The following is a 56,506-nucleotide window of genomic DNA, read 5'->3' as shown; positions in this document are numbered from 1 at the left end:
TCGATACGGCGAGCGGGTCGGCCGCCTCAATCTCGTCGGCCACGAGGGAGCCGACGTCGGCCGGCTCGGTGGCGAGGGTCATGCCGCCGGCGTCGTACCGGGAGATCTCCAGAAGGTCGGCGAGCGTGGCGTCGAGGTTGAGTAGCTGGTTGTACTGCAGCTCGGCCGCGCGCTTGAGGCCGGCCGGCAGGTCCTCGCGGTGGTCGTAGATGAGCTGGCCCGCCATGCGCACGGTGGTCACCGGTGATCGCAGTTCGTGGGAGACAGCCGAGACGAACTCCGTTTGCACCTTGGAGATGCGCTCCATCTGGGTGAACTGGGTCTCGAGCGACTCAGCCATCTGGTTAAAGGACTCGGCCAGCTGCGCGATCTCGTCCGAGCCGCGCACCTCCATCCGCGTGTCGAACTCGCCGTCGGCCAACAGCTGTGCCCCGCGCGACGCCGCCCGCACCGGGGTCAGCACCCAGCGCGTCACCGCCCAGCTCACCACGCCGAGGATCGCGAGCAGGATCGCGATCGACAGCCACATCACCCGGATCGTGGTGCTAATCAACGACTGCTGGTTGCCCAGCGAATAGGCGGCATACAGTTCGTAGCTACCCGAGCCGCGGATGTCGAGCGTCGTCCCCACCACGATGCCCGGGATCGTCTCACCATCCGACTGCAGGTTCACCGACTGCCAGCCGATCTGTCCGCCCTCCGTGACGAGCTGGCGCAGGTCCGCCGACACGAGCGAGCGCACCTGTGTGGCCGAGGCCGTGGCCGACTCAAAAATCTGAGTGGGTAACGGCTCCTGATCCGGCGTGCGGATGAGCACCGCCCCCAGCAGGCCCCGGGACGGGTCATACATCGACGACACCAGCTGGTTCGCCACCTCCTGCGAACGGCCCGCAGTCGGTGCCGACGCCGTAAAGCGATCCTGGGCCAACTGCACGTCGGTGGAAAACTGCTCCACGTTCGTCGTGACCGCATTATCAAAAACAGAGGAGCGCACCTGGCTGGAAATCGCCAGGCCCATGATGACGATGCCGGCGATTCCAGCCAGCACGATGAGCGCCACCACACGCAAACTGAGCGAGGAATACCAGCGCTCGCGGATGGAATCGAGGCGCCGAACGGTGGCGGAAATGCGCTCGCGAGCTAGCGCGCTCACCGGCTCGCGTTCCCGGCGCGGTAGCCCACGCCACGAACGGTGAGCACAACCTCAGGGTTTTCCGGGTCCTTTTCGACCTTCGAGCGCAGGCGCTGGATATGGACGTTGACCAGGCGCGTATCGGAGGGATGGCGGTAGCCCCACACCTGTTCAAGCAGCTCTTCGCGGGTGAAGACCTGGAATGGCTTGCGGGCCAGCACCGACAGCAGGTCGAACTCCAGGGGCGTGAGGTGGAGCGGCTTGCCGTCGCGGCGGACCTCGTGAGCCTTGAGGTCAATTGCCAGATCGGCGATCTTCAGGGTCTCGGTTTCGGGCTCCTGGCGGCGCAGGCAGGCCTTGACGCGGGCAAGCAGCACGGAGTTTTCGAAGGGCTTGGTCACGTAGTCATCCGCGCCGGCCTCCAGGCCCGCGATGACGTCCACCGAGTCCGTCTTCGCGCTCATCATGATGATCGGCACGTCCGACTCATCACGCAGCGCGCGGGCCACCGACACGCCATCCATTCCCGGCAACATGACGTCCAGAAGAATGAGGTCCGGATGCTCCGCGCGGAAAAGGGGCAGGACCGAATCGCCGTGGGCGCACGCGGAGACGACATAGCCCTCGGTTTCCAGCAGAATTGCCACCATCTCCGAGATCGCGGGATCGTCATCAACCACTAGAATGCGCGTTGCCATAGCCTCTACCCTCTGTTGGCGCTTTTGACGACATGATATCAGTTGCCTCCGACAACTCCCGGTATTGTGGGCCCCTTAAAAACTGTCGGAGGGATCGGGTAAATTGGTTCACGTATCGACACGAAAGGTTATCCGATGTCCGCATTCGATTCCCAGGGTCCCCGGTACGGGCAGTACGGCGATGACCAGCCGCAGATCCACCAGCGCGTCGAACCGTGGCGCACGGTCATCCCGATGCACCCGCTGGGAGTGGGCGAAACGCTCGATGCCACCATGCGCCTCCTGCGCTTCAACCCCGTGCCCTTCATCGTATTCCCGATCGTGGTCAACCTCGTGGTCGCCGCGCTCGAGGTGCTGCTCTCGCTGGCCTTCGGTCAGTTGGTCTCACGTGAGGTGGTGGGGGCCACCAACCTGACGCTCTATGCCCTGACCGTCGCAATCATCTACTTCTTCGCCAACATGCTCGTGCTGGTCGCGGGCACGCGGGTCACCTTGGCGTCGGTGCGCGGCCAAAAACTGTCGCTGTCCGAAACCTTGGCCCTCGCACGAGCCGGCCTGGGCAAGATCGCTCTGCGCATGATCGTCCTGGCGCTTTTCGCCATCGCGGCCGGCGTCGTGGTAGTCCTCATCTTTGCCGCGGCCATCAGCGCGCTCGCCCTCAGCGCGTTCAGCTTCGCGGACTCGTCGGGCACAACGATCACGTTCATGATCCTGTCATTCCTCGTCTACGTCGTCGCGGTCTTCCTGCTGGTCTACCGCTTCTCGGTGGCGGTTCCCGCCTTGGTTGCTGAGGACATCGGGCCGGCCGAGGCAATCGGGCGCTCCTGGCGTCTCACCCAGGGCTCGCTTGGCTACTTCGCTGGCCTGTACATCACCCTCAGCATCATTATGTCGGTCCTTTCCGGGGTGCTCGGCATCGTTTTCGGCCTGGTCGTCGGCGGTGTTTTCAGCAACTCCGGAGATATCGTGGCCGCCACGGCCGGCAGCGCGGTGAGCATCCTCTTCACGCTCCTCATCTCAGCCCTGCTGGTGCCGATCTCCATGGCACTGATCAACCTCATTTACGTCAACATGCGGATGAAGCGGGAGAACTTCCATCAGGAGTTCTTGTACGGCGCCGGTCAGGCAGCCGGCCCCGGCGCCTTCAGCCAGCCGAACCAGTACAGCCAGCACAACCGATACGACCAGTACGGGCCTCAGGCTGGATACACCCCGCCCGTGTACGGTAACGACTCCGGTCAGGTCGGTGACGGCCAGAGTGGCCAGGGTTACGGCCAGTCTTACGGCCACAACGGCCAGAGCTACGGTCAGGGTGACGGCACGCAGTACGGCCAGTCTTACGGCTACAATGGCCAGACTTACGGCTATGGCCAGGCGGGTCAGTACGGCCAGCCGGGTCAATACGGTCAGCAGAGCCAGTACGGTCAGCAGGGACAGGATACCGAGTCCGGCAAGGACACCCCCGGCGAGCGCCCGAGCTGGTATGGAGATTTTGAGAAGTGACCTTCGTTCCCTTCACCCCGGATGCGGACACCGCTCAGCAGCTAGCGGAGGCCGAGCTGTCGAAGGCGATGTATGACCACTCGCCCAGCCTCCTCTCGCGCTTCTTGCAATGGTTGTTTGAGCGGCTCAACATCGTGGTGAACGAGCTCAACCCGGGTGAGGGCGGGGCGGGGAACCTCGTGGTCATCATCGGACTGGCCCTGTTCGTGGTGGCTGTCATCGTCTTTGCTTACCGCCGCTCGCGGGCCAGTAGCGCACCGGCTTCTCGCGAGCGCGAGCAGCTCTTTGATGATGACCGCACGTCTGCCGAATTGTTCAAGGCGGCCGACCGGGCCGAGCAGGCGGGGGATCTCAACCTCGCCGTCGTCGAACGTTTCCGCGCAATCATGCGTCTGCTTGACGAGCGCGAGCTCATCCACGTGGTGCCGGGAATGACTGCCCAGGAGGCGGCTGAGGCCGGCTCACGCAAGCTCGGGCACATCGATGAGTTCTCGGCGGGCGCCCAGCTTTTCAATGACGTCTACTACTGGCACCACCAGGCTACGGCGGCGGACGTGGAGTCGGTCCACCGCCTGCACCGCGTAGCCGCGCGCGAGGTGGTCGTATGAGCGTGTCGGCACCAAAGCGATCTCGCACGGGTATCCTTCTGTCGCTCATCGCGGTGCTCGCGCTCGCGGTCATAGCCTTGGTCGACATCCCGCAGCAGGGCGAGCCCTACTCCCCCACGTCCACTGCCTCCACGGGCACGCGCGCCCTGGCCCAGATCCTCAAGAATCATGGGGTGGACGTGTCCGAGGTGAGCCCGCTAGAGGCGATGGACTCAGCGGACACCGACACCACGCTGGTGATCGACCCCAGTTTCTACGCCCCCACCGAGGTGACCGAGGACCTGGTGAATTCCCGGGCCACCATCGTGGTCCTCGGGGACTCCTCCAGCATGTACGATTTCGGCTTCGAGGGTTACACGGAGAGTTTCCCGCCGATCCCGGTGGCCGCGAAGTGTCAAGACCCGGATGCGCAGGAGGCGCGCGGGATCAGCCCCCTCTCCCTCGCTTTCAGACCAGACCGGGAGAGGGACGTGACGGGTTGCTTCCCCCAGCTCGGCGGTTACGGCTGGGTGCAGCTCACCTCCAACCCGAAGATCTCCCTAATTCTCGATCCGACCTTCCTCACGAACGAATACCTGGCCGACCACGGCAACGCCGCCTTCGCCATGCGCAAGCTCGGCACCCAGCCGAAGGTCTTGTGGGTGAGTGGCGATTACTGGGAATCCGAGATGCGGACCACGCCGCAGTGGGCGGGCCTGCCCACCTGGTTCTACCCCCTCCTCGTTGGCCTGGTACTCACGGCCCTGTGGTGGGCCTTCTACCGCGGGCGCCGCTTCGGAAAGCTCGTAGCTGAGCCCATGCCCGTCGTCGTGCCTGCCTCCGAGGCCGACGCCGGCCGCGGCCAGCTCTACCACCGCGGGCGGGCCACCGAGCACGCAGCCCGTGCCCTGCGCGCCGGAACGATCTCGCGCGTGGCGCGCGGGCGCCTGAGTCCGACCTCGCCGCGCGAGGTGGTCGTGGACGTGCTCGCCCGGGTCAGCGGACGCGATCCGTCCGCGATTGACGCCCTGTTCTACTCTCTCCCCATCACGTCCGACACCGACCTGTCGAGGCTGGCTGACCAGCTCGATGAATTCGAAAGGGAAATCAATGACCGCTGATTCCAACCAGCCATCCGGGCGCCAGGGCCAAGATCCGGCCCAGGGCATCTACCAGCCCCCGGTCACTGCGCACGCGCAAGGCGACCCACAGCCAGGCGGCTACCAGCCGCAGTCTCCGGCTGTCTCTCAGTCCACCCCGCAGGGGGCGCCCCAGGGAGCGCCGCGCGCGCAGGGCTTCCGTCCGGAGGTGACTCAGCCGGCGCAGGAGGAGCCGGCCCAGTCGGCCACGGCGGAGAAGTTCCGCCGCATCCGCGCCGAGATCGCCAAGGCGATCGTGGGCCAGGATCACGCCGTCACTTCGGTGCTCATCGGCTTGTTGTGCGACGGGCACGTCCTCCTTGAGGGTGTGCCGGGCACCGCGAAGACCCTGCTGGTCCGCTCGCTGGCCGCGGCACTCGAACTGGACGCGAAGCGCGTGCAGTTCACCCCGGACCTGATGCCGGGTGATCTCACGGGCTCGCTCATTTACAGCGCATCCACAGGCGAATTCTCGTTCCGCCCCGGACCGGTTTTCACCAACCTACTCATTGCGGACGAGATCAACCGCACCCCGCCCAAGACCCAGGCGGCCCTGCTCGAGGCGATGGCTGAGCACCAGGTGTCGGTGGACGGCCAGCCGCGCGAGCTCGACGATCCGTTCATGGTGGTCGCCACCCAGAACCCGGTGGAGTACGAGGGCACGTACCCGCTGCCGGAGGCCCAGCTGGACCGCTTCATGCTCAAAACCATCCTGCCGTTGCCCCCGCGCGAGGTGGAAGTGGAGATTCTGCGCCGCCACGCGGGCGACTTCGATCCCACGGACCTCAGCACCGCCAAGATTGAGGCGGTGGCCGGCGCTGACGACGTGCGCCGGGCGCGCGAGGAAGTGGCAAGCGTGGAGGTCGGCACCCGGGTGCTGGATTACATCGTGGACCTGGTGCGGGCTACCCGCGTGTCGCCGGCGGTCTCGCTTGGTGTCTCCCCACGTGGCGCCACCGCGCTCCTGCATGGCTCGCGCGCGTGGGCGTGGCTATCCGGGCGGAGCTACGTGACACCCGACGACGTCAAGGCCCTCGCCGTTCCCGCCCTCACCCATCGCATCCAGCTTCACGCTGAGGCCGAGCTTGACGGGGTCAGCCCGCGCTCGGTTATTGAGTCGATCCTCGCTTCGGTGCCGGTGCCGCGCTGATGTTCATTCGCCTTCCCGCCGTGGTCTGCTCCGTGCTCGGCATCGTGTTCGGGGTGGCGACCCGCGACGCCGGCATCGCGGTGCTGATCACCATCGTGTTGGTGTTCCTCGTGTTGCTCGACGCCGCGCTCGCGCCCAACCCGTCGGTCCTCGTGGCCGACCGGAACGGGGATGATTCGGTGCGTGTGGGCGACGAGGCGGCCGCCACGCTCACCCTCACGAACCCGTCCGGGCGCAAGATCTCGGGCATGTTCCGGGATGCGTGGCCGCCGTCGGCGAACGTTTCCCCCTCGCGCCACGGTTTCCGTCTGAGGCCGCGCAGCGAGGCTATCTTCGATTCCTCGCTGCGCCCCGAACGGCGCGGCACGATCCACTCCTCCACGGTCACGGTGCGCACGTTCGGCCCGCTGGGCCTGGCCGGTCGGCAGAAGTCCGCCCCCACGTCCTGGCAAATCCACGTGCTACCGCCGTTCGTCTCGCGGCGCAACATCCCCTCGCGGGTGCGGCAGTTGCGCGAACTCGATGGGCGCTCCCTCCTCCTCACTCGCGGCGAGGGCACCGAGTTTGACTCCCTGCGCGAATACGTGGCCGGCGACGACGTCCGAGCCATCGACTGGCGCTCCACGGCCCGCCTCGGTGAGACCGTGGTGCGCACATGGCGCCCCGAACGTGACAGGCACGTGGTCATTGTTCTCGACGCCGGCCGTGGCGGCGCCCTGCGCGTGGCGGAAGGTCCTGCCTTCGACACGTTCATCGAGGCGGCGCTCTTGCAGTCGGCGATCGCGCAGCGAGCGGGCGACCGTGTGTCGGTCATCGCCATGGACGATCAGCTGAGGGCGCGGCTGGCCTTAGAGCACACGAAGACGATCACGCACAAGGTGGCCCAGACCCTGGCCGACATCGAGCCGAGCTTGCACGCCACCGACTGGGCCTCGCTGCCGGCCTACATTTCGCAGATCTCGAAGCGGCCCGCGTTCGTGGTCATCGCCACCACGATCGGCGGTGGCACGCTCTCCTCCGGGCTGGTCGACGTCCTGCCCACCCTCAAGCGCACCCACACCGTGCTCGTCGCCTCGGTTCACACGGGCGATCCGGAGCGGGAAGAGGAGGTGGGTGCCATCTACGAGCTCGCGGCTCACGAGCGCTCCCAGATCGAGGAGAACAACCTGGCCCGGTCCCTCGAGCGCGCGGGTGCGAAGGTGGTGCGCTCGGACGCGGAGGGCCTGCCCGTGGCGGTGGTGGATACCTACATGAGCCTCAAGGCCCGGGGTCTGCTCTAGTCCGGTCTGTTCCAGTCGACAACTTCTTCTCACCACCGGCCGGGCCTCAGGCCACCCTCGGCTAGGCAGCGTAGCGGACCAGGTCCTTCTCCTTAGGTTCGCCGCGACCGAAGGCGTAGACCCAGATCCAGAAGGCCGCGAGCACGCCCGCGCCGATCGCGACCTTCACACCCCAATGCAGGTAGGACGGGGTCACGAAGCCTTCTAGCAGGGCCGAGATGAAGAGCACGCCCACCAGCCCGAAGCCGACGAACATGGCCTGTTTACCCTCGACGGCAAGCGCCTGCAAGCGGGGCCGGCCGCCTGGCACCAGCATCGTCCAGAAGAGCTTGAGCCCGGCGCCACCGGCCACGAAGATCGCAGTCAGCTCGAGCAGACCGTGGGGCAAGATGAGCTGGAAGAAGATCGGCAGGAGCCCGAAGTAGTCGAGGATCGCGCCCGCCTGCCCCACTGACACGGCGTTGGTGGCGAGCACGTAAACAGGGAAAACGCCCGTGATGCCCCCGCCCACGGCCTGCAGCGCAATCCACGCATTGTTAGTCCACACCATCGCCCCGAACTGAGTGCCGGAATACTCGCGGTAGTAGGCGGCGAAGGACTCGTCAGCGTACGAGCGCAACAGCTCGTAGGGTCCGAGCTGGAAGATCTCGTTGGGGTACATACGGAAATAGACGATGACGATCGCGGCGATCGCCACTGCCGCGATCGTCACGGCGTGTGCCCACCAGCGGATCCGGTAGAAGGCGTGCGGGAGGGTGGAGGTCAGGGCGTGACCGAGCGAGCGCAGGTTTGCGCCCCGGATCTCGGTCAGGCGGGCCCGGGCGGCGCCAACGGTGGCAGAGAGCGTGAGAATGAGGTCGGCGTCGGGGGCCTGCGTGCGGATGGTGGCCAGGTGGGCGGCGGAGGCCTGGTAGAGGCGCACGAACTCGTCGGCTTCCGGGCCGGTCAGACGCGGCCGGGCCGTCAGTTCGTCGAGGCGCTCCCACTGGGCCTGGTGCGCTTTGGCAAAAGCTAGACTCTCCACACTCCAAGGGTGCCACAAATGGGGCGCGGGTTGCAGGTAGGCTTGGAGGCGTGGCAGAACACAGCATCATCACGGGCGAGGGAGTCGAGCTCGAGCTCCCCGCCGCGACCGTGCTTTCGCGCATCGTCAGCGGGCTCATCGACTACGGCCTCATTGTCATCGCCTACGTCGTCCTCATCTTCAGCCTGGCCAACACGTTCCCCACTTTCAACGGGGCGCAGGTGGCCACGATCGTGGTGTCCGTGACCGCCGTCTTGTTCTGGCTTCTGCCCGCGCTTGTCACGACTACCTCCAACGGGCGCTCGCTCGGCAAGCTCGTCACCCGCACGCGCGTGGTACGGCTCGACGGTGGCACGATCACCGCCAACCAGGCCTTCATTCGGGCCACGGCCGGGATCCTCGAAGTGTTCGTCGCGTTCGGCGCGATCGCCACGATCACCAGTTTTATCACGAAGAACAGCCAACGGCTGGGCGACATGCTGGCAGGCACGTACGTGGTGCGCTGGCCGTCGCGCAGCGACTGGGAACCGAAGGTCTCCATGCCGCAGGGCCTGGCCGCCTGGGCCGGGGTCGCCCAAACGCGCGCGCTGCCCACGGGCCTGTCCCTCAATATCGCCGATTTCCTCAAGGGCCGCGAGCGCCTCACCCCGCAGGCCCGCCAAGCCCAGGCGCGTGCGCTGGCGGCCGCGTGCGAGAAGTACGTCTCTCCCCCGCCCCCGTGGGGCACGCCGGCCGAGGCCTTCATTGAGGCCGTCACTGTCATCCGTTATGACGTTGAACGCCGCCGCTACACCGAGGTCACCGAGCGCCGCCAACGGTTGGGCACCCGCGTGGCGGAAATCCCTTACGGCCTGGGCGAATCAGCCTAGCCGTAGTAGTAGTCGATGTCCTCCGGGTAGCAGTCGAGGGCGCTGGCGAGCTGGCTGGTGACAACGTCGTGGATGAAGAGCCGCGGATCGGGCTCGCGGCGCATTTGCTCGAGGATCGGCATCCGATAGAAGATGAGGCGCCCGTGGATCTTCGCGGGCCGCTCGAAGGGCAGGAAGCGTGCGAGCGGCACGCCGTCTTCCCAGGGAGCCGGGTCCTGGCCGGGCACGTCCATGACCGCGAAGTCGAAGCGGTCCATTTTAGCCCCGAGTGTGCGGCGGTAGGAGCCGAGTTCCCAGGCGAGGAGATCGTCGAATTCGTCGGCGCGGGTACGCCAGGCGGGGATGGAGGCGGGCAGGATGGGGCAGCGGGGGCCGCGGCCGTGGCGGTCGCGGCGTCGGGCGGATGCGGGGAAGACCATGAACCTACCCTAACGCCTCTGCCGCGGGGCACGGGGATGCGACTAAGGTAGGAGCCGTGAGTCTTCGAAAGTGTTCCCGCGTTGGTTGCCAGCAGCCGGCAGTTGCCACCATGACGTACGGCTATCGCGAGGCCACGGCCGTGATCGGCCCGCTGTCGCCGGTGCCGTTGCAGGGCGCTTTTGACCTGTGCAAGGATCATGCCAATCACGTGACCGCGCCAGTGGGCTGGCAGATGGTTCGCCTCCAGACGGAGTTTGAGGAGGCGCCGCCCTCCACTGACGACCTGCTCGCCCTCGCTGACGCCATCCGCGAGGCCTCTCGCCGCGACGTGCCGCCGCCCAAGCCGGCCCAGCGTGAGATCCGCCGGCCCGCCGCCGACGTCTCCACTCGGCCCCACCCGCGCCCGCGCCTCACGCTGATCGACGGCGGGGATAACGACGACCGCGCCACCGACGCCGACCGCCCCAGCGACGACGCCCGCTAGCGCCGGCCGCGCCTAGTTGGCGATGGTGAGCCGCACGGCCTGGCTGGTGGTGGAGTCCTGGGTGAGTGCCATCCAGGCGATCCCCGTGTCCGTGTGTAGGAGCGCGGCGCCGTACATTGGCTGGTCGGCCTCGAGCGTGACGTAGTGGGCCTCGGCCGGAATCTCCACGCTCGCGATCTCGTCAACGTTCAGCACTTGGCTATCGAGTTGCGCGCCGTCGACGTCATAACTCGTCCAGCGTGCCTGCCCGCTGCCGTTCAGCACTAGCGTGCCCGCGTGGGGGCCGGCGGCGATGCCCCCGGCTGTCACGGGTTCGCGGCCGGCGAGCCAGGCGACGTCCACGCCGTCGTCGCCGGAACGAGTAAGCGAAACCCCCACCGCGACGTCGGTCCTGGCGCTGACCCGCACACCGTAGGAGCCGGGTGCGAGGCCGGCGAGGGAGAGGTCGAGCACGGACTGGGGCGCCACCTCCACGCCCTGCGCGCCGTCGAGCGGGCGCTCCTCCTCCCCGAGCGTGGCAACGTTGACGGTGGTCGGCTCGTCGTGGGGGTTGACGATGCGCAGGGCGGCGGTGGTGTCGGCGTCGACGACGACGCCCGGGATGACCACGTCCGTGCCCGCGGCGGAGTCGGTGAGCATGTCGATGCCGGCGGGGGTGACGCCGTCGAGCTGGAGGACCTGCATGGCGGCTACGAAGGCGCCCGTGTCGGAGGAGAGCCGGATGGCGATGCGGGAGTCGGGCGGGATGAGGCCGGTGAGGTCGCGCGTGGCTTCGCCGCCGGCCTCGAGCGACAGGGTGGACAGGCCCTGGATGTCGAGCTGGCCGGCCGAGGAGTAGACCGCGATGTCGATCGTGGTGGCGGTGGCCGAGGCGTTGCGGACCATGAGCGACAACCACGTGCCCACCTCGCTCGACCCGCCGACCAGCCACACGGTGTTCGCCGGCCACTCGCACGGGGCGGCGATGAGGCCGCGTGAGTCGCCGGCTTGGGCGGTCTGGATGGAGGCGCCGGCCATCACGCCCTTGCCGCGTACCACCCCCACGGCCTGCCCGCCCGCGATCTGTGTGAGAACGCCGGTGAAGGGCGTGCTGTCGAAGGTGGCGGCCCCGTCGGACAAGACGCCGGCCCAAGAGCTCTTGCCCTCGACGACTTCGGACACGTTGATGCCGCCGGTGTTGGCGTCTTGGGCGTGGGCGTAGCATACGAGGCTGGCCTGGCTTGGTCCGGCCTGGCCCTGCGGCGCGGCCACGGTGGTGGGCGCGGCGGGCTGCGCGGCCGGCATCGCGGTGGCCAGGCCCGCGCCGGCGGCGAGCGCCAACACGCCCACCCCGCTCACGAGCGCCGCAAGTTCTTTCTTCATTCGATGCCTCCCACCCGCCGGCGCAGAGGCAGCGCGGTGACCAGGCTGGCCAGGAGCGCCACGAACTGCGCCACAACTGTGACACGGTGCACCCGGTCTACGTAGTCGATATGCACGTCCCCGGCGTCCGGCAGCTGCCAGGCCTGCGCCCAGCTGTCCTCGATCGTCTCGAGCCTCTGGCCGTCGAGCGTGGCCACCCACCGCGCGTCGGCCCGCTCGGCAAGCGAGAGCGTGCCGGGTCCCGTTACTTCCCCTTCCGCGTTCACGACGCCCGAGGCGAGGCCAGCGTCCGCCCGCGCGCGGTCTGCCGGCTCGGTGACACGCCAGAAGGTCCCGGCCTCGCCCGTGGTGACGTACTGGAGGCCGGGGATGGTGTGGAGGCGGCCGACTAGCTGGCTGCGGAACTCCGGCGATTCGCCCTCCCCCGCCGGTGGGACGAGCACGATCGCGATGGCGTGGTCGGCCAGCTCGGCGCCGTCCCCGGAGCCGCGGGTGAGCCCGGCCACGGCGTCGGCGAGGGCGGAGTCGGCGGAGTCGGGATCCATCGCCTGCCCGCGCGCCATGGTGTATTCGTGGAGCTCGATGCCCTGGCCGCGCCAGAGTTCGGCGCTGACGCCCTCGGAGGTGGGGGTAAGGGCGAGGACGCGCTCGTGGCGGGCCTCGGCCTCCACGCCGAGCGCGGGGAGGGCAGGAGCGTTCGCGCCGAGCACGGGCTCCTCTTCCCACACGGTCTGCAGGCCGCACCCACCCGCGGCCACAACGGCGAGCGGCAGGGCGAGCATGACGAGCCCGCCCACGATCTGGGTGGCCCCAAAACTGCGGCGGCGCATGGCGGTGCGAAGCCCGTGCGAACCACAGATGATCGCGATCCACGCGCCCAACCACGCCAACGAATAGCCCACTATCGGCGAGCCCTCCACGGACTCATACCCGCCGGTCACCAGCCGGTATCCCACCGTGAACGTGGGGGCGAGCGCGGCGACACCGAGGCCGGCGGCGAGAATCAGCCAGCCGAGGCGGATCCACCAACGCCGGTGCAGGCGCAACAACGCGAGCGCGGCGGCGCCGAACACGGACGCGACCGCCACGAGGAGGACGGGGTCGGTGCGCACCTGGTCCACCATGACGAGGGCCGGGGTGGCGCCCGTCGGTACGCCCGGCTGGGCAAACAGCAAGCCGGGGGAAAACGCGCCGCGCGAGGGCGCAAGCAGGAGCAGGGCCGGCACGGGCACCCACAGCCAGCGCTTGCGCTGCCCAGGCCTGCCCGCCACGCCGATCACAGCGACCACGATCGCTACGGCAGCAAACAGGGGCGTGGCCGCCGCCAGCACGCCGAACGCCAGCGCAAGTAACCCCAGGCTACGCGCCGAGCCACGCCAGGCCCCGGCGATCGCGAACAGTGTCACGGGCAGGGTCACGTGCACGACGACGGCCCCGATCTGCCCATCGGCCAGCGCCGCCATGAACGGGGGCGCCACCACCCAGGCAAGCGCTGCGACGGTCCGCACCACCCAGGAGGCGGACATCCGCCCGGCAGCAAGGTAAGCGAAGAACGCGGCGGCCGGGATCGCCAGGTACAGCATGCCGGTGGCGAGCGCGCCGAGTGTCAGCCCGAACGGGTGACCAAGGACAAGGAAGGGCAACATCGCCACCCACAGGGGATCCACCGCATAGGCGTGGCCGGATCCCGAGTCGAGCCAACCTGACCAAATGAGGCGGGCCAGGTCCGGCGCGCCCGTGGTGTCGGCCGCGAGCCCGCCGCCCGAAAGCACGCCCGCGGAGAACACGGGCAGGAAGAACACGACCGCGACCAGCGCGGCGATCGCCACCGACACGAGCCCACCCCTGCGGGAGTGGCGGGCGAGGTCTGCGCGGGCCTTGATGGTGAGCGGGTCGGGCTGCTCGGCCAGAATCTTGGCCTCCTTGGCCGACCTCTTCGATTCGCGGCGCGCCGATCGGATGTCGGCCGGCCGGGCCTCGAGCGCGGTCAGGGCGTCGGCCCCCACGGACGCGACCTTTGCGATCCGGCGCCGCCCGCGCACGACGTCGTCGAGCATGGTCAGCACGCGCGCCCCGGCTCCCAGCTCGGCCCAGGCAAGGGCCGTGTCCTTCGTGACGAGCCGGGCCAGGGATCGCGGCAGTGCGAGCAGCAGATAGCCGAGCACGTAGAGCGGCACGAGGGCGCCGGGCGCGGCGAGTAACGAATTGTAGATCTGGGCCGAGCGGCGCTGGGCGTAGCTACGGTCGGGGTTCTCGCCCAGGCCGGCGCGGGCGTGGCGGACCACGGCGGCCGGGTCGACCACCACGCGGTAGCCGGCACGGCGGGCGCGGCGGGAGAATTCGAGCCCCTCGCCAAAGGGCCCAAGGAACGGGTCAAGCCCGCCGAGCTCGTCCCACATGGAGCGACGCACCAAAGCCCCGGCCGTCCCCACCGCGAGCACATCGATGCGCGAATCGTACTGACCCTGGTCGCGCTCCCCCGCCTCTACCTCGGGCACGCGCCGCGCGCTGCGGGTGGCGCGGATGCCCACCTCCAGCAGCACCGGCGAGTCCGCATCCTCCCACGCGATCTGCTTGGGGCCGACCACACCGATGCGGTTCGATCCCTCGCCGGTACGCAACAGGGTGTCGAGGGCCGCTGGTTCGGGGCGGGAGTCGGCGTGTAGGATCCACAGCCAGTCCGACTCGGGAAGCTGGAGGCCCGCGATCACCTGGCCGAGGTTCTTGCCGGCGCCGTGGACGAGCTGGATGTGCTCGCCGTCGGGATCGAGCTGAGCGTGAACCGGCTGGACGAACGGGGAATCGAGGCTGGGCACGGCCACCACGATGTGGTCAGGGCCGTGGATCTGCTCCCTCAGCCCTGCCAGCGTGTCGGCCAAAAAAGAAAGGTCACGGCGGTGGCACACCACGATCGCCGTGACTTTCTCACGAGTAACGCTCTCCACTAGCGAGCTCCGCGCGCTGCCTTACGCTCGCGAGCCATACGCTTGCGGTCATTGTCCGAAGTGCCGCCCCAGATGCCGTGGCGGATGTCGTTCGTCACGGCGTATTCGAGGCACTCGGCCCGCACGGAGCAGTTCTTGCAAATGGACGTGGCCGGCGCGGTAGATCCGCCCTTCTCGGGGTAAAAAATGTCAGGATCCGTCTGCGCACACAGCGCCTCTTCCATCCATGACAGGTCCGCGTCCTGGGCAAAGCCGTAGCCGAGGTCAAAAATTCCCTGCATCAGCCGTTGAGCCAGTTGAGGATCCTCCGCGACATGGGCGGTGTGGAGCGGCGTCGCTTTCGACTGCCTCATGTGGTCCTCCGTTCAAAATCTCTGTGGTTAAATTACATCGGTGTAACCACCTAAAGTCAAGACGCTTTACACACTTCGAGACGCCCATCGGCGTGTTGTCCGCGTTTTGGGCCCCTTAGTGTGAGATATTGCGGTTTTCCTGTGCGAGCGGGCGAGCACGCGCCCCCACTTTCGTGCGACGATGGTGGCATGACACCTCGCCCTTCTGAGCTTGCCCTGCTTGCCGAACGCTCCGCACGCGCCGTGGCACCGGACCTCCTCGAGGCCTTCAAGAACCCCGGCCCAGTCGAGTACAAGCGCAATTTCCACGACCCCGTCACGGTTCACGACCGCCGTGCCGAGGCCGCCATCCGCGCGATCCTCTTCGAGGCCCTGCCGTCCTCGCTGCTGCTTGGCGAGGAGGAGGGCCACGTCATCGACTCCTCCGGCTCGCGCACGGTTCCTGGGCCGAACGACGTCGTGTGGCTGGTCGACCCCATCGACGGCACGTCGAACTTCACCTCTGGCCTGCTGTTTTGGTGCGTCTCGATCGCGGCCGTGGTGGGCGGGGAGGTGGTGGCGGGCGTCATCTACCAGCCCAGCCTCGACGTGCTCTACCTGGCCGACGACACGGGCGCCTACCGAAACGGCGAGCCGATGCGCGTGAGCGACCAGCCCCCGCACCGCAGCCTGTTCGCCGCGGATTTCCCCTCCGAGCGCATCGAGGATCAGGACGGCGCGGCGCGTGGCTACCAGCTCCTGCTCGAGGGGTCGAAGTCGATGCGGCGCCTGGGTTCGACCGCCCTGCACCTGGCCGGCGTAGCCGAGGGCACGCTCGGGGCGTGCCTGGGAATGGGCACCCAGCCGTGGGACATCGGCGCGGGCATCGCCCTGGTCAAGGCCGCCGGCGGGCAGATCCTCGGCGTGCGTGACGACCGCTCCACGAACACCTCCGTCTACGACAGCCCCACCTACGCCGCGGCCGGCCACCCTGACTCCCTCCAGCTCTGCCTCGACGCCATCGGCTGCGTGGCGCCCCAAGACCTGCAAACCCACTACTTCGGAGGTGACGCGTGAGCCTGTACGCCTCCCTCGCCACCCGCGGCACCTCCCCCGCGCTGACCTGGTACGACTCCGACGGCCGCCTCGAACTCTCCGGCAAGGTGCTCGCCAACCACGTGGCCAAAATCGCCAACTACCTGCGCGACGAGTTCGGCCTCCAACCCGGCGAGCACGTAGCCCTTGACCTGCCCCTGCACTGGAAGACCCTCGCCTGGGCACTCGGCGCGCTCGTGGCCGGGTTGGAGGTTCACGACGCCGTGGCGCAGGTTCCGGCCGCAGGCGCGACTGGCAATCATGCCGGCGCGGCTGGAGAGGCCGGCCCGGCAGGTCCGGCTAGCGACCTGGCCAGCGACCTGGTGGTAACGAACCACCCCGAGCGCTGGGCAGAGAGCGCCGCCGAAGTGGTGGCCCTCAACCTCGACTCCTTCGCCTTCGCCTGGAATGGCGATCTGCCCGCCGGTGTGGCGGACGGTTTGGCCGACGTCATGGGCCAACCCGATGCCCTCGTGCTCGCCGAAGAAACCGACAACGCCGAGCGGGCGCGCGGGGGCAAGGTGATCGAGCGCGCCAGCGTGCTCGTGAAGCCCACCGTCGCCGAGGCGACCCGGGCGCTCCTGGCGGCGAGTGCGGGAGGTGCGGCGATCGTCGTCGTTGGCGAAGGCGACCCCGCAAGGATCGTGGCGGCAGAGCGCGCGCAGATCCTTCCCTAACCCGTTACTTAGCTACGGCCCCGGACTGGACGCGGCGGCGGAAATAGAGCGAGAGCAGGGAACCAGAAACGTTGTGCCACACGGAGAAGATGACGCCGGGCAGGGCGGATTCGGGGGTGGCGGCGAAGTGGGTCTTACCCAGGGTGGCGGCGAGGCCGGAGTTTTGCATCCCCACCTCGATGCAGACCGTGCGTGCCACGCGAGGGCTGCACCCGGTGGCGCGAGCGGCCCAGTAGCCTATGAGCAGGCCGGCCAGGTTGTGCAAGATGACGGCCACGAGCACCACGCCCACGGCGCTCGCGATGGCGTCGGCAGAGCCGGGGATGAGAGCGGCGACCACGGCCGAGATGCCGAGCGTGGAGATCCACGGCAGCACGGGCAGCACGCGGTCCACGGCCTTCGGGATAAGCAGGCGTAGTACCACGCCGCCCACCACCGGGATCACCACGGTCTTGAGGATGGAGAGCGCCATGGCACCGCCGTCGATGTCAGTGAACGTGCCCGCCAGCCACTGCACGAGCAGCGGGGTAAAGATTGGGGCGAGCAGCGTGGAGACGGTGGTGAGCGTGACCGACAGCGCCACATCGGCCTTGGCCAGGTACGCCACCACGTTCGACGCCGTGCCGCCCGGCGCACACCCGAGCAGGATGAAACCGATCGCCAGACCCTGCGGCAGGCCGAGGATTTTCACCAACGCGATCGCCACGAGCGGCATGATGACGTACTGGGCCGCCACCCCGATGAGCACGGCGAGGGGGCGCTCGGCCACGCGCTTGAAGTCGGCGAGCGTGAGGGTGAGGCCCATGGTGAACATGATGAAGCCCAGACCGGGCGAGATGTAGGGCGTGAGGTGGGAGGCGGTGGCCGGGAAAAGGTAGGCCCACACTGCCCCCGCCACGATGATGGCCGGGAAAACGCTGACCGCGATGAGTGCGGAACGATCCTCAGAGCGCTTCGACATGTGTTCTCTTTCCATTTACCGGCAATTATCACCCATTAGACATCCAATGTAGGCCACAATAGACCCATGCGTGGAATCATCTTGGCCGGCGGATCCGGCACTCGTCTTCATCCGATCACCCTGGGCACGTCCAAGCAGCTCGTGCCCGTGTACGACAAGCCGATGATCTACTATCCCATGAGCACCCTCATGTTGGCCGGCATTTCGGACATCCTCATCATCACCACCCCCGAGGACGCCCCCCAATTCCATCGCCTGCTCGGGGACGGATCGCAGTTCGGCGTCAACCTGTCCTTCACCGTGCAGGAGGTGCCCAACGGGCTGGCCCAGGCGTTCGTGCTGGGCGCGGACTTCATCGGGAACGAGGCGGCCAGCCTCATCCTCGGCGACAACATTTTCTACGGCCCGGGCATGGGCACGCGCCTGCGCCGCAATGTGGATCCCGACGGCGGGGCCGTGTTCGCCTATCACGTGACGGATCCGGAGCGCTACGGCGTGGTCGAGTTCGATGAGGACTTCCGAGCCCTGTCGATTGAGGAGAAGCCGGCCAAGCCGAAGTCAAACTACGCCGTGCCGGGCCTGTACTTCTACGACAATGACGTGGTGGAGATCGCCAAAAACCTGCAGCCCTCAGCACGCGGGGAGTACGAGATCACGGACATCAACAAGGTCTACCTCGAGGCAGGCAAGCTCTCGGTGGAGGTGTTGCCGCGCGGCACGGCCTGGCTGGACACCGGCACGTTCGACTCGCTCGCCGACGCCACCGCCTACGTCCGCACCGTCGAGGCCCGCCAGGGGCTCAAGGTGGGTTCACCGGAGGAGGTCGCCTGGCGGATGGGTTTCATCGACGACGACGGTCTGCGCCGCCGCGCCGAGCCCCTCGTGAAGTCGGGCTACGGGCAATACCTGCTGGACCTCATCGAGCAGCGCTAGGAACCTCGTGAGGTCGCGCCTGGCAAACGCGACACTAACCGGCAAGATGCGGCACTAAATTACCGTTATTTTGTGCCGCATCTTGCGAAGTAGTGCAGCATTTGTGGGCGGGCTAAGCCACTGTGGGCGGGCTAGGCACCTGCAGGCTCGCCCGCCGGTTCGGTAGCCGTGTGCTCTGCCGTGCGGCGGTAGAACATGGACAGGAACGCGCCGGAGAGGTTGTGCCACACCGAGAAGATGACGGCGGCGAAGATGACCGCTCCTGCCGTGGCGAAGGCCTGCGACGAGCCGGGCACCACGCCGATCACCACGGCGCAGATGCCGAAGGTGGAGACCCAGGGCAGCACGGGCAGGATCTTGTCGATCACGCGCGGGAGGATGAGGCGCAGGAGCAGGCCGCCGAGCACGGGAACCACCACGGTCTTGACGATGGAGATCGCCATCGCCCCGCCGTCGATGTCCATGATCGTGCCTGCCATCCACTGCACGAGCAACGGGGTCATGATGGGGGCCAGTAGCGTGGAGACGGCCGTCATGGTGACGGACAGGGCGACGTCGGCCTTGGCCAGGTAGGAGATGACGTTCGACGACGTGCCACCCGGCGCCGAGCCCACGAGGATGATGCCCACGGCCACCGCCTCGGGCAGGTTGAGGATCTTGACGAGCGCGAGCGCGATGAGCGGCATGATGACGTACTGGGCCAGGACCCCGAGGAGCACCGGGAGGGGCCGGGCGGCGTCGGGCTTAGTCGATGTCGGCGAGCACGGCCGGCGCCGCGAGCGCCCAGCGCTCCTTCCAATCCCCGATGGGGGCCACGCCGATGGCGCCGAGTGAGTCGTGGGCGAGTACGGAATACGACGGCCGAGGCGCGGGCCGGTTGAAGGCCGCGGCGGTGGTTTCCCCCACGATCGCCGGGTCCTTGCCGTAGGCGGCCACGATTTCCTTGGTGAAGCCGTGCCAGTTGGTCTGGCCAGAGGAGGTGCCGTGGTAGATGCCGGAGGGCGCGCCGGCTTGGACGAGGCGGACGAGGAGGTCGGCGAGATCGCGGGTCCAGGTGGGTTGGCCGATCTCATCGGTGACCACGGACAGCTGCGGGTGGGTGTCGGACAGGCGCGCCATGGTCTTGGGGAAGCAGGCGCCGTGGGCACCGTAGAGCCAGGCGGTGCGGACGAGGAGGTAGTCGCCGGTTTCGGCGCGGACGGCCCATTCGCCGGCGGCCTTGGTGCGCCCGTAGGCGGACTTGGGTGCGATCGGGGCGTACTCGCCGTAGGGGGCCTCGGCGTCGCCGGCAAAGACGTAGTCGGTGGAGATCTGGATGATGCGGGCGCCGAGTTCACGAGCGCGCCGGGCGAGCAGCTGGGGGCCGACCGCGTTGACGGCGAAGGCCTGGGCCTCGTGCTCTTCGGCCGGGTCCACGGCGGTGAAGGCGGCGCAGTTGACGATCACGTCGGTGGCGCCGAGTTCGGCCACCGAGGCCGGGTCGGTGATGTCGATCTGTGGCTGGTCGAGGGCTGTGACCTCGTAGCCGCGATCGCGGAGGATTTCGGTGAGGTCGGTGCCGAGCATGCCGGCGGCGCCAATGACTGTCCAGTGCATAGTTCTCCTTGGTTTTTCACCCAGTCTATCGCGGCCTGTGACGCGGGCGTCTTATCCTTGCGACGGGTGTGAATATTGTTTAGATTGTGACTCGTGTGACTTTCAAGCACAGAAGGATTCTCATGAAAACCACGCTCTCGCTCGCCCTCAGCGCTCTCCTCGTTGCCCCTCTCGCGGCCACGCTTCCCGCGGCCCCCGCGGATGGGGAGCCGTCCGGCTACGTCGTCGACCTCCTTGCCGCCCCGGCGCTCGAGGAGCCCACGACGCCGGAGCCGGACTCGGCCCCGGACCTTACGGATGAGACCACGGCTCCCGCGACCAGCGAGGAGGCCGCGCCTGATGACGGGGCGGGCGAGGACGCCGTCGGGAAGCCGGCCGAGGCCCCGAAGACGGACGCACCCGAGCTCGACGCGCCCGAGCAGGACGACGCGACGGCGGCGCCAGCTGCCCTGGCCCCCGGCGAGCTCGAATTTGACCTGGTGACGGAGCCGATGGAGACGAACGACTTCCTCGTGGCCGGTGTGACGTGGGAGGGCGCGTCACCCGAGGCGGTGGAGATCCGGACCCTGACCAACGGCGAGTGGGGCGAGTGGTACGCGCTCGACATCGAGGATGAGGGCGAGGGAACGCCGAGCACCGAACCTTACATGGCGGCCGGCTCGAGCGGTATCCAGGTGCGTGTGGCGGGGGCGAACCGGACCACGTCGCTCAGCCTTTCGCTCAATACCGGCGAGGGCACGGGCGGCACGGAGGAGCCGGCCGACGTCAGCGAGCCGGAGGTCACCCCCGAGCCCGAGACGGACCTCGAGCCGGCCACGAACGTCGACTCCCATACCGGGGCCGCGTTCATGCCGGCGCTCCTGCGCACGGACTCCACGTTCACCAATGCCGCCGCCACCGCGTTCGGCAACCCGGCGCGGGCGCCGCAGAAGGTGGACATCGCCGCGCCGAAGGTGATATCGCGTGAGGAGTGGGGTGCGAAGAAGACGTCGTGGCCGCCGGAGACGGTTAAGCTGAGCGGCGCGATCATCCACCACACGGCCGGAAATAACGTGTACACCGAGGCCCAGGGGCCCGCGATCGTCAAGGCGATTTGGAACTACCACGCATTCGGCCGCGAGTGGGGCGACATCGGCTACAACTTCCTCATTGACAAGTACGGCAACATTTACGAGGGCCGCACGGGCTCGCTCGCCTCGGCCGCGGGCCAGATGGTGATCGGCGCCCATGCCGCGCCCGCCAACACAGGCTCGGTGGGCATCTCGGTCATGGGCAACTACACCTCGATTGACCCCACGCAGGTCTCCCTCGATTCGGTGGCCACCGTGCTCGCCTGGCAGTTCGGCCGCGCCGGTTTAGACCCGTTCGGCACCTTCATCTACACCGACCACTCGGGCGTCAAGCGCTCCATCAACGCGATCAGCGGTCACCTTGATGTCGCTGCCACCGCCTGCCTAGCCCGCATTTATCCCAAGCTCGGCCAGATCCGCGCCGCGGTTGCCAAGCTCATCTCCGACAAGCAGGCCGCCCCAGGCACTCCGAATACTCCGAGCTACGTGGACGTGCCGGCGACGGCGGCATACAGCTACTCTGCCCAGTCTGGGCACGGCTGGCCCGCCACTGACGTGTGGGGGCTGGGAGACGCCAACGACGACGCTCTGGCCGATCTCCTCTTGCGCACGGCCGACGGTCGGCTCCTTTTCTACGCCGGGCGCGGCGAGGACCAGTTCATGCCCGGCCACCAGATTGGGCACGGCTGGCAGAACATGGCGAGCCTGGTGACCGGCATCGACTTCGACGGGGATGGGATCAACGACATCCTCGGCATCCACGCCGACAAGAGGCTGTACTTCTACCCCGGCAACGGCACGGGCGGCGTCAACCCCGGCCGCCAGATCGGCCACGGCTGGGCCTTCACCCACGTGTTCGGGGTCGCGCAGGGCCCGGGTGGCAAGCCGGCGCTGGTGGGGCTTAAGGTGGGTGGCGACCTTTACATTTACGCCACAAACGGCGCGGGCTCGTTCACCAAGACCTCCCACCCGGCGGGCAACTACGCTCACCTCAAGGGCGCCACGTTCGTGGGCGACTGGAGCGGCTCGGGCTACTCGGACGCGATCGCCATCGGCGCGGACAACAACCTCTACTACTACGCTGACATCACCGAGGGCGGCTACGGCAAGCGCGCCCGCATAGGTAGCCGGTGGAACGCGATGGCCCAGCTCGAGCTCGGCTACTCCGAAGGCAACCTGCACCGCTTCTACGCGATCACGAAGGGTGGGTTGCTCTACACCTACGGCTACGAGAGTAATCCCCGCTAGCGTCGGTAGATGAGGTACTCCCCCACCTGGTCCACAAGCTCGAAGCCGGCGTTTTCGGCATAGGGTTCGAACGAGTCGCCCGGGATGACGATCACCTGCACCGGGTAGGTGTCGAGCACGGCTTGGAGGTTGGCGTAGGCCTCGTCGCCCGGAGAGCTGATGAAGTAGTCATAGGCGCTTTGATCAACAAGGTCCCAGTGGTAGTAGTCCGAGTGCCACGTGGTACCGAAGCGTGTGAGTACCGAGAGCGAGTGGACATGCGGGGCGTAGACGCGAAGGATCGAGGCCACATAGTGGCGCCGATGCTTGAGCTCCACCCATTCGGGCGCAAGGACGTCGAGCGGCTCACCGGCCGCCATGTCCTCTAGGCGCTCGGAAAGCTGGGCCGTCTCTTTGGGGATGAGGTGCGGGTTGGCGGCCATAAAGCGGTAGGTCCCGATCGGATTGCCATACACGGGAACAGTGGAGGCCACGGCACCAAGCCCGAGCACCGCTGCGACCCCCAGTTGAAGGACGGCCTGCCGACGCACGCGCGCGAGCGCCAAAACGAGAGCCACAAAGCCGGCGATAAGGAGCGTGTAGTAGGCCGTGGTCTGGGCGCGCAGCGCCACGAAGTCGCTCATCGCCACGACCTCGAACACGTCGTTGACCTCGGGCACCGCCATCATCACGAACACGACGACCAGAACGATCCCGACGCGCAACCACTCCCGGGTACGGAAAAGCACTACGCCGGCGATCACCGCCGCCGCGGCCAGCCACACGAGCGGATTCGTGAGGTTCGCGATGAAAACCTCACTGACGTAGCCGTTGGTCGCAGGCGCCCCGGCCAGGGTCACGCCCGCGCCCGCGAAAAAGCCGATGAGCACCACCCCGCCGAAGGCCGCACGGCGGGTGCTAGTGAAGGCGTATGCCACGAGGTATCCCACGCCCGCCACGAGGATGACGGGCAGTGCAGCGGCCGCCTTACTGACGAGCGCCACGCAGATGACCGCCACCTGTGCGATCTGCCTCCAGCCGATCCGGCGCGCGGATAGGAACGGCGTGATGATCCACAGGATGCCCATCACCCGTACGATCGACCCGCCGAACCACATGGCCGAGTTGAACTGCCACAGGTCCTGAGCGGCGAGGATGTGCCAGTCCTCGATCGTGCGGTATTCAAAGGCAAAGAGGAGAAGGATCGAGGCGGCGTACTGGTAGAGGCCCTCGCGCGGCGGCTTTCCGAGCGAGCGGCCGAGCTCACGGGCGAACCACGCGATCGAGGCCGCGGCCAACAGGTAGTGGAACGTATTGAGCGTGGCGCGCATGAAAACCACCGGGTCGATGCCGGTGAGGTAGGCGTACACGCCCATCTCGGTCTGCACCGAGGACAGGTGGTAGGGGTTGAATCCCGGGGCGAGGTTGACGAAGCCCGTCCCGTAGATCATGTTGAACGGGTCCTCGGCCTGCGCGATCCCCGCAACTTTAAGCAGGTAGTAACCGTCGTCGGTGTTGTTGTTATTGAGGATGAGGTCGGTCTGCAGCAGGTAGATCGCGAACAGCGCCGCCGCCAGCACGAACAGGAAGTAGTTCTCGGCCAGCCACCGCCTTAGCGGCAGCGCCGTGGCCACCAGCCCGTGGCGCACCCACGCCACCGCCGTGTACGACGCCGTCGCCACACCTACCGCCGACACCGCCACGAGCGCCGGGGTGAAGGACAGCTCGAGGATCTGGATGGGGATCACCGCGAACGCGATGAGGAAGCTGTGCGCGATGTATCCGACCACAAGGTTTTCGGCGAAGGTCGAGGCGTCCTTACGCAAGGCAGAGCCGAAGCCATAAAAGAGAAAGACGAAGAGGGCGAAGATTCCCGCTCCCATCAGGTGGTCAATCATCGTCGCCCCCGCATCACGTTCGCAGCCTTCGCCGCCGTGCCGACCACCCCGTTCACCCGCAGGGAGTGGACGGTCTTGAGCCCGGTCATCCGCACGGTGTCGATGAGCTGGTGACGGACTTTTGGAAGCTCGTAGCGCTCGAGTACGGCCGCGGCGGCCGCGGGCGGCTCGTCGTCGTAGACGGGCGGGAAGAGGAAGGCGGCCTTGTGGCCGCGGCGGACCACGTGGCGCCAGGCGTCAACGAGGATCGCCTCGTAGGCTCGGCCCTGCAGGTCCGGCGAGAGGCTGAGCAACGCCGCCCGCTTGGCCTTGCGACCCATCCGCCGCCGCGCGGTCTCGTCCAGTAGGGCCTCGATCGCGGCAACCCACTCGTCCTCGCCAGACGCGAGGAGCCCGGTGGCGCCGTCGTCGATCGCCTCCCGGAAGGGCTGGGAGGGCGAGGCGACCGTAGGGGTCTCTACGAGCGCGGCCTCCAGCCACTTGATGGCGGACTTGGCCTCGTTGAAGATCGAGCCGGCGGTGAGCGGGGCGAGGTTGATGTCGACGTCGCGCAGGTAGCCCGGCAGCTCGTACCAGGGAACGAACGGCAGACGCACGATCCGGTCCGCGTACGGCTCGAGCGCCGCGCTTGGCTCGACCAGCCCGCCGAGCCACAGCTCCACATCATGCGCGCCCAGCACGCGCGCCACGGCCCCCTCGACGGAGGCCCAGTCGGCGTCGTGAGTCTTCGTGCCGGAGAAGAAGCCGATGCGCAGGCGGCCGGGGGTGCGCTCGCGACGGCATGCTTCTTCCGAGACGACGCCGAGCAGGTGGCCAATGCCGTTGGAGAATCGATGGGCGGGCACGCTGAGCAGGCGCTCCCCCTCGGCCGAGACGGTGTGGGTGGAGCCGACGAAGTAGTCGCAGTGGTCGAGCGTGGTGCGGTAACGGTGGATGCCGCGGATCCACAGTTCGCGCTCCGCGTCATCCAGGCTGGCAAGGTTGTCGAGGCCGGCCACGATGCCGGGATCGAAGATGAGGTCGTCCACATCTCCCAGGATGGGGATCGGCCGCTCTGCGGCTCGAATGTGCTCGATCAGCTCGAGGATCTGCGAGGTGGCGGGCACCCGGTAGAGGACCACCGCGTCGGCGGCAAGCGCGCCCGCTTCGAGCGCCGGGTCGCGGTAGTGCATCACCCGGGCGCGGATGCCACGTAGGGCGAGGGCCTCGGCGGGTAGGTGGGCCCGGTAGCGGGCCATCGCGCCCTGGATACCGATCACGAATACCACGTCACGGATTGCGGCCGCCACGCCGGCGCGCAGGATGGCATCGTCCGGCTCGGCCAGGAGATCGGGCGTGGGGCGGGCGAGGAGGCGGGCGTAGTAGCCCTCCACCTCGTCGATCTGCTCGTCAACCGTGCGGATCGGGGATGCCGAACCGCGGCCCGCGAGCGCGCTGGCCACAGCCGGGTCGGCCAGCTCCTCGAGCGCGGCGCGCAGGTCGGCAGCCGATCCGGAGGCGACCAGGCGGCCGTTCTCCTCGTCCGCGATCGCCTCCTCGGGGCCGAAGGAGTCGGTGGCGATCACGGCCATGCCGGCCTTCAGCGCCTCGCGCGTGACGATCGAGTGCGACTCGCGCATGACCGAGGGCAGGATGAGCACGTCGTGTTCGGCGAAGACACGCGGCAGGTCCTCGCGCCCGTAGGCGGGCCGGCTGGTCGCCCACTCAGGGAAGCCGTCGGCGGGCGTGTTGTAGAGGTCGAGCACGGTGCCCTCCGGCACGCGGGCCCCCGCGCAGGCCTCCCTCAACACCTCGTCCCCCTTCATGGCGGCGCCCCCGCCGGTGTACATGAACCGCACGGGCCGCGCGAACGGCTCCCGGGCCTCTCCCGCGACGGCTTCCACCCCGTTCTCGTTGACGCCCGTACGTTCGATCGGCACTCCGTTGGCTATCATGAGGTCGCGCGCCGAGCGCGAGGGGAAGAGGACGAGGTCGGCGAAGCGTAGCTGCTGGGCGAGCCAGGCGTTACGCTCCTCTAGGTGCGTGCGGCCGGCCGCGCACTGGCAATCCCCCGCCGACACCACCGGGATACACGGCTCCCCCGAACGGTCCACGAGGAACTGCCGCGCGCACGTCCACCAAAAATCGTGCATGGTCACCACCACGGCGCACCCGTGATCGTGGGCGATCTTCAGCGCGCCCGCACCGATCGTTTGGATCGAGTGGAAGTGGACCACGTCCGGGCGCTGGCGCTCGAGGAACTCCTCGAAGGGAGCGTACATCGCCCGGTTGTCCACGTTCTTCGCGTCGAACCAGGCCAGCGCGTTGGAGTTACCCACCCACCGCACGGCCACCTCGCCCTGCCGTTCGTCGATCACCTCGCCTGGCTCGGCTCCCAGGCGCCCAGCGAAGACGCTCAGCTCATGCCCGCGCCTCGTCAGCTCAGTGGCGAAGCGATGCGGGACAAGAGCGCCGCCCGAGACGAAGTCGGGCGGGTAGTGGGCGGTGACCTGTAGGATCTTCATGCTCCGATGCTAACAGCCCGCGCGGACCGTAGGATGGTGCCCATGAGTGATGACAACGATTCCCTGCTGCGCCAGGCCCTGGCCGAGGAGGCAGACGAGGTGCGCGCGGCCAGCTCCGCGCTCATCGACGCCGAGCTTGAGGCCAAGCTCGCCCGCGCCTACGCCGACATCCGCGAGCGCGACGCCACGATCGCGGCCCTCACGCAGCGCGTGGCCGAGCTGGAGATGAAGAAGCTGCACATCCCGAAGTCCGCGGTCGAGGTGGTCAAGCCGATCGTGGATAAGCTACCCGAGCCGATGGCGAAAGTACCCTACGCCGCCTACCACGGCCTGAAGAAGCTGGCGCGCCGATGAAGGTGCTCGCGCTCCACGCCGGGCCAGCCAGCACCGATATCCCCGCCTGGGCTGCCTCGCTGCCGGCCGGGTGGGAGCTGGTGCGCGCGGAGGCGGGCGAGCACGGCGCCCCGCGCCCCAAGGACGTGACCTTCCCCGAGGATGAGCTGGTCTGGCTCCTGCCCGCCGGCGTCTCCCCCGCCACGGGCGCCATCGAGGCGCTCAGCGTGTGGCTGGCTCGCTCCCCCGGGCGCCCGGCGAGCGCGTTCTACGGCGACACTCTAGCCGCCGGTCACCCGCTCACCCGCCCGCGCGCCGAGAGGTACGCGCTGTGGGCGGCGGCCTCCGCTGGCGACTCGATCGTGGTCCGCGCCGGCCTCCTTCGCGCCACGCTCGCCGCCCTGGTGGATCCCGCCGAGTGGTGGTACCAGCTGCGACTCGCCGCCATCGACGACGGTCTGGAGCACATCCCCGTCTTCCTCGACTCCTGGGACGCCCCCGCCACCAGCGCCACCGACGCCGTCTTTGCGCCCGGCGTGGGGCCCGCGCCTTTCAGCTGGGCCGCCCGCGCCGCCGTGCTCGAGGCCCTGGCCTACGTGCGCGCCTCCGAACGTGCCACCCCCGCCGGCGCCCGCCTCGCCCTGGGTGGGCCCACCGACCAGGCTTCCGTCTCGGTCATCATCCCCTCGATCGGCACCCCGATCACCACGCCCGAGGGAATCGAGCCCGCGCTCCTGCGCTGCCTGCGCTCGCTAAGCGAGACAACTGAGGTCAAAGAGATCATCGTGGTGGCCGGCCCGCGCATGCCCGAGACGGTGCTCGATCAGGCCGCCGACTTCGGCGTGCAGGTGGTACGCGTGGCGGGCCAGTTCAACTTCTCCGCTTCCATCAACGCCGGCGCCGCCGCTGCGAGCGGCACCCACCTCCTGCTCCTCAACGACGACGTGGAGGCGACCTCCCCCGGCTGGCTCGACTCCCTGCTCGGCCTGGCCACCCTTGGCGATGTGGGGGCCGTGGGCGCCCGCCTCATGTTCCCGGGCGGTACAATCCAGCACGCCGGGATCGTGGTCAGCCCGCGCAACCTCGAGCCCAACCACCTCTATATGGGCCTGCGCCCGGAAGACATCGCCGACCCCGTGGCCAGCGGCCTCGCCCACTTCCTCGCCGTCACGGGCGCCTGCCTGCTCGTCTCGCGGGAGAATTTTCACGCCGTGGGAGGGCTTACCGAGGAGCTGCCGCTCAACTACAACGACGTCGACTTCTGCCTCAAGCTCCACGCCTGCGGCCTGACCAACCTCCAGGACAACGCGGTCTCGCTCATCCACCGCGAATCCACCACGCGCACGCACGTGCTGACAGACAGGGAGGCTGGCTGGATGGCCCAGTGGGAGCCGTGGATCGGGCAGGACCCCTACGTCAACGTCTGGGGCTAACCGCGCTGGACCGCATACTTAGTTGCGCGTGAGGTATCGCCGCACCTGCGCGGCCGTGGCACGCAGGCCGCGCTCGCGCACCGAGCGCACCGCCTTGCGCGCCAACACCCGGTACCCGCGCCCAGGGCCCGGGCCCTGCTCCCCCTGCCCGCGCCGGCCGAGCGGCCGGTCGGCAGCCTCCCACGGGTCGCGGCAGTAGGCCGCGAGTGCCGCCAGGGTCCTCTCCCATGTGAAGTCCGCCGCCACCTCCGCGACGTTTCGGGCGCAGGCCGCGCGTTCGGCGTCGTCGGTGAGGAACTCCCGGAAGGCCCGGGCCATCGCGTCCGCGTCCTGCGTGGGCACCGCGCGCCCGAGCCCGCGCTCGGCCACGAGCTCGGCGAAGAAGTCGCCCTCGCTGGTCACGATAGGCAGCCCGGCCCACAGGTAGTCGAGCATGCGAGTGCGGAAGGAGAAGTCGGTTTCCAGGCCCGGAAGGTGGGCGGAGACGGCCAGGTCGGCGTCGAGAAGGTAGTTGTGCCGGTCGGCGTACTCCACCCACTCCTCGTTGAAGAAGACGTGAGTGTCGGTCAGGCCCAACCGGTCGGCGAGCTCGCGGGCGTTGCGCAGCATTTGCATCTCGGGCACATCGGGGTTGGGATGCTTGGCGCCCATGAACAACAGGCGGACGTTCGGCACGTCGGCGCGCACGGCGTCCACCGCGCGGATCACGGTTAGCGGGTCGAACCAGTTGTAGACCCCGCCGCCCCACACGATCACCCGGTCATCCGCGCCGATCCCGTCGATCACCCCGCGTACCGCCGCCCGTGTCCGCACCGGCGGTGTGGAGGAGATTCCGAAGGAAGCGACGTCGATGAGGTGGCGCAGCTGCGGATCATCATCGTAGGTAAGGGGGTTGATGCGGCCCAGCGCGGCGAGGTGGCCCAGCCACAAGTCGCGTTGCTTGTTCGAGGCGCACAGGAAGAAGTCCCCGCCGCGCGCCTGTGCGTTCAGCTCGCCGAGCGCGTGGTCGATGGCGCGCTGGCGCTCATCCATCGGGTGGAAGCGCTCCACCTGAAGGGACTCGATGTGGAACGGATCGTACAGGTCCACCACCAGCTTGAAGGCGGAGGTAGCCAGCCACGGGAAGGTGCGCACCAGGTATCCCTGGATGATGACCACGTCCGGTTGCCCAAGCTCACCGCGGAAGTCCTCCACGCGCGTGCGGCGCAGCCGAAAGCCCTCCCCCTCGCGCTCGACAGCACCGAAGGTGAAGACCTCCACCTCATGCTCGGAGCTCAGCAAACCCGCCATTTCCCACACGCGGATGGCGGGGCCGGCCATCTTCTGGCCGAAGGTGTCAAGGGTGACGATCGCGATCCGCATCATGCCTCCAAGTGTGGCTTGCCGGGGCGTCCCCAGTGGTCCTGCTCGTCGCGGCCGGGCATCGACCAGCGCCCATCCAAAATCACATACCCACCCGACTCGAAGGGCACGCCGTTGCGCACCGCGATCCCGTTCGCCTCGCGTACGTAGTCGTAGACATGCTCGGTAGTCGTGTTCACCACCGAACCGTCGATCGTGTACAGGCCCGGCTGGAGCACCAGGTTCGGCACTCGCAGGTCGATCGTGCCCGGACCCTCGATGAAGTCGATGCCAAAGTGCTGGTCGCGGGTGTTGTTGCCCCACAGGTAGGTGCCGTCGTTGGAGGACAGGGAAAAGCCGAAGACGGGCCGCTCGATGCGCTCGTGGGCGGTGTAGTGCAGGCGGAAGATGAGCTCTTCGCCCGTGCGCACCGAACCCATCACCGGGCTGCCGTCCCCGCGCAGCACCTCCACCTGGTCCACGCGCGCCTCGCCGCTTCCCCAACGCACGCGCCCCGCATCGTCAATGCCGGTGAAGAAGCGGGTGGAGTCGGCGTAGTCGTCCAGCACGTCCTCGGCCGGGCCCACCTTTTGCAGCACGCCCTCCTTGAGCCACGCGGCGTGATCCGCCATTTGCTTCAGCTGCGGAACGGAGTGGGAGACGACGACGACCGTGCGGCCCTCATTCTTCAAGTCCACGAACTTCTTGGTGCATTTCTCCTGGAAGGCCGCATCCCCGACGGCGAGGATCTCGTCCACTAGCAGGATGTCCGGCTCGGTGTGGATTGCCACGGAGAAGCCCAGGCGCACGTACATACCAGAGGAGTAGTTTTTGACCGGCTGGTCAATGAAGGCCTCCACGCCGGAGAAGGCGATGATCTCATCCAGGCGGGCGTCGATGTCGGCGCGGGACATGCCCAGGATAGAGCCGTTGAGGTAGATGTTGTCGCGGCCCGACAGCTCGGGGTGGAAGCCGGAACCGACCTCGAGCATGGCCGCGATCTTGCCGTTGCGGGTGATGGTGCCCGAGTTGGGCACGAGGATCTTCGCGATGCACTTGAGCAAGGTGGACTTGCCCGAACCGTTGTCGCCCACCAGCGCGAACGTGGAACCCTGCGGCACGTCAAGCGAGACACCCTTGAGTGCCTGGAAGTCCTGGTGGACGGAGCGACGCCCGCGCATGATGGCGGACTTGAGCGTGTTGTTGCGCTCGGAGTAAATCTTGAAGGACTTCGTGACGTCCCGGACCTCGACAGCGTTCACAGCACCTCCGCAAGGTAATCCTGGCGCTTGGTAAACGCGTGCCAACCCCAGACGAACACCACCGCGCTGGCCAGCGCCATGATGCCGAACACCGGCCAGTCGGGCCAGCGCCCGTCGTAGAGCAGGTTGCGGAAGATCGCAGCGAAGTGCACGAACGGGTTAAGGTTGTAGATATCGATGATCGAGATCGGGCCGATGATCGGGCCCACCGAATCCGAAACGTCGCGCACGTACGTGACCGGGTAGACGATCGGGCTGGCGTAGAAGCCGAGCTGGAAGAGGATCCCCATGAAGTGTTGCACGTCGCGGAAGTACACGTTCGCTATCGCCGCGAAGAAGCCAAGGCCGGTGGCGAAGAAAGCCAACATGAGCGTGGTCACTGCCACGATCGGGATGTAGATGAGGATGTTCGAGCCGAGGATGAGGATCGCGATCGCCAAGATCGCCAGCTCGAGGGCATGCTGGTAGAGGGCCGCGGAGGTGTTGGACACCACCAGCACCCAGCGGGGGAAGTAGACCTTCTTGATGAGGTTTTCGTTCCCCGTCACGGCGTCCATCGCGCCGTTAACCACGTTGGAGAAGAACGTCCAGGGAAGCAGCCCGCACAGGAGCCAGATGACGAACAGGTCCAGCCCCGAGGGCGACCCTGGCGGCACGTTGACTCGGATGACGATTGCGAAGACGAAGCTGTAGACGATCATCAGGGCGATCGGGTTGGCGAGCGACCACAGTTGCCCCAGGGCCGTGCGCTTGTACTTGCCCTTGATCTCGCGCAGCGTGAGATTGCGAAGCAGCTCCTTTGAGCTTCGCACTTCCTCAAGAATCGTCACGTGGTTATGTTCCTTGGATCTCTATAGGGAAGCCCGAGGGGCGCGCGTGGCGCCCCTCGGGCTTATGCGGTCTAGTTCGCGTCGCCGATCACCAGGCGCGGGGTTCCCACCCACAGGGCCGGGTCGGTCACGCGGCGGCCATCGAAGAGCACCTTGATGCCCGGGAAGTCGGCAGGAGTCACGCTCTTGTACTGGGCGTGGTCGGCCTGCACGACGACGGCGGCCACCTCCTCGCCCAGGTGGTAGGCGTCCCAGCCGAACGTGGCAAGCTCCTCGTCGGTGAACATCGGGTCGTGGACCGTGACCTCGGCGCCGCGCTCGCGCAGCGCGTCGACGGTGGCGAAGATGCCGGAGAACGCCGTCTCCTTCACGCCACCTCGGTAGGAGGCGCCGAGTACGGCCACCTTCTGGCCCTTGAGGTCGCCGAGCAGGGACTCGACTCGGCCCACCACGTATTCGGGCATGCCAGCGTTGTACTGGCGAGCCGTGCGCACGATCGACGCGTCCGGGTCCGTGGACAGGTACAGGCGCGGGTAGACCGGGATGCAGTGCCCGCCCACCGCGATGCCCGGGCGGTGGATGTGAGAGTAGGGCTGGGAGTTACAGGCGTCGATCACCCGCTGGACGTCGATGCCCACCGAGTCGGCGTAGACGGCGAACTGGTTAGCCAGGCCGATGTTGACGTCGCGGTAGGTGGTCTCGGCCAGCTTGGCCATCTCGGCGGCCTCGGCCGAGCCCATGTCCCACACGCCGTTCTCGCGCGGCAGGTCCGGGCGGTCGTCGAAGGTGAGCACGGACTCGTAGAACTCGATCGCCGCCTTGGTGCCGGCCTCGCTCAGGCCACCCACCAGCTTCGGGTAGCGGCGCAGGTCTTCGAACACGCGGCCGGTGAGCACGCGCTCCGGGGAGAAGACGAGGTGGAAATCCTTGCCCTCGGTCAGGCCCGAGATCTCTTCGATCATGGGCTTCCAGCGGCCACGCGTGGTACCGACCGGCAGGGTGGTCTCGTACGAAATAAGGGTGTTCGGGGTGAGGTGCTCAGCCAGGGATTTCGTGGCCGCGTCCATCCAGCCGAAGTCCGGCTCCCACGTGGCATCGTTGACGAAGAGTGGCACCACAAGCACGATTGCCTCAGCATCCGGGATCGCCTCGGCGTAGTTGGTGGTTGCGCGGAGCTTGCCGGCCGGAACCAGCTCGGAGAGCTTCTCCTGCAGGTGGGCCTCGCCCGGGAACGGCTCGGTGGCCTCGTTGATGAGGCGCACGGTCTCCTCGTTCACGTCCACACCAATGACCTCGTGGCCCATGTCGGCGAACTGGACGGCGAGCGGCAGGCCGATCTTGCCCATCGCGATAACAGCAATACGCATAATTCACTCCTTATTTGGCTGATATAAGACTACTGCACCTGGCCAGGTGGCGCCGCTATCTGCGCATCGCTGGCAAGTGAGATGCGCTAATTGGCCAGCGCGAACGCCGGCGCTCAGCGCAGGACCCTGGCGACCTCGGACGTGCGATCCAGCCACCGCTCGGTATTGCGCACCTCGCGGGCGCGGGCCTGCAGAGCGGCAAGCTGGTCGGGGTGGGCGAGCCAGGAGCGTAGCAGCGCCTCTAGCGCATCGGCGTCGTAGTCAAGAGCCACGCCCACACCCAGACGTTCGCACTCGCGGCCCGCGTGCGTGTGCTTCGTGGTGATAACGGGCTTGCCGAAGGACAGCGCCTCATAGAACTTCATCGGCGCAGCGAACTCCCGGTATTCGCTCGGCTCAACGAACAGTAGCGCCGCCGAGGTCTCATCGTAGAAGGCTGGCATCTCTTTGTTGGAGGCATGAACGATCCGGATGTTGTCGCCCATGTATTGCCAGTAGTCTGCCTTGACCGAGTCCCATCCGGCCTTCGGGAAGCACGCCGTCAGCCGCACCTCGGGCACCCGTTTGACCGCCTTGAACAGCTCCTCCATCCGGTAATGCGGGCCGATTCCCCCCACGTAGAACAGAGACAGCTGGTCGGGATGGGCGGAGTCGACCGGCGTCGTCCCGGGGGGAAGCGGCGTACACCGCCCGGAAAACGCAGGCAACAGCGTCCCCATCTTCGCGGTCGGGACAAACAGGTGGGCGCCCGTCTTGTCCATGAGCGCCAGGTCGAAACGGTACAGGATCCGCATGATGAACTTTCGTAGCGGCGCCACCGTGGTGAGCTGGTCGGGGAACATCCAGTACACGTCACGGTAGAACTGGCCGAAGGGGATACCGTGGCGCTTGAAGTAGGCGAAGATGCGCGGCTCGATCAGGGGATCGACTCCCTTCTTGACCGACGTGGCCAGGCAGTTGGGGGACGTGGAGGACTCGGAGTATGCGAAGGCCACCTTCTGGCCCGCCCTCACCCGTTTCTTCAGCTCGGAAAAAGCGCGCCGGCGCTCGTTGGGGTTGCCGACAATCTCATGGACGTCGTAGTTCTCGCGGAACGCCTGAAGCATGCGGGCGGGCCGGACGCGCGAAGCGCTTGAGGCGTTCCAGTCCATCGGGTAGGGAGCGTGGTAGACCATCAGTTCTTTCATCACACGATTCCTCACGTCATTTCCGCGGGCATGTGCCGCCACATTGCCCGATCAACACTAGCATTAAAGCCGTCGCCTTCCGGGGGATTCGGCGCTAATCGGTGGTCGCCGGATGCGCAGCCGCCAGGCGATGAGGATTCGCCCACCAGTTCGTGGGCTGGATCGGCCCACACCCGGTAATCTTCCACAGGGTTCCCCCGCCTGTGCTGGCGATTTCTTCCAGTCCGTTTGTGGCGCCGTAGAGTCCTGGCCAGGTCTGCGCCCGGTCCTTCTTCTGGAAGAGGAGCGGGGCATCGGAGTAGTAGTACCCGATTCCGTAGGTGTGCAGGATCTCGCACACCTTCGGGTCGAGGCTGGCAAAGTTCTGGCGCAGGTAGTCGGCGTCGGGATCTTTCGCGCGGTAGTTGACCTGCGGGAAGACGACGCCGATCCGCGAGTACGCCGGTCCGTAACCGATGCCGGTAGTTGGGTCGCCCAGGATGACCGAGTCCGGGGGCACGAGCTTGTCGAGCGAGGACAGTAGCTCGATCTCGGCGCGCGAGTCGATGATCTTATCGTGACCGATCGGCGGACGGGCATCGGCATAGAGGCTAGCCCTCAGACCGCCACCAATCAGGAAGGAGGCGAGCACGACGACGCCAAACCTCCAGCCTCGCACCCACTGCTCGAGTGCGAGGGCAATGAGCGGGGCCGTGAAGATCGTCTGGATGGCCATGGCCCGCTTCGGGTCGTGGTACCAGATGCCGGCGATGTCCGAGAACACATTACCGTCCACGTAGGCGCCGAACACGATGAGCCACTGCGCCAGCCACGCCACCAAGAGCCAGCGCCCCTCGCTCACCCGCCACGCCGATCGCGCCACGAACACCACGGCCGCTACCGCAATAACGACGCCGATCACGCCGGCCACGACCAGCGCCACGGGCACGTCCGCGAGCTGCTCACGCAAGGTATTAAGGCGTTCGGCTGTGTTCCAGGAGCGCGGGTGCGGGCGGGCGAGGAAGAGTTGCACGCGCGGGTGGAGGCTGAGCAGTCCGCCCACCAGGAGAACGGCGGCGCTGAGCACCGCGAGCACCGCCCAGATCCGCGAGCGCTCCCGCATCCCGCGTACTGTACCCACCACGATGAGCGCGCCCGCGATGGGGACGAGCGGCCACAGGGCGGCGAACACGGCGCCCGGGTGGGCGAGCCCCATCCCGACGCCGGCAACGACAATCAGCGTGACCGGGGCAACGGCGTCGCGGGCCCGCATCGGCAGGGAACGCACGGCAAGGATCCCCACGGCGTAGATGGCGGGGATGACGGCCACGGCGATGGCGTTGGGCCAAAAGCCGCGCGCGACTGTCATGAAGTTCGGGAAGTAGGGCAGGATCGCCCCGACGATCGGTGCGGCCACCCCAGCGCGCGGGCGGCCGGGGAGTGCGGCGCGCACGAAGGCATCCATGCCCACAAGCCAGACGATCGGAATCACGACGTAGGCGAAGGCATGCGAGGCAAGCAGGATGTGGGAGTTGCCGAAGAGGGCGAGGAGCGCGTGCCAGACCACGGGGTAGGTGGCGGGCGCGGCACTCACGCCGTAGTTCCAGCCCATCGCGGACAGGGCGGAGGCGTCGCCCGTGTGGACGATCGCGTTCACCCCGTTGTAGTGGAACATGGGGTCGGCCTGTGAGCTGGGGACGTTCGGGTCGATGAGCGCCAGGATGGGGGCGATGAGGAAAAGGGCAGCGAGGACGAGGGCCAGGCGGCGCGGGCGATCCACGGCCCGGTCCCTCAGGGACTCCCACGCGGCGTTGACGGGCGCCATGCCGCGCCGGCCGAGCGCGCAGACACCGGCGAGGAACGCGGCGGCGCCCAGGAAGACGGGCCACCCCCAGCGGATGCCGGCAGCATGCGCCGCGATTCCTCCGAGCCCCACGGCAGCGAAGCTGAGCGCGGGGGCAAGGACGAGCGCGACGGCGCGCGAGGCGCCCCCGGCGCGTGCGGTAACGAAGCCGGGAAGATAGCAGGCGGCGGCGATGCCGGCGGCGTACGCCATCAGGCCCAGATAGTCGATGATCATGCCCACGCGGTTCCTCCTTCGGGTCAAGACTAGCGGAGCCCCGCGCTATGCTTAACCCATGACTCCACGGATCCTCGTCATCTCTTTTTCCAAGATCGCCTCGGACGCACGCGTGCTCCGGGAAATTTCTGTGGTGGCTAAGCACGGCCACGTGACCACTGTGGGTTACGGCCCCAAGCCCGCGGGTTCGGATGAGCATCTTCAGCTGCCGGACAAGGCCGTCTCTCTGCCGCAGACCCCGCTCGGCGTGCTCAAGCTCGCACTGCGCATGCACAAGTCCGTGGAGTTGGATGCACCCGGCACCCGTGCGGCCCTCGCGCTCATCGGGGATCGCACCTTTGACCTGGTGATCGCCAACGACGCCCGGGCCCTGCCGCTCGCGTTCGCCGTGCGCGGGCAGGCACCCGTATGGGCCGACCTGCACGAGTGGGCGCCCGAGGAGCGTACGCACGTCACCTCCTGGCGCCTGCTCGTGGCGCCGTTCATGGACTACGCTTGCAAGACATATCTTCCGCAGACCGCCGCCCAGTCCACGGTGGGTGAGGAGATCGCCTCGCTCTACCGCGAGCGCTACGGGGTTACTCCCAGGCTCGTGCGCAACATGGCACCGTTCGCTGACCTCGAGCCCAGCCCCATGCGCGAGGACGGGGTCATCCGGCTGGTCCACTCCGGCGGCGCCGTGTTCGGGCGCAACATCGAGGCGATGATCGCCGGGGCCGTGGACGCGGGCGATAAGGTCACGCTTGATCTCTACCTCATCCCGGCGAACGACGGCGGCGCCTACCTGCGCAAGCTTAAGGAGATCGCCGGCGATAACCCGCGCATCACCTTCCACGGCCCGGTCAAGCCGGACGAGCTGCCCGCCACGCTCAACGCCTACGACGTGGGCATCTTCTGGATCCCACCGTTCAACACAAACGCCCGCCTGACGTTGCCCAACAAGATCTTCGACTTCATCCAGGCTCGGCTCGCCGTGGCCGTCGGACCCACCGTGGAGATGGCGCGGCTCGTGGAACGCTACGGGCTCGGCCTGGTGACCGAGGACTTCGAGCACGACACGATCGTGAATGCCATCCAGAGCCTGACGCGAGAGCAGGTGGAGCAGTGGAAGCGGGCCTCGACAGCCTGCGCGCGCGAGCTCTCCTTCGAGAACGAGTCGCGTACGATCGACTCGATTATTGGCGAGTTGCTCGGGGGCTCAGAGCCCGCTTGACGCCCTCCAGGGCCGTGCGGCCCGTCTGCCGCAGCGAGTGGGACTCGACCACCCACGCCCTTCGGCGCCGGCGATCCTCATCGCCCCGAGGCTTCTCAAGCGCGGCCAGCATGGCCGAGGCGACCTCATCGACGTCGTAGGCAACCACCGCCCCCAGGCGCTCGCTGACGATCGGCTCGCGCAACGGGCCAGGGCCACAGTAGACAACGGGGGTGCCCACCGCCAGGGCCGAGTAGACCTTGGTCGGCATTGCGAAGTCGTAGCCGAGTCCCGGCTTGATCGACACCAGCGCGCTGACCGCACCGCGCTGCCAGGCGGCCGCCTCCTGCGCATCCACCCGGCCCAGCTGGGTGATGACACCCGTGGGTAGCTCGCGCGCGATCGCGTCGATCGCCTCGGCCGAACTGCCTTGGCCGAGGTACACGAGCTTCGCATCCGGGCGCTGGGCGTGAACCTTGCGCATGGCCTGGGCGAAGATTTCCGCCCCCTGCCACTCAGAGGCCGTCCCCGCGTACACGAAGTACGGCCCCTCGGCGTCGGCAGGCGTGGGGCCTTCCATCGTGAACACGTCGGTGTCAATCCCGTTGGTGGCCACAGTCACGTGCGTGTGGCCGAGCTCGCCGAGGCGGGCGGCCACCGCGTCGGAGACGGTGACGACATGCGCCGCTCCCCCGATAGCCCAGTTCTCCACCCAGCGCAACACCTTGACCACCGGCGCGGGCGCGGAGGTCTGTGCCGCGTCCGCCCAGATGTCCGGCACGTAGTAGACATAGGGGACGCGACGGATCGTGCAGGCGATCCGCGTGAAGAAACCGGTGGTGGGCGGCGGCTCGCAGATCACGACGTCGGGGCGCGGCACGGCGAGCAGGCGCACGAAGGCCGGCAGGTCAAAGCTCATGTAGGGCAGGTAGCCGCGCACATACCCCTCCGAGTCACGGAGCACGCGGCGCCGGCTGACCCGGATCCCCGGCTCGTTGCCCGTCTCGGTCAGAGCGTTGGGGATGTCGCTGGTGATAACCAGCGTCTTACCGCCGTCCTCGGCTATCGCCCGGGCGAGGGCGCGCAGGCGGAAGCTCGCAGCGGCCGGCTCGGGCACGTAGATACGGGAAACAATGACACACCTTGTCATAGCACCACATCCTAATATCGATTGCCGGGGCGTGGGGGAGGCAAGGACTATGATTGACACCCACCTCAAAGAATCTATGTCCCCTCATTCCATCCTCTAAAATGACTCACATGAAGATCCTTAGCGTCGTGGGCGCACGCCCGCAGTTTGTCAAGCTTGCCCCCATCGCGCACGCGTGTGAGCGCGCAGGCGTCGAGCATATCATCGTCCACACCGGCCAGCACTACGACCCGATGCTCTCGGATGTGTTCTTCGACGAGCTCGGCATCCCGGCCCCCGACGTCCACCTCGGCGTCGGCTCGGGCAGCCACGGCGAGCAGACCGGCAAAATGCTCGAAAAGCTCGACGGTGTGTTGTTGGATTACAAGCCCGACTGGGTTCTCGTCTACGGTGACACGAACTCGACGCTTGCCGCCGCCGTCTCCGCTGTCAAGCTTCACTTTCCCATCGCCCACCTAGAGGCCGGCCTGCGCTCCTTCAATAGGCTCATGCCCGAGGAGCACAACCGGGTGCTCACCGACCACGCCGCGGACCTCCTGCTCGCTCCCACCCAGGTGGCCGCCGAGCACCTCGCCCACGAGGGCCTCGCCGAGCGCACCGTGGTGGTCGGCGACGTCATGACCGACGTCCTTCTCACCGAGGTGGCCCAACTCGACGAGACCTACTCCCCGATCGCCGCAGAGCTGGGGCTGGAGAACGGAACCTTCTCCATTGCGACCATCCACCGGGCGGAGAACACCGACGGCGGCGAGCGCCTCGCCGCCGTGCTCTCCTCGCTCGAGCAGGTCGATCACACCGTCGTGATCCTCGCCCACCCGCGCCTTGTCGCCAAGTGCGCCGAGCACGGCCTTACCCTTGGCGGCGGCAATCTCGTGACCCACCCGCCGGTGCCCTACAGCCAGTTGCTCGCCACGGTGCGCCACGCCCGCGGCGTGATCACCGATTCGGGCGGTCTGCAGAAGGAGGCATTCCTCCTGCGTACCCCGTGTACCACGGTTCGCACCGAGACCGAATGGGTAGAGACGGTTCAGCTCGGCTGGAACGTGCTGGTCGAGCCGGGCGATGCCCTCATCGAGGCGGCCTCGCGCCCTCGACCGGCAGACACGGACGCCACGCCGTACGGCGACGGGCATGCAGCAGACCGCGTCGTCGGGTTGCTCCAGGATCGGGTCCGCTAGGCAGGCCGCACATCGGCTGGGTCCGCGTTGCCGTGGCAACGCGGACCCATTCTTATGCGCTCTAGCGCACGGAATCCAACGGAGGCTGAATCACGGATAGCCTCCGGTCTCGGACATTCCACCAGTTCGGAGCCTCGGCTCGCCCAGGGCAGCCGGTGATCTGCCACAATCGAGCTCCGTCGACCTCCGCCACCAGGTGGAAATAGCCGTTGGACGTGTCCACCGAGTGCAGGCCGGGCACTGATTCAGCACCGTTGATGCCCTGGTATGTAATGGGAGCGTCCTCATAGTAGTAGTTGATGCCGTAGGCGTTCAGCACCTGGCAGACCCGGGGGTCGTACTCGATACTCCTCAAACCATTGGCTAGGATCTTGCCCTCGACGTCAACGTTGCGAACGACGATCGAGGAGAAGACTGAATCGATCGGCCCGAACGCCGGCGCATAGGCGATGCCCGAGGTCGGATCGCCCACCACGATGGAGCGCTTCGGAATGTAGTCATCCAAGTGAGCGATGAAGTCCAGCTCGGCACGTGATTTGAGAATCTGATCCGCACCGAATTTCGGTTTGGCTTGCGCGTACACCGTGGGCTTGTTGTACACAAACGACGCGCAGAACAGAACGACGATCAGAGCGGCCGCCATGCCACCGACAAACGCGGGACGCCGAGCGATCACGTCCGTCTGAGCGCTCATCGAGCGCGCCGGGGCACCCTTGGTTGCGAACCTGGAAAGCCAGCCGATCACCTCGGAGGCGGCAAGCGCAAGGATGAGTGCCAGGAAGATCACCTGGACGGCGAAGAGCCGGTAGGCATTGTGATACCACAGGCCGGCCACCGAAGTGAGCGGGCCGAGGGGGAAGAACGCGCCGAGGATCAGGAGCGTTTGCATCACCCATGCTAGGGCGATCCAATAGAGGTGGCGTCGGCGGATCACTACACGCAGCCCTATCACAATTGCGGATACCATGACGATGCTCGCACCGGCTAGCACGATGGGATTCCTGCCGACGGGCCAGACGGCGAGCGCTGACACGAGCCGCGCCGAAACATCGTCCCAGCCACGCGGCATACTCCGGCCGAGATAGTCACGCACGATTGACGAACTGAGCGCGAGGGCGAGAGCGGCTACCATCGCCAGGACCACCAGGACGGTGAGCAAGATTCCCTTGCGGCCCTGCATAGCGTTTAGCCGATCACGCATGGCATGCACGACAACCATGATGACTGCCGGGATCGCTATCCAGCCGAGGGTGAAGGCGGTCGAGGGGTGCGCCGCCGCCACGCCGACAACTCCGACGGCCACCACAGCTACCGAGAGGAGGAGGATCTCCTTGGCATTCTGCCTTCCTCCCCAACGGTAACGGTGATACGCCGCGACCACCGCACCCATCACGGCCGGGGTGGCGGCAAGCGCCAGGGAATTCGGCCACAAGCCGTTAACCACGGTAAGGTATCCCGGAAATATGGGGAAAGCGAGCAACATGACTGGCACGAGCATCGCGGCGATTGGGTGGTACGGAAGTGCCTTGGTTGCGAGATAACTCATGCCGACCACCCAGATGATCGGAATCACCACGAAGGCCAGGACGTGCGAGGCAGGCACAATTGTTCCAGTCGCGGCCACAAGGGAGACGATCCCGTGCCACACGGAGGGGTAGACGGTACCCGCAACCCGGATGCCGTGGTTCGTGTCCATCGCACCGAACATGGAGGCGTTCTCTCTGAGCAACACGGCGTTCACACCGTTGTAGTGGAACATCGGATCCGGGCTCCAGCTGGGAACCGTGGGATCCATGAGGATCAGGATCGGGGCCAGCATGACCAGCAACACCGCCACCGGGAGGCCGATGGCCACCGCCATGGTCTTTCGCGGATATGCGCCATAGGGAGCTCTATCCGCACCAAACACCGCGGATACGTGACGTCGCACGATCGCACATATCAAGATCACCAGCACAGACAGGAGCGCGAAACTTGCGCGATTCCAGCCCACGTCACCGTCGTTGAGGACAATTGCGCCAATGCCGACGATCGCCATCGTCCAGGCCGGCGCCAGGGCAAACGAGCCGAAGCGCGGGAAGCGGAGGAAGCGGAGAGCGATGTAACCGGGTAGAAAAACAACCGCCATCAGCGCCAGAAAAAGGCCAGCGTAGCCAGCCCAGGTGCCCAGATACCCCACAGTTTCTCCATCTCTGTTCGTGCTTTGCTTGTTTTAGTCTGCTCCACGAGGTAGCCGTCCTCAATCATGTCGCCGCTGTACGCGGTGTGAGATTAGCTAGCCTCCCGCGTGGCTGACCCGTGCGCGCGAAGCTGCCTAGCTGGCCGCCCGGGGAAGGGAAGCGCTGGGTTGCCCTCACGCCTCGGAGCTGTCCGCAGTCCGGTCAAAATCGCGTGCCGCCCATAGCGCCATCACAATCATGAATCCCAGCAATCCCGCCATCATCCAGCTCATCGCGGCGATCGTTCCGAGGAGCCCAAACGGGTTGATCGCCAGGAGTGCCAGGGGCGCGGCGGCGAAGACCACGGAGAAGGCGAGAAGCCATTGTTGCTTCGAGGTGACCACGAATACGGTCGAGATCGGCGAGGTAATGAGCTGAAGCGCCAGCCAAGGGGTGAGAGCCCGCGCGAAATCGCCCGCTTGGTCCCACTGCGGACCGAAGACAAAGGTGAACAGCCACGGCGAGACGATGTACAGCGCGATGAAGGGAGGGATTCCGAACACGGCCGAGCGCAATGTGGTCCTCCCCACCAGAAGCCTCATTCCTCCCGGTTTGATCGCTGCAAGTTCCCGGTAGAAGACCTGGGAGATGGCTCCGTTGATGAGCCCGATGGGAACCTGCAGAGTCCGCCACGCAAGGTTGAACTGGCCCAACCCGCTCACGGCCACGAGCCCCACGAGCATCTGAATGCCGTTGACCCGCACCGCGTCAACAAGCGCGTTAGGCAGGTTCAGCAGTGGCATCTTTTTATACTTCTTCGCCACGTACGCCAGCGAGGGGGCGTCCTCCCCCACGGGCTGGCGGAAATCCTTCGCTTTCGCGTTCAGCCGGAAGAAGGCCCAGGCCTGCCCCACGAGCGTTCCAAACAGGAGGCCCTGCATCGATACCATCCCCGCTACCCCGAAGCCGAGCTGTCCGCCCGCGGAGCCCACGGTCTGCTCGACCCGGTTGATGGAGATGGCCTTGTAGTTACGCGTCCGGTTGTGCCAATACTGCAGGATGGTAACCTGAGCGACGAGGAAGATGCTGAGCCCGCCAACGGGCAACCAGTCGGCCACGACCCGGTTTCCCCAGAGGTCGAACACCCAGTTGCGCAGGAATACAGCTGCCAGCGCGAACGCGACCGAGATGATGACGTTGATCCGAGTCGCGAGCTTGCCAACTACCCGCGCTTCCTCATCCGAGTCCGGAAGCACGATCGTCATGTCGTAGCGCAGGCTGGCTATAGCGGTCACGACGCCGGTGATCGAGCCGTAGATCGCGAAGGCGCCAAAGTCTTCCGGGGAGAAGATGCGGGCCGTCAACAGCGAGATGAGGATCGCGATGAGTTGAGCGAGAGTGGACCCCGTCAACAGGACGAGAACGTTTTTGAACACGGGCCGGTGCTCTAGCTGATTGGTCGCCCACCGCCATGCCCTCACTGCGTCCCTCCCCGCGAGTCGGGAACCACATCCTGTTCCGGCACCCATGTATTGCTCAGGAACTCCTCGGCGAAAACGCCCATGAGGGTCTCGCCTCGCAAGAGTTTCCAAGCGAGCATCCCCGTGGAGGTGCCTCGAGCAAATCCCTCAAAGCCCATCGGGTGATTGAGCTGGGTTTTGACGGATTTCAGACGATTCACCTTCTCAACCAGCTTCAGTTTCTTGGCGATCGCCAGGAGCTCGGCCCGCCCTCGCGACACTCTGGGTGCCGTGGCAACATGAAAATACTCGAGCTCCTCGCCCGTGGTCTTTGCGAACCAGGCGTTGGTAAACTCACGATACTCGGCGCGATCCGGGCTATAAACACCAAAGGGCCCGGATAGCCACAGCTCATGGAAAGACCGCTCGTACATGGGCATAGCCCAGTCGAAGCCGAAATGCTCGTACGCTCGCACGGAATTCGAGATGTACTTGGCCTGCCGGTTATCCAGATTGAAATGGTGCATCAGATCAGAGCGGCGCTGCGCATCCCCATCGCCCCAGTGCGCATCGATGAAGCTCGAGATCTTCTCCGCGGTGTAGGCCCGCGCCACGGCTCGATCCGGGCGGCGTCTCAGGGAGAGATGGGTCTCCGCGACGGCGCGGGCAAGCTGGGCCTTCGTGACGGAGGTACCCGGCTGGAGGAGCTCAGCGTGGTGTTGATTGCCCACCACCGTGTGCCCAGGTAGCACGATCGCGTCTGCCTCAACCTGGTCCAGCTGGCGAAGCTTGCGGAGCGCATACCAGTCCTGGATGTGCGGAAGGGCGTTGCCTTCCCAGGCGCGGCGGAGAAACCCGTTGTTGGCGGGACTGTTCCAGGCCTGGGCGACACGCTCGCCGTCCTGCTCCACAAAGATCCAGTCGAAGCCCGCGAGGTCCGCCGATCGCCGCGAAATGCCGGCCTCGGCGGAGCCGGCCTTCCCATACGTGAAGTTGAGGACGTTCGGGGCGTCGAGTTCACGAAGAATCGCCAGCTGCAGGCGCGAGTCAATCCCGCCAGAAAGCGGGATGAGGAGCTGCCTGCCATCGGCGCGAGCAAGCAGACCCGCATACGTGCGCAGAAGTTCCTCTTTCACCGCCCGCCAAAAGGAGGAAGAATCGGCCGAATGCTCGGGGTAAAAGTTGACGTACTGTTTCTGGCTGATCGTCCCACCACGAACCACGGCCAGCGTGCTCGTCGGTAGCGACGTCACCCCGTCGACCAACATGTCGGCGCCGAGGACGTACCCGCTGTGGAGGAACTCCTGTGCCGCGTGCTCGTTACGGACGAATGGGATGTGAGCGCGCATGGCTTCGATGGAGGATGACACCACGGTCGGCGACCCCAAGGCGATGTGAATGGGGAAGGAACGCGCCTGATCCGTCATGAGGTAGGCCGTATCCTCCGTCACGAAGGCCGCTGCCCAGTTGCCTACCTGACGGCGGATCCACTCTTCCAGGCGCTCGCCACCGTCCGGGATACCGATGGGTTCCTGGCCGCGAAGCGAGGCGCGCCAGTACAGGGTGCCTGCGGGGCCCTCGAGGGGCAGCCAATTCTCGGCGTCGGCGATGATTACAGCACACATGGGTTTGATCCTACCGGCACCGGCACGTTTCGCTTATTTCTGTGGCGACGCCGACACGGCGGCCTCACGCCGATGTGCCGCGGCGTGCCGCCTCGTGTGACAGCTCCGCCAGGTGCCGGGCGAAGTCCTCGTATTGCTTACGCGCGTTCGACATCTCCGACCAGGTCTGACGCGCCGCCTCGCACATTCGCTGATAGGCCGCGTCGTCAGCGCGCGCCACCTTCTCGATCGCGTCGGCGATCTCGGCGGCGTTCGTCTCGACGGGAACGATAACGCCGTTGACGCCGTCGTGAACGACCTCGGCCGTCCCGCCGGCCGACGTCGCCACCACGGGCAAGCCGGCGGCCAGCGCATCCATCACCGTGACGGGCACGCCCTCACCGTCCGACGTATTGAGAAACAACGTAATGGACGGGTCGGCGTAACGCTGGCGCGCTTCCGCGTTGGGCCGGTGCCCGAGGAACTCGACCGTCGAATGGGGACAGAGCCGATCCGCGAGCTCCCTGGCATGGGCGAGGCGATCGGGATTGGACTCCCCGATATGTTGCCAGCGCACGTTCCATCCTCGCCTTTCGAGTTCACCGATCGTCTCCGTCATCAGGTCGATCCGCTTGTAGGGCGCCATGTGCGAGCAGGAGAGAATGGAGACGGTCTGAGAGCGCGTCCGGTGGACGAGCGGAACCTCGGGCACGCCGAGTCGGCGGACTTGGATCTGTCCGGGCCTGCGTTCCCCGTGGTTCGTGAGGAACCTCGCCGCGTAGTCGCTGATGGGATAAATGTGATCCAGTTCGTCGAGGAGGAAGCGCCGCGCCGGAATGTAGCCGTAGCGCGAGTCCTTCTCGTCGACGTCGTAGGCGTGTGCCCGGCTCACGACGACGCCCCTGCGGCTCTCTGCCATGAGGTACTTGCGCATGAGCGCACCCACCGCCGCGGGGGTGTGCAGCCAGTAGGCGTAGAAGACGACGGAATCGAACTGGGAGAGAACCTCCTTGGAAATGATCTTGCGCACCTGATTAAACAGGTCGACGGCGTTAGCCGAGAATCGGGCGTCGATCAGCGCTCGGGTGCGATCCGTAAGCGGGCAGTTCTCGTATAACGACGGCGCCCGCATGAGCACCTGCGGAACCCTCAGCACAGTTGTGACCCACCACGGTAGCGAAACGGATGGATCTGGCGCCACCGCCACCGCGTTGGGCGGTAAGGTCCGGGTCTGCTTGGCGTCGGCGGAACGCGTGCGCATGGGGATGATGAGCACCTTGTCGAACTGTTCGCACACGATATCAATTTCCTGCTCAAGGAACTCCTCCCCTACGTTAAAGGGGAAACTGTCCGTCAGCATAACCAAAGCTCGCGCCATATGATCAACCGGTCCTCTCAGTCCACCGTTGATGGCGATCTTATCGCACCAGCTGAGACGATGGCGCAAACACGAAAGACACGTGTGGCCGGATCTGATTTCCTCACCGCCTTCGCCCGGCATGCCAGCCGGACAGGTTAGGCTACAGCCATGACTACAACGTGGCAGAAAATGCTTCACCTTGGTGACCCGGCCTTCACCGCGACCGTCCTCGCCCGCAAGGCCCGCGACCGCGGATACGACTGGAAGGTGATCCAGTGGGCGCGCACACCCGTCCACTCCAGCCCGCTTGCGACGAAGGCTCACCGGGCCGCACGCGGCCTGGCCTGGGAGGTCCGCTTCGCGGCCACCCGGGCCCGCTACCCGCTGATCCATCTGCACTCCGCCCTCGCGCTGCCGCACGTGAAGTGGGCGCTGCGCACCTACGCGCTCCACCTGCACGGCACCGACATCCGTACCCAGCAGTACAAGCCCGCCTACCGCGCGCGCATCCTCGCCGCGATCGACGGCGCGGCGGTGGTCTACTACTCGACCCCCGACCTCCGCGCGCATGTGGTGCCTCACCGCGCGGACGCGATCCTCGTCCCCGTTCCTGTCGCGGCGAGCACCACGCCACTGGGCACGCCCGCACCAGGCTTAGCCGGGCGCGACTACGTGTTCTTCGCCTCCCGTTGGGAGGACGTTAAGGGCGGACAGAATCAGATCGACTTCGCCCGCGAGCTGCGCCGCGAACTCGGCGACTCAACGGCGATCGTGGGCATTGACTGGGGTCCAAACTCTGGCCAAGCGCGCGCGGCGGGCGTGGAGCTCATCCCGAAGCAGGCCTACCCGGACTACCTCGCCACGATTGCGGGGGCGAGGCTGGCGATCGGCCAACAGAGCGGGATCATGGGCGCCTCCGAGCTCGACTCCCTCGACCTCAACGTCCCGCTCGTCATGGCGCTCAATCCCGACTGGTACGATGGCTCGGCCCCGTCGCTCCTCTCCCCTCCCGTACTCGGCGGAACGGCGGTGGACCCGGCCGACGTCGCGACACTAGCCCGCCTGACGCGCGACGCGCTTGAGAACCCCACCCCGGCCGACACCCACGCATGGGTGCAGCGCCACCATTCCCCGAGCGCTGCACTCGACATCGTCCTCGAAGGCTACGCTCACTACCTCTAAGAGCTCTAAGAGCGTGCGCGGAACCGCACTCAACGCACTCACATAGCAAAAGGTGGGCGGGAGCTCCAGCTCCCGCCCACCTTTGCTTCCTAGCTATCTGCTTCGTGGCCTAGAAGTGCCGGACCTCCCCGTCCGCCGCGGCCGAATCCAGGATCGCCTGCACCACTTCCATGGTGGTCAGCGCCTCCTTCATCGTCACGTGCTCCGACCCCTTGCCCAGAATCGCGTCCCGGAAATGCTCGTGCTCCACTGCCAGCGGTTCGCGCTTTTCGAACGCGTAGCGGATCACCTGGCCCTCGGAAACGCCGCGGAAGGCGGAGATCTGATCCCAGCCGAGCGGCAGCGAGCCGTTCTCGTAGAACGTCAGGTCGCCCATCGTGGTATCGGCCACGAGCGCGCCGTGCTCGCCCAGCACCACGGTCTGGCGCTCCTTGTACGGGGTGAGCCAGTTGACCAGGTGGTTAACCAGCACGCCGTTCTCCAGCTTGCCGGACGCCGTCACCAGATCCTCGTACTCGCGCTCGGCGCGGTGCGCCGTCTGAGCCGAGATGGAAGCGTACTTTGAGCCGGCAACCCACGCCGTGAGGTCGACGTCGTGGGTAGCCAGGTCCTTGACCACGCCCACGTCCGCGATGCGCGCCGGGAACGGCGACTGGCGGCGGGTGGTGATCTGGTAGACCTTGCCCAGCTGGCCCTCGGCGATCCGGCGGCGCATCTCGAGCAGCGCCGGGTTGCAGCGTTCCACGTAGCCCACCGCGCCCACGAGCCCCTTGGACTCAAAGGCCTGCACCATCGCCTTGCCCTCCTCGATCGTGGAGCCCAGCGGCTTTTCCACCATCGTGTGAACGCCGGCCTCCGCCAGCTTGAGGGCCACCTCGGCGTGCTGCCCGGTGGGCACGGCCACCATGGCGGCGTCGATGCCAGCGTCAATCAGCGCGTCGACGTCGGGAAGGACCTCCAGGTCCCCCGCCACGCCAAACTTGTCCCCATACGGGTCAGCAACGGCCACCAGCTCGGCGCCCTCCAGCGCGCGAATGTTGCGCGCGTGGTGGCGACCCATCGAGCCCAGGCCGATCAGTCCGTAACGCAAAGTCATTAGGCACCAGCCTTCGCCACGGCGTTGACGGCCTCGACGATCCGGTCAAGGTCCTCCTGGCTGAGCGACGGGTGCACCGGCAGGGAGATGACCTCCTTGGCGGCCGCCTCCGTGTTCGGCAGCTCCAGGCCCGGTGCGAAGTGCGCCAGCGAAGGCAGGCGGTGGTTCGGAATCGGGTAGTACACGCCGCAGCCCACCTTGTACTCCTCGCGCAGGGCGTTCGCGAAGCCATCGCGATCGTCTGCCACGCGAATGGTGTACTGGTGGTAGACGTGCACGGCACCCTCGGCCACCGGCGGCACGACGACGCCCTCCAGGTTAGCGTTCAGGAACGCGGCGTTCTCCTGGCGGATCTTCGTCCAGCCCTCAAGTTTGCGCAGCTGCACGCGGCCAATGGCGGCGTGAATGTTCGTCATGCGGTTGTTGAGGCCCACCAGCTCGTTCTGGTACTGCACCTCCATGCCCTGGTTGCGCAGCAGGCGAGCGCGGCGGGCGATCTGTGGATCCTTGGTGGAGATCATGCCACCCTCACCGGAGGTCATGTTCTTCGTGGGGTAGAGCGAGAAGCCGGCGAAGGAACCGAAGGTGCCCACCATCTCCCCGTTCAGCGACGCGCCGTGAGCCTGGGCGGCGTCCTCGAAGATCTGCAGGCCAAACTCCTCGGCAATCTTGCGGATCTCCACCATGTTCGCCGGGTGGCCGTACAGGTGGACGGGCATGATGCCCTTGGTGCGCTCGGTGATGGAGGCGCGGATCGAATCGGGATCGAGGCAGAAGTAGTCCGGCTCGATGTCGGCGAACACGGGGCTCGCGCCGGTCAACGCCACCGAGTTGCCGGTTGCCGCGAAAGTGAAGGACGGGACGATGACCTCGTCGCCCTCGCCGATGCCTGAGGCCAGCAGGCCAATGTGAAGGGCCGAGGTGCCGGAATTGACCGCCACAACCTCAGCGCCCGGGGTGAGCTGCTCGGAAAACTCCTGCTCGAAGGAGGCAACCTCCGCGCCCTGTGCCAGCATGCCGGACGCGAGAACCGCATCAACCGCGGCGCGCTCCTCTTCGCCCACGATCGGCTTGGCGGCCGGGATCATCTGTCGTTCCATTTTTACTTAGCAACCTTTCGGATTGTGTTGTCACATTCTTGGTAAGTATCTCCGGTGGCGGGGCACGTCCACATCCCGTTCCCGTCATCCTCCAGCTTGACGCCGGCATGCCCGACCCAGCCGATCTGCTTGGCCGGCACACCCGCCACGATGGCGTGCGGGGGCACATCGCGAGTGACCACCGAGCCAGCCGCCACCAGCGACCACGCCCCGATCGTCACGGGAGCCACGCACACGGACCGGGCGCCCACCGACGCGCCGGTCTCCAACGTCACACCCACCTGCTCCCAGTCGGAGGCAGACTTCAACGAGCCATCGGGGTTCACCGCACGCGGGTAGTGATCGTTGGTGAGCACCACGGCCGGGCCAATGAACACGCCGTCGGCCAGCTTGGCCGGCTCGTAGACGAGCGCGTAGTTCTGCACCTTGCAGTTGTTGCCCATCTCGACGCCCTCGCCGATGTAGGCCCCGCGGCCAATCACACAGTTTTCGCCAATGACAGCGTGCTCACGAACCTGAGCGAGATGCCAGACACTGGATCCATCGCCAATCTTCGCCTCATCCGACACGTCAGCCGAATCAACGATCCGCGCTTTTGCCATCCATTTCTCCTTGTATTGGCAGGCACAAAAATCGGTTCGTAGAACCTTATGCAATAATATATCCCATGCAAGACGCCGGCTTTCGGGACTTAGCACGGGTGAGTTGGCTCGTGGTCCCCCTGTATAACGAGGCGACCGTCATCTACGACGTCGTTCGCCAAGCACGCCAGACCTTCCCCAACATCGTCTGCGTCAACGACGGTTCGAAAGACGACTCGGCACGGCTGGCGCGCGCCGCGGGCGCGGTCGTCGTCGACCACCCCATCAACCTCGGGCAAGGCGCCGCCCTCCAAACCGGGATCACGTGGGTGCTCACCTACACCGACGCCAAATACATCGTCACCTTCGACGCCGACGGGCAGCACCGCACGTCCGACGCCGCTCGCATGATCGAGCGCGCCGAACGCGAGGACCTTGCCTTCGTGCTCGGCTCTCGCTTCTTGACCGGCGAACACCAGGCCGGGTGGCTGAAGAAGGCCGTGCTTTCAACCGCCGCGAAGGTCACGCGGGCGCGCACCGGCATGAACCTCACTGACTCCCACAACGGCCTACGAGTACTGCGCCGCGACGCCGCCACCCGGCTCGACCTCACCATGCACCGCATGGCCCACGCCTCCCAGATCATCAACCAGCTCGCCTCCATGGGCTTGCCGTGGGCTGAAGAGCCCGTGACAATCGACTACACCGACTATTCTCGTTCTAAGGGTCAGAGCCTGCTCAACGGCGTCAACATCCTGACCGACATGATCTTCGCACCGACAGAGAGCCGATAAACATGCTGATCAAGCTCATCCTCCTCGCGGTTGTCCTCGTGGCGGCCGTGTACCTCGTGCGCGGCACGCAGGACACGAAGAACGTGGCACTGCGCCGCCTACTCCTGCTCGTGTTCGTCGCCCTCGCCGTCGCCACCATTGTTTTCCCGCAGATCACCACGAAAGTGGCGCACTTCGTGGGAGTCGGGCGCGGGGTGGACCTGCTGCTGTACCTGACGATCATCGCCTTCCTGTCCTACTCCGTGGTCTCCTACCGGCGCATGGTCATCCTGGAAAACCGACTGGTAGACCTGGCCCGCGAGTTGGCGGTGGCCCGCACACACCCTGAAACGATCACCCGGGCTGGCGAATTCACGCCCGCCACCGATCCCGCGGAGGCCATCCTCCACGGCGAAACCCTCGAGGAGGAGGAAGAAAAATGAAGGTACTGGTCACCGGCGGCGCAGGCTTCATCGGCGCCAACTTCGTCAACTACACCGCATCCGAGCTTCGCAACGCCGACGTCACGGTCATCGACAAGCTCACCTACGCGGGAAATAAGGACTCAATTGAGATGCTCGGGGCGGGCGTGAAGCTGGTTAAGGGCGACATCTCCGACCCCGACGTCATCGACCCGCTCGTGGCCGAGGCCGACGTCGTCGTGCACTTCGCCGCCGAATCACACAACGACAACTCGCTACGCGACCCGTGGCCCTTCATCCAGTCCAACATCATCGGCACCTACCAGATCCTCGAGGCGCTACGCCGCCACGGTGGGCGCCTTCACCACATTTCCACCGACGAGGTCTACGGCGACCTGGAGATCGGCGAGGACCGCAAGTTCAAGGCGGGCGACCCGTACGTGCCCTCCTCCCCCTACTCCGCCTCCAAGGCATCCTCGGACCACCTGGTGCGCGCCTGGGTGCGCTCTTTCGGCATCGAGGCCACCCTGTCGAACTGCTCGAACAACTACGGGCCCTACCAACACATCGAGAAGTTCATCCCCCGCACGATCACCAACCTGATCGACGGGGTCAAGCCCCGCGTGTACGGCACGGGCGAGCAGATCCGCGACTGGATCCACGTCCACGACCACAACACCGCCGTGTGGGACATCATCAACAAGGGCCGCATCGGGGAGACGTACCTAATCGGCGCGAACGGGGAGAAGACGAACCTGGAGGTCACCCAGCTCATCCTCGAGGAGTTCGGCTACGACCGAGACGACTTCGACCACGTGGCCGACCGCCCCGGCCACGACCAGCGCTACGCCATCGACAACACCCAGCTGGTGTCCGAGCTCGGCTGGCAGCCCACCTTCACCGACTTCCGCGACGGCCTGCGCGACACCATCTCCTGGTACAAGAACCACGAGGACTGGTGGCGCCACCAGAAGGCCGAGGTCGAAGCCAAGTACCGCAAGGCCGGCCAGTAGTGGGGTCCGCCGCGGCCGTCGTCGTCACGTACGGCCCGGATGCGCGCACTGCCGCCCTCATTGAGGCGTTGGCGCGGCAGTGCGCGGTGGTCGTGGTGGACAACGGCTCGGCGCCCGCGGCCCTCGCCGAGATCGCCGACGCTGTACGACGCGCGGGGGCGCAGCTCATCGAGCTGGGCACCAACACCGGCATCGCCCACGCCCAAAACGTCGGGATCCTGCGGGCCCGCAAGCTCGGCGTCGACTACGTGCTGCTCTCCGACCAGGATTCCCTTCCCGACGCACGAATGGTCGCCAAGCTCGTCGACCGCCTGGAGCGCGGGACGGGGGCTGAGGCAACGGGCGGCACGGGCGCGCCGATCGGGGCGGTGGGCCCATACATCGCGGAGAACAAGCCCGGAGGGGACGAGCTGGTCTACGTGGACCGGCGCTGGGGGCCGCGGCGCGCGAGCGCCGAGGAGCTGGCCCAGCCCGCCGTGGAGGCCGCCTTTCTCCTGGCCTCCGGGTGCCTCATTCCCATGCGGGTTCTGGAGGAGGTGGGCCCGATGAACGAGGCCTACTTCATCGACCACGTCGACCTCGAGTGGTGCCTGCGCGCTCGCAAGCGCGGCTACCGGATGGTGGTGGACACGGGCGCCAAGCTCGAACACTCGCTGGGGGACGCAACCGTCCAGCTGCCCGGGCGCACCCAACCCGTGCACGTCCACGGTCCCATCCGCTGCTACTACCTGGCTCGCAACACGATCTTCCTGCTGCGCTCAGGGCTCCTGCCCTGGCACTGGCGGACAGGCTACGTGGTGTGGCTGGCGAAGTTCGCCGCCTTCCACTCCCTAGTCGCCGACCGCCGGGCTGAACGCATCACCCAGTTGGCCGCCGGCCTGCGCGACGGGCTCCTTGGCCGGGGCGGCCCCCGCTAGCCGGCTCGTTGCCGGACCTCCGTGGCAACCAGCCGCCAGCCTCCCACGGATGCAACGTTAATCCGCAATATGCAACACCAATAAACCGCTTTTTGCCGTTGCACATACGTAATTAGTGTGACACATGCGCCGAGGTCTGCCGCTGCGCCCGCAACTCCCGCGCCAGCCGCACCTTCAGCCCCGCCTTGATCGCGGCGCGCAGGGGTGCCTGCCACGGCCTGTCGTATACCTTCGCCAGGTACCGGTAGGCCGACCGGTGATGTTCGCGCATCATGGGTTCAGGCCGCTCCCGCCAGGATTTGCCCTGGTCGTGGACGGCCATGGCGTCGTGAACGAAAACCCGCTGCCAGCCGGCGCGCGCAAGGTCCTCCCCCAGCATCGTGTCCTCGAAAAACATGAAGAAGTCCACGTCGAACCCGCCCACATCCTCGAAGGCCTCGCGGCGGATGAGCAGACAGGCGCCAGAGAGCCAGTCCACGGGGTGAGTGGAGCCGGTGGCACCGTTCGCGTGGTAGCGCGCGGTCCACGGGTTGCCCGGCCACACTCGCCCGAAGAGCGCATGCCCGGTGCCGGCAACCAGCCGGGGGAACTGCCGCACCGAGGGATAGACCTCGCCCTCGGGCGTCATGATCTTGGGAGCGAACGCACCGCCGCGCGGGTAGTTCGCCGCCGCGCCGATCATGCGTGCAACGCTCCCGGGCTCGAGCCGGACGTCAGGATTGACGATAAGGAGCCAAGGCCCGGTAAACCCGCGAGCGCCCAGGTTGTTGGCCTTGCCATAGCCGAGGTTTGCGGGCGCGTCGATCACGGTGGCACGCGAGCGGGCGGCGTCGAGCGCGGGGGTGGCCGAGCCGTTATTCACCACGACGGCCTCGAAGGCCGTATCCCCCACGGCGGCAGGGAGCGAGTCGAGCAGTTGGGTCAGCTCATCGCCGGGGTTGAACGCCACACTCACCACGCGGATGAGGACCGAATCGTGCTCGTTACCTGCCATACCCCCACCTTAGCCAACGCGCGCGCGGGCGTTAAACACGACGCACATTCCCCGGGCTGATGAATACCTCGCGCGCCGGCCGCTATGATCGACACATGATATCTGCACCCGCTAAGCGCGGCCCGTCACATCGCTCCCTGGCCGGGAGCGATGTCCCCGTACTCCGCTGGGTGCTCGTCGTCCTCCTCGCCTTCCTGCTCACCGTGGGCTCGGCGGCCGCTTTTCTTTACCAGAACCTCCAGGGCAACCTGAAGGTCCAGGAGGTCGGCCACTACTTCGAACCGAACGAGCGCCCCACCCCCCAGGAGCCCGCGGACGAATCGGCAGGCCGGCCGCTCAACATTCTCATCCTGGGTTCGGATGTGCGCGAGGGTGCTAGCGACGTGGACGGGGCGGGCGCCGCCGGCTACATCACCGGTATGCGTTCGGACACGGCGATGCTCATGCACATTTCGGCGGACCGCCAGCGGGTGGACGTGGTCTCCATCCCGCGCGACACCCTGGTCACCATCCCCTCCTGCATCCTCAAGGACGGCTCACGCAGCTACGAGCAGTACGATGCGATGTTCAATTCGGCGTTTTCGATCGGCGGGCAGTCGGGCGACGTGGCAGGCGCCGCGGCCTGCACGATCCGCACGCTCGAGGAAATGTCGGACGTATACATCGACGGCTTCGTGGTCATCGACTTCGCTTCCTTCCAGGACATCGTCAACACTCTGGGCGGCGTGAACGTCTGCTTGTCCGAGCCCGCGGAGGACCAGGCGGCGGGCCTGCACCTCGAGGCCGGGTGCCAGGTGCTCGACGGCGAGCAGGCGCTCGCCCTGGCCCGCGCCCGTAAGTCGTTGGGCGACGGCTCCGACATCAGCCGCATCGGCCGCCAGCAGCAGATGGTCGAGGCGATCATCTCCAAGGCCCTATCTCTCAACATCGTCTCCGACCTGCCCACGCTCTACGGTGTGCTGAGTGACGTCACCGAAAACATCGACGTCTCCCCCAGCCTCGGTTCCATCACCTACCTGGGCGGGCTCGCCTACTCCCTGCGCGGGCTCTCACTCGACAACGTCAACTTCGTGACGATGCCGTTCTACCCGGAGGGCAACCGCGTGCGCCCGGCCGCCGCCGCCGCCGCCGTGTGGGAGGCCCTCCGCAACGACCAGCCGCTGCCCGAAGTGACCAACGACGCCAACACGGATAGCCCGATCCTCAAAGGCACCGAGGACGAGATCAACGCGTTCCAGCAGGCCATCGGCGGGGGCCTGCGCTTGGAGGACTGATGAGCCAGCCACCGTCGTTCGAACCCCGCAATCGCCGTCAGCGCCCCTCCGTTGAGGGTGCCCGCCCGGTCGGCCAAGGTCTCGAGGGCCAGGGTCGCGAAAGCCGGGGGCGCCAGGGCCAGCCGCGTGGTGACAGGCCCTCCAGTAGCCCCAGTCGCGCTGCGGGTGCACCCCGGCGGCCCGTGCGTCGTTCCGCGTTTGCCGACGACGCCCGCCCGGCCTCGTTCGCGCCCGTTTCCGGCGCGTCCGACTCGGCGTCCGATCAGGCTCCACCCCCGGCGTTCCCGCCCCAGGGCCAGCAGCGAGCGCGGGCCGAGCGCTCGCGCGTCGTCGACCCCCGTCCGGGCGCCGGG

48 protein-coding genes (1 of these 48 cut by a window edge) are annotated in these 56,506 nt (G+C 66.8%); 21 read left to right on the top strand and 27 right to left on the bottom strand.

The features are described 5' to 3' along the window. Positions 1-1,153 carry the 5' portion of an MtrAB system histidine kinase MtrB gene (mtrB, locus tag HMPREF3167_RS07795; RefSeq protein WP_070446349.1) on the bottom strand. It extends 554 nt beyond the left edge of the window, so the window shows 1,153 of its 1,707 coding nt (coding positions 1-1,153); its start codon is at positions 1,151-1,153; its stop codon lies off the left edge, out of view. After that, complete coding sequence (mtrA, locus tag HMPREF3167_RS07790; protein WP_062613609.1) at positions 1,150-1,830, bottom strand: MtrAB system response regulator MtrA; 681 nt, start codon at positions 1,828-1,830, stop codon at positions 1,150-1,152. Before mtrA ends, mtrB begins: the two co-directional genes overlap by 4 nt. 135 nt (positions 1,831-1,965) lie before the next feature. On the opposite strand from mtrA, the gene HMPREF3167_RS07785 reads away from it, so the two are divergent. The 5 genes from HMPREF3167_RS07785 to HMPREF3167_RS07765 are packed head-to-tail and all read left to right on the top strand — an operon-like array spanning position 1,966 to position 7,489. Continuing rightward, entirely contained in the window at positions 1,966-3,333 is a 1,368-nt protein-coding gene (locus tag HMPREF3167_RS07785) for a glycerophosphoryl diester phosphodiesterase membrane domain-containing protein (protein ID WP_068538824.1), read from the top strand. After that, positions 3,330-3,941 carry a DUF4129 domain-containing protein gene (locus HMPREF3167_RS07780; RefSeq protein WP_062613611.1) on the top strand — a complete coding sequence of 204 codons (612 nt, stop codon included), beginning with the start codon at positions 3,330-3,332 and terminating at the stop codon, positions 3,939-3,941. Before HMPREF3167_RS07785 ends, HMPREF3167_RS07780 begins: the two co-directional genes overlap by 4 nt. Then, on the top strand, positions 3,938-5,041 hold the full coding sequence (locus HMPREF3167_RS07775; RefSeq protein ID WP_083281131.1) for a DUF4350 domain-containing protein: 1,104 nt from the start codon (positions 3,938-3,940) through the stop codon (positions 5,039-5,041). The genes HMPREF3167_RS07780 and HMPREF3167_RS07775 overlap by 4 nt, the downstream gene beginning before the upstream one ends. Continuing rightward, positions 5,031-6,209 carry an AAA family ATPase gene (locus HMPREF3167_RS07770; RefSeq protein WP_083200575.1) on the top strand — a complete coding sequence of 393 codons (1,179 nt, stop codon included), beginning with the start codon at positions 5,031-5,033 and terminating at the stop codon, positions 6,207-6,209. Before HMPREF3167_RS07775 ends, HMPREF3167_RS07770 begins: the two co-directional genes overlap by 11 nt. Then, positions 6,209-7,489 (top strand): DUF58 domain-containing protein, encoded by a 1,281-nt coding sequence (locus HMPREF3167_RS07765; RefSeq protein WP_068538822.1) that lies wholly within the window; start codon positions 6,209-6,211, stop codon positions 7,487-7,489. Before HMPREF3167_RS07770 ends, HMPREF3167_RS07765 begins: the two co-directional genes overlap by 1 nt. 61 nt (positions 7,490-7,550) lie before the next feature. Here HMPREF3167_RS07765 and HMPREF3167_RS07760 read toward each other — a convergent pair whose 3' ends face one another. Further along, the gene (locus HMPREF3167_RS07760) at positions 7,551-8,513 is read right to left on the bottom strand and encodes a stage II sporulation protein M (protein WP_062613614.1); all 963 of its coding nucleotides are present in this window, start codon (positions 8,511-8,513) and stop codon (positions 7,551-7,553) included. A gap of 50 nt (positions 8,514-8,563) precedes the next feature. On the opposite strand from HMPREF3167_RS07760, the gene HMPREF3167_RS07755 reads away from it, so the two are divergent. After that, positions 8,564-9,382, top strand: coding sequence for an RDD family protein (locus HMPREF3167_RS07755; protein WP_062613615.1), 819 nt, complete (start codon positions 8,564-8,566; stop codon positions 9,380-9,382). Here the strand turns inward: HMPREF3167_RS07755 and HMPREF3167_RS07750 are convergent. Next, on the bottom strand, positions 9,379-9,801 hold the full coding sequence (locus tag HMPREF3167_RS07750) for a metallopeptidase family protein (RefSeq protein ID WP_062613616.1): 423 nt from the start codon (positions 9,799-9,801) through the stop codon (positions 9,379-9,381). The genes HMPREF3167_RS07755 and HMPREF3167_RS07750 overlap by 4 nt on opposite strands. A gap of 56 nt (positions 9,802-9,857) precedes the next feature. Here HMPREF3167_RS07750 and HMPREF3167_RS07745 point away from each other — a divergent pair, with 56 nt between their 5' ends. Then, complete coding sequence (locus HMPREF3167_RS07745) at positions 9,858-10,286, top strand: DUF3499 domain-containing protein (RefSeq protein ID WP_236698673.1); 429 nt, start codon at positions 9,858-9,860, stop codon at positions 10,284-10,286. A 12-nt stretch (positions 10,287-10,298) separates the two neighbouring features. On the opposite strand, the gene HMPREF3167_RS07740 is transcribed toward HMPREF3167_RS07745, so the two are convergent. The 3 genes from HMPREF3167_RS07740 to HMPREF3167_RS07730 are packed head-to-tail and all read right to left on the bottom strand — an operon-like array spanning position 10,299 to position 14,874. Further along, positions 10,299-11,648: a DUF5719 family protein gene (locus tag HMPREF3167_RS07740; protein ID WP_070446345.1), complete on the bottom strand. Its 1,350-nt coding sequence runs from the start codon at positions 11,646-11,648 to the stop codon at positions 10,299-10,301. Continuing rightward, the gene (locus tag HMPREF3167_RS07735) at positions 11,645-14,593 is read right to left on the bottom strand and encodes a glycosyltransferase family 2 protein (RefSeq protein ID WP_070446343.1); all 2,949 of its coding nucleotides are present in this window, start codon (positions 14,591-14,593) and stop codon (positions 11,645-11,647) included. Before HMPREF3167_RS07735 ends, HMPREF3167_RS07740 begins: the two co-directional genes overlap by 4 nt. After that, complete coding sequence (locus HMPREF3167_RS07730) at positions 14,593-14,874, bottom strand: WhiB family transcriptional regulator (protein WP_062613620.1); 282 nt, start codon at positions 14,872-14,874, stop codon at positions 14,593-14,595. The genes HMPREF3167_RS07735 and HMPREF3167_RS07730 overlap by 1 nt, the downstream gene beginning before the upstream one ends. 261 nt (positions 14,875-15,135) lie before the next feature. Here HMPREF3167_RS07730 and HMPREF3167_RS07725 point away from each other — a divergent pair, with 261 nt between their 5' ends. Then, positions 15,136-16,002 carry an inositol monophosphatase family protein gene (locus HMPREF3167_RS07725; RefSeq protein WP_070446341.1) on the top strand — a complete coding sequence of 289 codons (867 nt, stop codon included), beginning with the start codon at positions 15,136-15,138 and terminating at the stop codon, positions 16,000-16,002. After that, positions 15,999-16,697, top strand: coding sequence for a TIGR03089 family protein (locus HMPREF3167_RS07720; RefSeq protein ID WP_070446339.1), 699 nt, complete (start codon positions 15,999-16,001; stop codon positions 16,695-16,697). The genes HMPREF3167_RS07725 and HMPREF3167_RS07720 overlap by 4 nt, the downstream gene beginning before the upstream one ends. 4 nt (positions 16,698-16,701) lie before the next feature. Here HMPREF3167_RS07720 and HMPREF3167_RS07715 read toward each other — a convergent pair whose 3' ends face one another. Next, complete coding sequence (locus HMPREF3167_RS07715; protein ID WP_244899247.1) at positions 16,702-17,658, bottom strand: bile acid:sodium symporter family protein; 957 nt, start codon at positions 17,656-17,658, stop codon at positions 16,702-16,704. 66 nt (positions 17,659-17,724) lie between these two features. Between HMPREF3167_RS07715 and rfbA the strand changes: the two genes are divergently transcribed. Then, positions 17,725-18,591, top strand: coding sequence for a glucose-1-phosphate thymidylyltransferase RfbA (gene rfbA, locus HMPREF3167_RS07710; RefSeq protein WP_062613624.1), 867 nt, complete (start codon positions 17,725-17,727; stop codon positions 18,589-18,591). Between the two features lie 131 nt (positions 18,592-18,722). On the opposite strand, the gene HMPREF3167_RS07705 is transcribed toward rfbA, so the two are convergent. Beyond that, complete coding sequence (locus HMPREF3167_RS07705) at positions 18,723-19,310, bottom strand: bile acid:sodium symporter family protein (protein ID WP_062613625.1); 588 nt, start codon at positions 19,308-19,310, stop codon at positions 18,723-18,725. A gap of 25 nt (positions 19,311-19,335) precedes the next feature. After that, positions 19,336-20,187, bottom strand: coding sequence for a dTDP-4-dehydrorhamnose reductase (gene rfbD / locus HMPREF3167_RS07700; RefSeq protein ID WP_062613626.1), 852 nt, complete (start codon positions 20,185-20,187; stop codon positions 19,336-19,338). Between the two features lie 122 nt (positions 20,188-20,309). Between rfbD and HMPREF3167_RS07695 the strand changes: the two genes are divergently transcribed. Beyond that, complete coding sequence (locus tag HMPREF3167_RS07695; RefSeq protein ID WP_070446337.1) at positions 20,310-22,505, top strand: N-acetylmuramoyl-L-alanine amidase; 2,196 nt, start codon at positions 20,310-20,312, stop codon at positions 22,503-22,505. On the opposite strand, the gene HMPREF3167_RS07690 is transcribed toward HMPREF3167_RS07695, so the two are convergent. Further along, positions 22,502-24,382: a hypothetical protein gene (locus HMPREF3167_RS07690; RefSeq protein ID WP_070446335.1), complete on the bottom strand. Its 1,881-nt coding sequence runs from the start codon at positions 24,380-24,382 to the stop codon at positions 22,502-22,504. The genes HMPREF3167_RS07695 and HMPREF3167_RS07690 overlap by 4 nt on opposite strands. Next, on the bottom strand, positions 24,379-26,886 hold the full coding sequence (locus HMPREF3167_RS07685) for a glycosyltransferase (RefSeq protein WP_070446333.1): 2,508 nt from the start codon (positions 26,884-26,886) through the stop codon (positions 24,379-24,381). The genes HMPREF3167_RS07690 and HMPREF3167_RS07685 overlap by 4 nt, the downstream gene beginning before the upstream one ends. A 42-nt stretch (positions 26,887-26,928) precedes the next feature. Here HMPREF3167_RS07685 and HMPREF3167_RS07680 point away from each other — a divergent pair, with 42 nt between their 5' ends. Both HMPREF3167_RS07680 and HMPREF3167_RS07675 read left to right on the top strand, forming a co-directional pair. Continuing rightward, on the top strand, positions 26,929-27,240 hold the full coding sequence (locus tag HMPREF3167_RS07680) for a hypothetical protein (protein ID WP_062613630.1): 312 nt from the start codon (positions 26,929-26,931) through the stop codon (positions 27,238-27,240). Further along, complete coding sequence (locus HMPREF3167_RS07675; protein ID WP_062613631.1) at positions 27,237-28,652, top strand: glycosyltransferase family 2 protein; 1,416 nt, start codon at positions 27,237-27,239, stop codon at positions 28,650-28,652. The genes HMPREF3167_RS07680 and HMPREF3167_RS07675 overlap by 4 nt, the downstream gene beginning before the upstream one ends. Before the next feature lie 18 nt (positions 28,653-28,670). Here HMPREF3167_RS07675 and HMPREF3167_RS07670 read toward each other — a convergent pair whose 3' ends face one another. The 6 genes from HMPREF3167_RS07670 to HMPREF3167_RS07645 form a co-directional block, all read right to left on the bottom strand. After that, on the bottom strand, positions 28,671-30,017 hold the full coding sequence (locus tag HMPREF3167_RS07670) for a glycosyltransferase family 4 protein (RefSeq protein WP_070446331.1): 1,347 nt from the start codon (positions 30,015-30,017) through the stop codon (positions 28,671-28,673). Next, a complete protein-coding gene (locus HMPREF3167_RS07665; protein ID WP_062613633.1) occupies positions 30,014-31,255 on the bottom strand; it encodes an ABC transporter ATP-binding protein in 1,242 nt (413 codons plus the stop codon). Before HMPREF3167_RS07665 ends, HMPREF3167_RS07670 begins: the two co-directional genes overlap by 4 nt. Further along, positions 31,252-32,085: an ABC transporter permease gene (locus HMPREF3167_RS07660; protein ID WP_068538812.1), complete on the bottom strand. Its 834-nt coding sequence runs from the start codon at positions 32,083-32,085 to the stop codon at positions 31,252-31,254. Before HMPREF3167_RS07660 ends, HMPREF3167_RS07665 begins: the two co-directional genes overlap by 4 nt. Before the next feature lie 71 nt (positions 32,086-32,156). Continuing rightward, positions 32,157-33,452 (bottom strand): nucleotide sugar dehydrogenase, encoded by a 1,296-nt coding sequence (locus tag HMPREF3167_RS07655; RefSeq protein WP_062613634.1) that lies wholly within the window; start codon positions 33,450-33,452, stop codon positions 32,157-32,159. Between the two features lie 113 nt (positions 33,453-33,565). Beyond that, positions 33,566-34,639, bottom strand: a complete 1,074-nt coding sequence (locus tag HMPREF3167_RS07650) for a glycosyltransferase (protein ID WP_083281130.1) — start codon at positions 34,637-34,639, stop codon at positions 33,566-33,568. Between the two features lie 94 nt (positions 34,640-34,733). Continuing rightward, positions 34,734-36,698 (bottom strand): DUF6541 family protein, encoded by a 1,965-nt coding sequence (locus tag HMPREF3167_RS07645; RefSeq protein ID WP_148132427.1) that lies wholly within the window; start codon positions 36,696-36,698, stop codon positions 34,734-34,736. A 58-nt stretch (positions 36,699-36,756) separates the two neighbouring features. Between HMPREF3167_RS07645 and HMPREF3167_RS07640 the strand changes: the two genes are divergently transcribed. Next, positions 36,757-37,911 (top strand): glycosyltransferase, encoded by a 1,155-nt coding sequence (locus HMPREF3167_RS07640; RefSeq protein WP_062613636.1) that lies wholly within the window; start codon positions 36,757-36,759, stop codon positions 37,909-37,911. Here the strand turns inward: HMPREF3167_RS07640 and HMPREF3167_RS07635 are convergent. Beyond that, positions 37,874-39,040, bottom strand: coding sequence for a glycosyltransferase family 4 protein (locus HMPREF3167_RS07635; protein ID WP_062613637.1), 1,167 nt, complete (start codon positions 39,038-39,040; stop codon positions 37,874-37,876). The genes HMPREF3167_RS07640 and HMPREF3167_RS07635 overlap by 38 nt on opposite strands. A gap of 110 nt (positions 39,041-39,150) precedes the next feature. Here HMPREF3167_RS07635 and wecB point away from each other — a divergent pair, with 110 nt between their 5' ends. Continuing rightward, positions 39,151-40,218 (top strand): non-hydrolyzing UDP-N-acetylglucosamine 2-epimerase, encoded by a 1,068-nt coding sequence (gene wecB, locus HMPREF3167_RS07630; RefSeq protein ID WP_062613703.1) that lies wholly within the window; start codon positions 39,151-39,153, stop codon positions 40,216-40,218. A 61-nt stretch (positions 40,219-40,279) separates the two neighbouring features. Here the strand turns inward: wecB and HMPREF3167_RS07625 are convergent, their stop codons facing one another. The 4 genes from HMPREF3167_RS07625 to HMPREF3167_RS07610 all read right to left on the bottom strand — a co-directional run bounded on the left by HMPREF3167_RS07625 (position 40,280) and on the right by HMPREF3167_RS07610 (position 46,801). Next, entirely contained in the window at positions 40,280-42,346 is a 2,067-nt protein-coding gene (locus tag HMPREF3167_RS07625) for a DUF6541 family protein (protein ID WP_148132426.1), read from the bottom strand. Positions 42,347-42,571: 225 nt separating this feature from the next. Further along, the gene (locus tag HMPREF3167_RS07620; RefSeq protein WP_236698675.1) at positions 42,572-43,813 is read right to left on the bottom strand and encodes a lipopolysaccharide biosynthesis protein; all 1,242 of its coding nucleotides are present in this window, start codon (positions 43,811-43,813) and stop codon (positions 42,572-42,574) included. A 41-nt stretch (positions 43,814-43,854) separates the two neighbouring features. Next, entirely contained in the window at positions 43,855-45,462 is a 1,608-nt protein-coding gene (locus tag HMPREF3167_RS07615; protein WP_070446327.1) for an asparagine synthetase B family protein, read from the bottom strand. Between the two features lie 64 nt (positions 45,463-45,526). Beyond that, a complete protein-coding gene (locus tag HMPREF3167_RS07610; RefSeq protein WP_062613641.1) occupies positions 45,527-46,801 on the bottom strand; it encodes a glycosyltransferase in 1,275 nt (424 codons plus the stop codon). A 168-nt stretch (positions 46,802-46,969) separates the two neighbouring features. On the opposite strand from HMPREF3167_RS07610, the gene HMPREF3167_RS09695 reads away from it, so the two are divergent. Continuing rightward, positions 46,970-47,983, top strand: coding sequence for a glycosyltransferase family 4 protein (locus HMPREF3167_RS09695; protein WP_148132424.1), 1,014 nt, complete (start codon positions 46,970-46,972; stop codon positions 47,981-47,983). Between the two features lie 109 nt (positions 47,984-48,092). On the opposite strand, the gene HMPREF3167_RS07600 is transcribed toward HMPREF3167_RS09695, so the two are convergent. The 3 genes from HMPREF3167_RS07600 to HMPREF3167_RS07590 are packed head-to-tail and all read right to left on the bottom strand — an operon-like array spanning position 48,093 to position 50,781. Further along, positions 48,093-49,079 carry a Gfo/Idh/MocA family protein gene (locus tag HMPREF3167_RS07600; RefSeq protein WP_062613643.1) on the bottom strand — a complete coding sequence of 329 codons (987 nt, stop codon included), beginning with the start codon at positions 49,077-49,079 and terminating at the stop codon, positions 48,093-48,095. Further along, positions 49,079-50,179 (bottom strand): DegT/DnrJ/EryC1/StrS family aminotransferase, encoded by a 1,101-nt coding sequence (locus HMPREF3167_RS07595; protein WP_062613644.1) that lies wholly within the window; start codon positions 50,177-50,179, stop codon positions 49,079-49,081. The genes HMPREF3167_RS07600 and HMPREF3167_RS07595 overlap by 1 nt, the downstream gene beginning before the upstream one ends. A 2-nt stretch (positions 50,180-50,181) precedes the next feature. Further along, positions 50,182-50,781, bottom strand: a complete 600-nt coding sequence (locus tag HMPREF3167_RS07590; protein WP_062613645.1) for an acyltransferase — start codon at positions 50,779-50,781, stop codon at positions 50,182-50,184. 65 nt (positions 50,782-50,846) lie between these two features. Here HMPREF3167_RS07590 and HMPREF3167_RS07585 point away from each other — a divergent pair, with 65 nt between their 5' ends. From HMPREF3167_RS07585 to HMPREF3167_RS07570, 4 genes are read left to right on the top strand one after another with little or no spacing between them, the layout of a single operon-like run. Next, positions 50,847-51,554, top strand: a complete 708-nt coding sequence (locus HMPREF3167_RS07585; protein ID WP_062613646.1) for a glycosyltransferase family 2 protein — start codon at positions 50,847-50,849, stop codon at positions 51,552-51,554. 2 nt (positions 51,555-51,556) lie between these two features. After that, positions 51,557-51,976: a DUF2304 domain-containing protein gene (locus HMPREF3167_RS07580; protein WP_062613647.1), complete on the top strand. Its 420-nt coding sequence runs from the start codon at positions 51,557-51,559 to the stop codon at positions 51,974-51,976. After that, the gene (gene rfbB / locus HMPREF3167_RS07575) at positions 51,973-52,968 is read left to right on the top strand and encodes a dTDP-glucose 4,6-dehydratase (protein ID WP_062613648.1); all 996 of its coding nucleotides are present in this window, start codon (positions 51,973-51,975) and stop codon (positions 52,966-52,968) included. Before HMPREF3167_RS07580 ends, rfbB begins: the two co-directional genes overlap by 4 nt. Then, positions 52,968-53,885 (top strand): glycosyltransferase family 2 protein, encoded by a 918-nt coding sequence (locus tag HMPREF3167_RS07570; RefSeq protein WP_070446323.1) that lies wholly within the window; start codon positions 52,968-52,970, stop codon positions 53,883-53,885. The genes rfbB and HMPREF3167_RS07570 overlap by 1 nt, the downstream gene beginning before the upstream one ends. Before the next feature lie 112 nt (positions 53,886-53,997). On the opposite strand, the gene HMPREF3167_RS07565 is transcribed toward HMPREF3167_RS07570, so the two are convergent. Next, positions 53,998-54,879, bottom strand: coding sequence for a glycosyltransferase family 2 protein (locus tag HMPREF3167_RS07565; protein WP_070446321.1), 882 nt, complete (start codon positions 54,877-54,879; stop codon positions 53,998-54,000). Positions 54,880-54,974: 95 nt separating this feature from the next. On the opposite strand from HMPREF3167_RS07565, the gene HMPREF3167_RS07560 reads away from it, so the two are divergent. After that, positions 54,975-56,153, top strand: a complete 1,179-nt coding sequence (locus HMPREF3167_RS07560; protein ID WP_068538801.1) for an LCP family protein — start codon at positions 54,975-54,977, stop codon at positions 56,151-56,153. The last annotated feature ends 353 nt before the right edge of the window (positions 56,154-56,506 follow it).

The organism is Trueperella sp. HMSC08B05 (genome assembly GCF_001808405.1).
Lineage (GTDB): Bacteria > Actinomycetota > Actinomycetes > Actinomycetales > Actinomycetaceae > Trueperella > Trueperella bernardiae.
The sequence above is the reverse complement of the archived record's forward strand: the minus strand, read 5'-3'. Positions and strand labels throughout refer to the sequence as shown.

What these genes read in the sequence shown, in the direction of transcription:
- HMPREF3167_RS07585 (WP_062613646.1), top strand. Translation starts at nt 50,847, where the DNA reads ATGCAAGACGCCGGCTTTCGGGACTTAGCACGGGTGAGTTGGCTCGTG.
- HMPREF3167_RS07560 (WP_068538801.1), top strand. Translation starts at nt 54,975, where the DNA reads ATGATATCTGCACCCGCTAAGCGCGGCCCGTCACATCGCTCCCTGGCC.
- HMPREF3167_RS07775 (WP_083281131.1), top strand. Translation starts at nt 3,938, where the DNA reads ATGAGCGTGTCGGCACCAAAGCGATCTCGCACGGGTATCCTTCTGTCG.
- HMPREF3167_RS07640 (WP_062613636.1), top strand. Translation starts at nt 36,757, where the DNA reads ATGACTCCACGGATCCTCGTCATCTCTTTTTCCAAGATCGCCTCGGAC.
- rfbB (WP_062613648.1), top strand. Translation starts at nt 51,973, where the DNA reads ATGAAGGTACTGGTCACCGGCGGCGCAGGCTTCATCGGCGCCAACTTC.
- HMPREF3167_RS07590 (WP_062613645.1), bottom strand. Translation starts at nt 50,781, where the DNA reads ATGGCAAAAGCGCGGATCGTTGATTCGGCTGACGTGTCGGATGAGGCG.
- HMPREF3167_RS07695 (WP_070446337.1), top strand. Translation starts at nt 20,310, where the DNA reads ATGAAAACCACGCTCTCGCTCGCCCTCAGCGCTCTCCTCGTTGCCCCT.
- HMPREF3167_RS07580 (WP_062613647.1), top strand. Translation starts at nt 51,557, where the DNA reads ATGCTGATCAAGCTCATCCTCCTCGCGGTTGTCCTCGTGGCGGCCGTG.
- HMPREF3167_RS07675 (WP_062613631.1), top strand. Translation starts at nt 27,237, where the DNA reads ATGAAGGTGCTCGCGCTCCACGCCGGGCCAGCCAGCACCGATATCCCC.
- wecB (WP_062613703.1), top strand. Translation starts at nt 39,151, where the DNA reads ATGAAGATCCTTAGCGTCGTGGGCGCACGCCCGCAGTTTGTCAAGCTT.
- HMPREF3167_RS07625 (WP_148132426.1), bottom strand. Translation starts at nt 42,346, where the DNA reads ATGGCGGTTGTTTTTCTACCCGGTTACATCGCTCTCCGCTTCCTCCGC.
- HMPREF3167_RS07645 (WP_148132427.1), bottom strand. Translation starts at nt 36,698, where the DNA reads ATGATCATCGACTATCTGGGCCTGATGGCGTACGCCGCCGGCATCGCC.
- HMPREF3167_RS07715 (WP_244899247.1), bottom strand. Translation starts at nt 17,658, where the DNA reads ATGTCGAAGCGCTCTGAGGATCGTTCCGCACTCATCGCGGTCAGCGTT.
- HMPREF3167_RS07655 (WP_062613634.1), bottom strand. Translation starts at nt 33,452, where the DNA reads ATGCGTATTGCTGTTATCGCGATGGGCAAGATCGGCCTGCCGCTCGCC.
- HMPREF3167_RS07785 (WP_068538824.1), top strand. Translation starts at nt 1,966, where the DNA reads ATGTCCGCATTCGATTCCCAGGGTCCCCGGTACGGGCAGTACGGCGAT.
- HMPREF3167_RS07610 (WP_062613641.1), bottom strand. Translation starts at nt 46,801, where the DNA reads ATGCTGACGGACAGTTTCCCCTTTAACGTAGGGGAGGAGTTCCTTGAG.
- rfbD (WP_062613626.1), bottom strand. Translation starts at nt 20,187, where the DNA reads ATGCACTGGACAGTCATTGGCGCCGCCGGCATGCTCGGCACCGACCTC.
- HMPREF3167_RS07725 (WP_070446341.1), top strand. Translation starts at nt 15,136, where the DNA reads ATGACACCTCGCCCTTCTGAGCTTGCCCTGCTTGCCGAACGCTCCGCA.
- HMPREF3167_RS07765 (WP_068538822.1), top strand. Translation starts at nt 6,209, where the DNA reads ATGTTCATTCGCCTTCCCGCCGTGGTCTGCTCCGTGCTCGGCATCGTG.
- HMPREF3167_RS09695 (WP_148132424.1), top strand. Translation starts at nt 46,970, where the DNA reads ATGACTACAACGTGGCAGAAAATGCTTCACCTTGGTGACCCGGCCTTC.
- HMPREF3167_RS07730 (WP_062613620.1), bottom strand. Translation starts at nt 14,874, where the DNA reads ATGCAGGGAATTTTTGACCTCGGCTACGGCTTTGCCCAGGACGCGGAC.
- HMPREF3167_RS07635 (WP_062613637.1), bottom strand. Translation starts at nt 39,040, where the DNA reads ATGACAAGGTGTGTCATTGTTTCCCGTATCTACGTGCCCGAGCCGGCC.
- HMPREF3167_RS07685 (WP_070446333.1), bottom strand. Translation starts at nt 26,886, where the DNA reads ATGAAGATCCTACAGGTCACCGCCCACTACCCGCCCGACTTCGTCTCG.
- HMPREF3167_RS07680 (WP_062613630.1), top strand. Translation starts at nt 26,929, where the DNA reads ATGAGTGATGACAACGATTCCCTGCTGCGCCAGGCCCTGGCCGAGGAG.
- HMPREF3167_RS07650 (WP_083281130.1), bottom strand. Translation starts at nt 34,639, where the DNA reads ATGAAAGAACTGATGGTCTACCACGCTCCCTACCCGATGGACTGGAAC.
- HMPREF3167_RS07740 (WP_070446345.1), bottom strand. Translation starts at nt 11,648, where the DNA reads ATGAAGAAAGAACTTGCGGCGCTCGTGAGCGGGGTGGGCGTGTTGGCG.
- HMPREF3167_RS07770 (WP_083200575.1), top strand. Translation starts at nt 5,031, where the DNA reads ATGACCGCTGATTCCAACCAGCCATCCGGGCGCCAGGGCCAAGATCCG.
- mtrA (WP_062613609.1), bottom strand. Translation starts at nt 1,830, where the DNA reads ATGGCAACGCGCATTCTAGTGGTTGATGACGATCCCGCGATCTCGGAG.
- HMPREF3167_RS07565 (WP_070446321.1), bottom strand. Translation starts at nt 54,879, where the DNA reads ATGGCAGGTAACGAGCACGATTCGGTCCTCATCCGCGTGGTGAGTGTG.
- rfbA (WP_062613624.1), top strand. Translation starts at nt 17,725, where the DNA reads ATGCGTGGAATCATCTTGGCCGGCGGATCCGGCACTCGTCTTCATCCG.
- HMPREF3167_RS07670 (WP_070446331.1), bottom strand. Translation starts at nt 30,017, where the DNA reads ATGATGCGGATCGCGATCGTCACCCTTGACACCTTCGGCCAGAAGATG.
- HMPREF3167_RS07690 (WP_070446335.1), bottom strand. Translation starts at nt 24,382, where the DNA reads ATGATTGACCACCTGATGGGAGCGGGAATCTTCGCCCTCTTCGTCTTT.
- HMPREF3167_RS07750 (WP_062613616.1), bottom strand. Translation starts at nt 9,801, where the DNA reads ATGGTCTTCCCCGCATCCGCCCGACGCCGCGACCGCCACGGCCGCGGC.
- HMPREF3167_RS07600 (WP_062613643.1), bottom strand. Translation starts at nt 49,079, where the DNA reads ATGACTTTGCGTTACGGACTGATCGGCCTGGGCTCGATGGGTCGCCAC.
- HMPREF3167_RS07615 (WP_070446327.1), bottom strand. Translation starts at nt 45,462, where the DNA reads ATGTGTGCTGTAATCATCGCCGACGCCGAGAATTGGCTGCCCCTCGAG.
- HMPREF3167_RS07595 (WP_062613644.1), bottom strand. Translation starts at nt 50,179, where the DNA reads ATGGAACGACAGATGATCCCGGCCGCCAAGCCGATCGTGGGCGAAGAG.